Here is a 57671-nt window from a genome sequence, read left to right as displayed (position 1 = left end):
CAGCGGGTCCTCGGACAGAATCTCCCTGACCACCCGCAGATCACTCCCGCCCCAACGACGGAACATGTTGTAAAGGGACAGAATCTTCCGGGACGGAGATACCACGGCCCGCCGGGTGACTGAGTCGCAGCCGTTGCGCTCCACCTCCCGGCCGATTTCCGAATAGAGGGCGGCGGCGGCCTGCATACCCTTGCGACAGGACGGCGGCAGGGCATGAATCCCCACGGCCCCCCGCTCGTAGAGCACATCCGCAGCCTTGAGCAGGCGTTGCACGATCTCCCCCAGCGCCGGGGTAAAGCGCGGATCGGCCAGAAACTCTTCCGGATCGATCCCCTTCTCCTGCAACCAGTCCAGCGGCAGATAGATACGGCCGTTACGGGCATCTTCACCCACATCGCGGGCGATGTTGGTGAGCTGCATGGCCACCCCCAGATCGCAGGCCCGGGCCAGGGCGTCGGGCGAGCGGACCCCCATCACCAGGGTCATCATCGCGCCGACGGTACCGGCCACCCGGGAGCCGTAGGCCTCCAGGGAAGCCAGGTCGGGATAACGCTGCCCCTGGGTATCCCAGTCAAATCCTTCCAGCAGGGCCTGGGGCAATGGCTTGGGAATGGAATAGCGCCTCACTACCTCGGCAAAGGCACGATCCGCCGGGATGTCCATGGGGGCACCCTCATAGATGCGATCCAGACGCTCCTGCATGCGTTCCAGGCCGTCACCCCGCTCATCCAGGTCGATGGCATCATCGGCCAGGCGGCAGAAGGCATACATGGCGGTCGCCGGCCGACGGATATGCTGGGGCAGGAACAGGGACGCAGCATAGAATGACCGGGAGCCGTCACACAGCAATGACCGGCAGGCCGCCGCATCGGCGGCGCGCCGGGACATGCGCTTTTCAGAAGACTGGAGTCTGATCATGGGGCACCTTTGATAGTCGCTGCATCCGGAACCACCCTGTCCAGCACCTTGGCCGAAGAAATCACGCCGGGCAGACCGGCCCCGGGATGGGTGCCGGCCCCGACCAGGTAGAGCCGATCCACATCCTCGCTCTGATTGTGAGGACGGAACCAGGCGCTCTGGGTCATGATCGGCTCCAGCCCGAAGGCGGCGCCCCGGAAGGAAGACAGGGTGTTCTGGAAATACGGCGGAGTAATCATGTGGGAAGCCACCACCTGGTTTTCCAGATCCGGCAGCACATGTTCGGAGAGGTATTGTTCGATCTTGCGGCGATAGGGTTCAGCCTGCTGCTGCCAGTCCACACCGCTTTCCATGTGGGGGACGGGCGACAACACATAGAAGGTGTCGCAACCCTCCGGGGCCAGGGAAGGATCGGTCTTGGTGGGGCGATGGAGATACAGGCTGAAATCTTCCGCCAGTACCTTGTGATCGAAAATGTCGTCCAGCAACTCCCGATAGCGGGGTCCCAGGATGATGGAATGATGCGGGACGTCTTCATAGCGCTTTTTGGTACCGAAGTACCAGACCATGAGACTCATGGAATAACGTGAACGCTCGATACGCCGGTTGGTCCACTTGCGGCGGGCGCTTTCCGGCACCAGATAGCGGTAAGTGGCGGCGGAATCGGCATTGGACACCACCACATCGGCGGTGATGGTCTCGCCGGAGGCCAGTTGCACGCCCGTGGCACGGCCGTTCTCCACCAGGATCTGCCGCACTTCCTGATTGCAGCGCACCACATTGCCCTGGCCTTCGATCAGGCCCACCAGGCCCTTGACGATATGGCCGGTTCCACCCATGGCGGAATGGACGCCGAAACGCCGCTCCAGATAGGAAATCAGGGTGTAGGCCGATGTGGTCCTGAAGGGGTTGCCGCCCACCAGCAGGGGATGGAAACTCAGCACCTGCTGCAGACGGGGATTCCTGATGTGCTTGGCCACCAGTCCGCAGACACTGCGGTCGGCCCGCAGCCTGATCAACTCCGGCACCACCCGGGCCATGTCGGTCCAGGAGCTGAAGGGCACATGGGCCAGTTTCTCGAAGCCGACCCGGTAATTGGCTTCGCTGTCGCGCATGTAGGCATCGTAGCCGTTCAGGTCGTCGGGGGAGAAGCGGGCCACCTCGGCGCGCACGGCCTCCACGTCGGCCCAGTAATTGAAGACCTCGCCGTCGTGGAAACGGATCTGATAGAACGGATCCATGGGGCGCAGGTCCACGTCGTCCTCCATGCGCCGCCCGCACAGCTGCCAGAGTTCTTCAAGCACGAAGGGGGCTGTGACGATGGTGGGACCGGCGTCGAAGGTGAAGCCGTCCTTGCGGAAGACATAGGCGCGGCCACCCGGGGCATCCAGCTTTTCCAGCACGGTCACCCGGTAACCTCGGGCGCCCAGGCGGATGGCGGCGGCCAGGCCGCCGAAACCACTGCCGATGACCACGGCGTGGGGGGCATCCGGGTTGGCGTGAGTGGAGGCTGTTGCGGAATGAGGTTCTACCACCGTGGACACAGAGCAACCCTATCAACTGTAAGTATTGCTTGACAGTCTAGCAGGGAGATACGGGGCATACCATACGAAAAAAGCGCATTTAGACCGGGTAAATGCGCATTACATGAGGCATGTCATTCCCTTCATGGACACGCCGAAAACGGCTCCAGCAACAGGGCCTCGAACAGGTCCGGACGCTCCTCGTGGGCCAGATGCCCCAACCCCGGCAGGGTCACCAGGCGCGCCTGGGGCAGCAGCGCCTGTACACGTCGCGACTCCGAGGGCGGCACGGTACGGTCATTGCCGCCGACCACCTGCACCAACGGCACCGGCAGACGGGCCAGATCCCGGGCCAGGGGATGCAGGTCCCAGTTCACCATCATGTTGAGGGTCCCACCCACATGCCCGGGACTGCGCACCAGACGCCCGTACAGCTCCAGGCCCCGGGCGTCCACCCGCGAACCGGTTCCCCGCAGCAATCCTTCCAGGGCACGGCGATCCGTGGCCCGCCAGGCCACGTAATGGGGGATGAAGGGAATCATCGAAAGGACACGCGCCGAGGCACTGAAGAACAGGCTCACTGTACCCGGCAGGGGAAGCATGACCCCGTTGATGCTCACCAGGGTCCGGGGCGCAATGTGTCCGTCAAGACACATGCGGGCCAGCACCGCGGCCCCGGCGGAATGCCCGGCCACCAGGACCGGAGACAAGTTCATCTGCTTGAGCAGCGCCGCCAGGGACGCCGCCATGCCCGGCAGGGCAAACCCGGCAAAGCGCGCCGGTGGGGAGGAGAACCCATGTCCCGGCAGATCCGGTGCGATCACCGTGAAACGACGGGCCAGCAGGGGCATGAGATCACGCCAGCTATGGGAGGCGGCACCGGTACCGTGAACCAGCAGGATGGGCGGCCCCTCCCCCAGACACTGCACATGCCAGCGCAGACCACCGGCCTCGACAAACCGGCTGGCGTCACGGTGCGGCCAGTCATGACCATCCCGCGCCCAGTCCAGCCGGCCTGTCATGACGGCCCCTTAACTGCTGGCCGCCTGCACCGCCGAGGACAACGTGGCCGCATCGGCGTAGGGCAAGGGCAGATAGCGGGCATTCATGGCCTGGGACAGTTCCTGGGCGGAACGCTGGGGTCGGGGAGAGGTATCCACCAGGATGGTGGTGAAGTTCTCCTGCGCCAGCACCCGCGCCGCGGCCACGGCATCCTCCATGGCCTTGGGTCGACCGGGCTTGCCTTCCCGGTCGATGTTGGCCCGACCATCGGTCAGGAACACCGCCACCGGGGTCTCGCCCCGACGCTTCACCGCCTCGGCCAGTTCACGCACGGCATCAATGGCCGCGGCCAGGGGCGTACCGCCGCCGCCCGGCAGCCCGGCCAGACTGCGCTTGGCCCGCACCAGGGAGCGGGTGGGCGGCAGCAACAACTCGGCCCCCTGCCCCCGAAACGCAATCAGTCCGACCCGGTCACGACGCACATAGCAGTCCGCCAGCAACAGCTCCACCGCCCCCTTGGCCTCGGCCAGACGATGCAGGGCCGCGGAACCGGAGGCATCCACCGCAAAGATGGTGGTGGTCTCGGTGCGCTGCTTGAAGCGGGTGATGCGAAAATCATCCCGCCGCACATGCACCCGCGGCCCCTTGACGGCGCCGCTGGCCAAGGCCTGGGCACGCCGCAGGGGCTGCCAGGGAGCCGCCGCCCGCAGGGTCTCGATGACGTTGAGCCGGGCACCGGCACGGATCTCCCCCCGACGGGTGCCGATGGGGCGCCCACGGGACTTGCCCTGCTGCAGCGCTCCCGCCTTGCCGGCAGAGCCGGAGCGGCTGCGCATGGCACCCAGCTGCAACTGGGCCAGCAACCCGGCCGGCAGGGCGGCCTTGGCGGCCTCCAGCACCCGGTCTTCCAGGGGCTTGTCCAGATCCTGCTGGGTCTGCTGATCCTCCCCTTCCGGCGGCGGCTCGTCCGGTGGCTGCTGCTCCGGCGGCGGTGCCTCCTCCTGTTGATCCTCCGGCGGCTCCATGGGCGGCAACCGGGTGGCACGGGGGGCCAGCACCAGCCGCCCGGCCAGGGTCGCATCATCATCGGAAACCTGGGTACGACCATCCAGGGCGGCGGCCGCACGGGCCACCCTCAGGGCCAGGAACGGGATGCGCAGGGACGCGATACCCAATGCCATGGCGGCCCCGCACAGGGCCTCCAGCACGGAATCCCCCGCTTCCACCTGGGGCAGCAGGTTGCGGGCGGCAACGATGTCGTCCACGGTCCAGAAGGGCTCGTCCACATCCCGGATACCCACGGGCACGATGTCCACCTGGAAGGCCAGCCGGTCGGTGAGCACCACCGGCACCACCTCGTCATCGGTGACACCTTCGTCCAGGGCCACCACCCCGAACCGGGTGGGCACCCGCAGACCCAAGCCGTCCCGTTCCAGCAGGACCTCATGGGAATCCATCACCGCGGCAATGCGACCGGCGGTGGCCACGGTCAGACGCTCGGCCATGGCCGCCACCGCGACACCGCCATCACACTCCGCCAACAACCCCCGCTCGGCGATGGGCTTGCCGGCCTTGAGGGTCGCGGCCAGATCCAGACCGCCGAGCAGACGGCCGTCGGCGATGTGCAACGGCAGACGACGCATGGGAGAGGTCGGCGGCAACAGTTGACGCAACTGCTCCAGCCAGCGTTCACGGACCGGGCCGGCGTGGGCACGCAGCACCAGACCACCGCAACCGGCCGGATCGACGGCAAACAGGCCGGCCGCAATGCCGGCCGCCGCCCACGGTGTCAGTTCGGGTGCGCGCGGATCGGTCATGCGTCGAACATTTCCGCGATAGCCCGCTCCACACGCACCGTGGACCCCGCGTCGTCCAGCGGGTTGCGGCGCAGACGATGACGCAGGGCCGGCGGGGCGATGCGACGCAGGTGTTCGTCGGTCACTTCCCGGTCGCCCTGGAAGGCGGCCAGGGCACGGGCGGCGCGGATCAGGGTCAGCTCGCCACGCAGGCCATCAGTGCCCAGCTTCAGACACAGCTGCGCTGCCCGCTCCAGGGCCACGTCGGGGACCACCACTTCGGGCAGCAGGGCGCGGCCGTCCACGAGCTGCTTGCGCAGCTTGGCATCCTGGCGCTTCCACTTCTGGGTGAAGCCTTCCGGATCCTTTTCGAAGGCATCCCGGCGACGCACCACCTCGATGCGGGTGGGCAGATCGGTGGGGGTGGTGATCTCGACGGACAGGCCGAAGCGGTCCAGCAACTGGGGACGCAGCTCCCCCTCTTCCGGGTTACCGCTGCCGATGAGCACGAACTTGGCGGGGTGGCGGATACTCAGGCCTTCACGCTCCACCACGTTCTCGCCGGACGCGGCCACGTCCAGCAACAGATCCACCAGGTGGTCTTCCAGCAGGTTGACCTCGTCGATGTACAAAAAGCCGCGATGGGCGCGGGCCAGCAGGCCCGGTTCGAAGGCTTTTTCGCCCTGGGTGAGGGCCCGCTCCAGATCCAGGGCACCCACCACCCGATCTTCGGTCACGCCCAGGGGCATGTCCACCACGGGCACCGGCACCTTGCGGGTCTTGGGCTTGTCCTTGGCATCGGGACCTTCACAGACGCCGCACAGGCCGGCACGTTTTTCCGGCGCGCAACCGTAGGGGCAGTTGACGACCGCCTCCATGGGAGGCAGCAACGCAGCCAGTGCACGTACCGTGGTGGATTTACCCGTGCCCCGATCCCCGAATACCAGCACACCGCCGATACTGGAGTCGATGGCAGAGATGAGGAGGGCGAGTTTCATCTCGTCCTGCGCGACAATCGCCGAAAACGGAAACGTCAAAGCCATAGTCTGTCTGTTCTGCCTTAAGGTAGCGGCCGGGCTGCCACGGCAAGCGGCGCCCATGCCGGGATGAGGCTCCGCCCTGGCCCGGTCATGCACCGGGTCAACGCCGAGCGTTGAGAGATACCCCATGTCGATCCCGGCGCAGCCGGAAGCCCGGGGACCCGTTCCCAGATCAAGGGCGTAATGTTCCCCTAATTGGCACAAAAAGACAAAGGGCGATTGTCATGGAAATGAGGTAGGAGGGGTAATGCGGGAGTTTGCGGGGACATTCCATGCCGGCCGCACAGGCACCGAGCCCCCACGGCTTGCCGTGGGGGCCGGGCATGGGGCTTACTTGTTCAGTGCGCGCAGCATCCAGGCGGTCTTTTCGTGAATGCGCATGCGATCGGAAGCCAGCGCGGAGGTGGATTCATCACCGGCTTCCTGGGACAGCTTGAGCACGTCACGGCAGGTCTTCACCACCTGCTCATGACCCACGGTCAGCAGATCCACCATCTCCTTGGCGGGCGGCACGCCCTCCACTTCCCCGATGCTGCTCAGGCGGGCGAATTCCTTGTAGGTCCCCGGGGCGGGCACGTCCAGGGCACGGATGCGCTCGGCGATGTCGTCCACGGCGGTGGCCAGTTCGGTGTAATGTTCTTCGAACATCAGGTGCAGATCACGGAACTGGGGGCCCACCACGTTCCAGTGGAAGTTGTGGGTCTGCAGATAGAGGGTGTAGGAATCAGCCAGCAGACGCTTGAGGCCTTCGGCAATCTCGACTCTGTCCTGTTCTTTGATACCGATATCGATCTGGGTCACAGCATGTACTCCTACGTTGGTGTTGGTGTTATCCGATCGGCCTGAAATGGAAAAGACCCTGACGGCCCGTGAAAATTCCGGCCAATATGAACATATGCCCCAATCATAACCCGGGATGGCCCATCGGTGGAGGTCCGGAAAAATCTCCCTGCAGCACCTCGGCCACCGTGAAGAAGGAGCCGAAGACGATCACCCGGTCTTCGGGGCCGGCAGCCGCCAGCGCTGCCCTGCAGGCCTGCATCACCGATTCATGGGGCTGCACCGAATGCCGGGTCAGTGCCGCCACGCGGGCGGCCAGTACCGGGGCCTCCAGGGCTCGCCCGGTGCGGGGCGCGGCCACGTACCAGTCGTGCACGACATCCCGCAGGGGGTTCAGGATGCCATCCACATCCTTGTCGGCCATCACGCCCATGACAGCCAGGGTGCGCCCCCGGCAGGGTACGCCCAGCAAATTCAGGGCCAGACTTTCCGCCCCCTGGGGGTTGTGGGCCACATCCACCCACAGCGCCGGGGCTTCCCGGAGCAATTGAAAGCGACCAGGCAGACGCGCCTCGGCCAATCCCCGGTCAACGGCCTCCCGGGTCACGGGCAGGCGCTCCTGCAGGGACAACACAGCGGTAATCGCCGATGAGGCATTGCGGTACTGCACACTCCCGGACAAAGCAGGTGCGGGCAACCCTTCCAGCACCAGACCCGCCCCCCGATATTGCCATGTGTCCGTACGCGACCCGGTCAGCGGGGTAAAGTCCCGTCCGGCCAGCAGCAGACGGGCCCCGATCCGGTCGGCATGGCCCAGCAAGCGGGCCGGCGGGTCGGCATCACCACAGACGGCAACGCGACCACTGCGGAAGATACCGGCCTTTTCAAACCCGATGGACTCCCGATCATCCCCCAGAAAGGCCTGATGATCGATACCCACGGCGGTGACCACGGCCACGTCGGCATCCAGGATATTGACTGCATCCAGACGCCCGCCCAGCCCCACCTCCAGCACCATCACATCCACCCGCTCTCGATGGAACAGCCACAGCGCGGCCAGGGTGCCAAACTCGAAATAGCTGAGGCTGATCTCGCCCCGGGCCCGGTCAATGGCCGTGAAGGCCTCGCAGATGGGCGCGTCAGCCACCGGGCGGCCATCAATGCGGATACGCTCGTTGTAGTGGATCAGGTGAGGCGAACTGTAACAACCCACCCGGTATCCCGCCGCCCGGTAGATGCCCTCCAGCATGGCCACCGTGGAACCCTTGCCGTTGGTGCCGCCCACGGTGATGACAGGCACCGGGGCAGGCCTGAGTTGCAGCCGGTCGGCCACCTGGGCCACCCGCTCCAACCCCAGATCAATGGGCCGGGTGTGCGCCTGTTCCTGCCAGGCCAGCCAGGCCTCCAGCGTGGGATGACGCGGCAGGGCCCCAGCCTGGGCGGTCATCAACCACCCTGCCCCTGTGACTCAGGCGAAGTGCCGTTGTCACTGCCGCCTGCAGCGCTGGTCCCGGTGTTGCCACCGGCAGAACCATTATGGTCGTTGCCGTTGCCATTCTCGGCGGGAGTGTCCTGGACATCCTCTCCATCCTCCTCCGGCACCGGCATGTCCGGCGCGGGCTGGTGGGTCAGCATGGCCAGCAGCTTGCCCAGGCGAGGCCGCATCTGGCGACGGTCGATGATCAGATCCACCGCGCCATGCTCCAGCAGGAATTCGGCCCGCTGGAAACCTTCCGGCAGGGTCTCGCGCACGGTCTGCTTGATCACCCGGGGACCGGCAAACCCGATCAGGGCACCGGGCTCGGCGGCATTCACGTCACCCAGCATCGCCAGACTGGCGGATACGCCGCCCATGGTGGGATCGGTCATGACGGAAATGAAGGGCAGCCCCTCCTCCTTCAGGCGCGCCAGGGCGGCACTGGTCTTGGCCATCTGCATCAGGGAGAACAGGGCCTCCTGCATACGGGCGCCGCCGCTGGCGGAGAAGCAGACCACGGGGCAGCGGGCCTCAATGGCGGCATTCACGCCGCGCACGAAACGCTCACCCACCACGGAGCCCATGGAACCCCCCATGAAATTGAAGTTGAAAGCCGCCGCCACCACCGGCATGCCGAACAACCGGCCCTGCATGACCACCAGGGCATCCTTCTCGCCCGTGGTCTTCTGGGCCGCCACCAGACGATCCTTGTAGCGCTTGCTGTCACGGAACTTCAGCATGTCCACCGGCTCGATCTGGGCACCGATCTCCTGGCGCTCGCCTTCGTCCAGGAAGGCTTCCAGACGCCTGCGGGCGTTGATGCGCATGTGGAAACCGCACTTGGGGCAGACTTCCAGATTGCGCTCCACCTCGGGGCGGTACAGGGTGGCGGAACAGCCATCGCAGCGCAGCCACAGACCTTCGGGCACCGCCCGCTTGTTGGTGGCGTCGGTGCGGATCCGGGAAGGAACGAGTTTTTCAAACCAGCTCATGGGCGATCGTCAACGTTTGGATGAATGAATCGGGGTCCCGGCTCAGGCTGGGGTCGCGGTGGTGGCCTGATCCATGGCACGACGCATTCCGGCCAGCACCTGGGTCACTTCACGACGCCCGGCGGCGGGGTCGTCGGCATGGGCGGCGATACGCTTGACCAAGGCACTGCCCACCACCACCGCATCGGCGATCCGGGACACTCTGGCGGCAGTCTCGGCATCACTGATGCCGAAACCCACCCCCACCGGCAGGTCCGTCTGGCGACGGATCAAGGCCAGCTTTTGGGCCACGGCATCCACATCCAGGGTGGCGGCCCCGGTGACACCCTTGAGGGAGACGTAATAGACAAACCCGGCGGCCACCTCGCTCACGCCGCGGATGCGCGCCTCATGGCTGGTGGGTGCCAGCAGGAAGATGGGGTCAACCCCATGGCGCTTCAAGGCCCCGGCCAATTCCGCGCTCTCCTCCGGCGGCAGGTCCACGGTCAGCACGCCGTCCACGCCGGCCCGGGCGGCATCACGGGCCAGGGTCTCATAGCCCATGATCTCCACCGGGTTGAGATACCCCATGAGGACTACCGGGGTCTCGATGTTGTCGCGCCGGAACTCACCCACCATCTCCAGCACCTTGCGCAGGCTGACACGGTGCCTGAGGGCCCGCTCACAGGCCTGCTGGATCACGGGACCGTCGGCCATGGGATCGGAAAAGGGCACCCCCAGTTCGATGATGTCGGCACCGGCCGCCACCATCTCGTGCATCAAGGGAACGGTGTTGCCCGGCTCCGGGTCACCGGCGGTGATGTAGGGGATCAGGGCCTTGCGGCCACGGGCCTTGAGGGCTTCAAAACGGGCGGCGATGCGGCTCACAGTTCGATCCCCTCCAGACGGGCTACGGTATTGATGTCCTTGTCACCCCGGCCGGACAGATTGATGATGATGCCCTGCTCCGGGGCCAGGGTCGGCGCCAGCTTGAGGCCGTAGGCGACGGCATGGCTGGATTCCAGGGCGGGGATGATGCCCTCGGTGCGGGTCAGGCGGTGGAAGGCATCCATGGCCTCCCGATCGGTGATGGGCACGTACTGCACCCGACCCACGTCCTTGAGCCAGGCGTGCTCCGGACCCACACCCGGGTAGTCCAGGCCGGCGGAGACGGAATGGGTCTCGATGATCTGACCGTCCTCGTCCTCCATCAGATAGGTGCGGTTGCCATGCAACACACCGGGTCTGCCGGCACACAGGGGCGCGGAATGGCGCCCGGTATCGATGCCGTCACCGGCGGCCTCCACGCCGTACATGGTCACCCCCTCGTCGGCAAGAAAGGGATGGAACAGGCCGATGGCGTTGGAACCGCCGCCCACACAGGCCACCAGGGCATCGGGCAGCCGGCCTTCGGCCGCCTGGTACTGTTCACGGGCCTCGCGGCCGATGATGGCCTGGAAATCACGCACCATGGCGGGATAGGGGTGGGGACCGGCCACGGTGCCGATGATGTAGAAGGTATTGTCCACGTTGGTGACCCAGTCCCGCATGGCCTCGTTGAGGGCGTCCTTGAGGGTGCGGGAACCGGAGGTGACCGGCACCACCCGGGCGCCCAGCAGGCGCATGCGGTAGACATTGGGAGCCTGGCGCTGGATGTCCTCGGCGCCCATGTAGACCACGCATTCCAGCCCCAGCCGGGCCGCCACGGTGGCAGTGGCCACGCCGTGCTGACCGGCGCCGGTTTCGGCGATGATGCGGGTCTTGCCCATGCGCTTGGCCAGCAGGGCCTGGCCGATGGTGTTGTTCACCTTGTGGGCACCGGTGTGATTGAGGTCTTCCCGCTTGAGATAGACTTTGGCTCCACCCAGCTCCCGGGTCAGTCGCTCGGCCAGGTAGAGGGGGCTGGGGCGCCCCACGTAATGGGCCAGGTCCTGGTCAAGCTCTGCCAGGAACTGCGGATCCTGGAGATAACGCTGATAAGCCTCCTGCAGTTCCAGCAGGGGTTCCATCAGGGTCTCGGAAACGAAACGGCCGCCATAGGGCCCGAAATGCCCGCGGGCATCCGGGAAGGCTCGCCAGTCCGGCGTCTGTTCAGGCTTGATCACGGTCGACACGTAATACCTCGCTGATGAATCGGGTCATGCGTTCCGGGTCCTTCAGGCCGGGGGCCGACTCCACGCCGCTGCTCACGTCCACCGCCCAGGGGCGGGTTTGTTGCACGGCGGCGGCCACGTTGTCCGGATGGAGTCCGCCGGCCAGGATCAGGGGGCGTGTTGCCCGGTCAGGCCAGCTGGACCAGTCGAAGGTCTTGCCGGTCCCGCCCACCTGACCGGCGCCATGGCTGTCCAGCAGAAAGCCCAGGGCGCCAGGATGACGGTCCATGTATTCGCCCACGGCCACGGGCTCGGCCATGGGGATGGCCTTGATGTAATCCAGGCCGAAGGACCTGCAGTACTCCGGGGATTCATCCCCATGGAACTGCAACAGGTCCAGACGGACCCGGGCCAGCACCTCGCGCACCCACTGGGCATCCGCATTCACGAACAGGCCGACCCGGGTGACAAACGGGGCTTCCACGTCGGCGATGACACGGGCCTGTTCCGGGGTGACAGCACGAGGGCTTGGGGCATAGAACACCAGCCCGAGGGCGTCCGCGCCCGCCTGCACGGCGGCCCGGGCGTCTTCGGGTCGGGTGATGCCGCAGATCTTGATACGGGTGCGCATGGGGGCCAGCCTGGTGAACCAAGTCGCCAAGCGTACCAGAAAAGGGAACGGGCATCAGCAGGTTGCCGGGCCGGACTCAGAACTGCTTGACGCGAATCTTCAGGGTCTGGATCCGGTAGGCGATCTGGCGTGGGGTCATGCCCAGCAGACGGGCCGCCTTGGCCTGCACCCAGCCTGCCTGTTCCAGGGCGGCAATCACCCGTTCCCGCTCATCCAGCTCCGGATCATCCAGATCCGTTTCCGGGGCCGGCGCACCATTCTTGCGCGCCGTCGGCAGCTTGTCCTCCAGCCCCGTAAGCTGGATCGCGTCCAGGTCGATGGTCCCGGTCTCGCTCATGATGGCCGCCCGTTCCAGACAGTTCTCCAGCTCGCGCACGTTCCCCGGCCAGTCGTGGCGCATCAGGGTGCGAATCGCACCATCGGTGATGTCCAGGGGACGCCCCTGTGCCCGGGCCAGCTTGGCCACCAGGAAGCGGGCCAGATCGGGGATGTCCTCGGTGCGCTTGCGCAGGGCGGGCAGGAAAATGGGCATCACGTTGAGCCGGTAATACAGGTCCTCGCGAAACTCCCCCTGCTCCACTTCGTCCTCCAGGTGACGGTTGGTGGCCGCCACCACCCGTACATCCACCTTGAGGGTACGGGTACCGCCTACCCGTTCGAACTCGCCTTCCTGCAACACCCTCAGCAGCTTGGCCTGGAAGGCCTGGGATATCTCGCCGATCTCGTCAAGAAAGATGGTGCCGCCGTCGGCCTGCTCGAACCGCCCCTTGCGCTGGGCCACCGCACCGGTAAAGGCCCCCTTTTCATGGCCGAACAGTTCGCTTTCCAGCAGGTTGTCCGGCAGGGCCGCGCAGTTGAGCTTGATGAAAGGACCATTGGCCCGGGAAGAGTTGTAATGGATGGCGTTGGCGATCAGTTCCTTACCGGTGCCGGTCTCGCCCCGGATCAGCACCGTGGTGTGCCACTTGGCCACCTGGCGCACCTGCTCGAACACCCGGCGCATCTCCCGGGAATGGCCCACGACGTTATCCAGGTGATAACCGCTTCGCACCTCCCGGCGCAGACGATCCCGCTCGTCGGTCAGCGCCTGGCGTTCCTTTTCCAGGTCCCAGGCCCGACGCACGGTCTGGGCCAGCAGGTTGGCCACCATCTCCAGGAAACGGGCCCGCTCCGTGAGCAGACCGTCGTCGGCGGCCGGCTGGGCGGCCAACACCCCGATGGGGGCTTCGTCTCCCGCCTGAATGGGCACGCCGATGAACGGCAGGTCCGGGACATACAGACGCAGGCGGTCCAGAAACCGGGGCTCGTCGGCGATGCGCCGGATCACCAGGGTATCACCCTCCTTCAGGATCGCCCCCACCACACCCTCGCCGGGACGGTAGCGCACCTTTTCCAGTTGCTCGCGATGGCCGGTATGGGCGGCCCCCACCATCAGTTCACCACTGGAGGGATCCAGCAACGACACCATGCCCCGCTGCATGTCGGCGGCCTCGTGCAGCACATGGAGCACGTCGGAGAGGATCTCGCGCAGGTCCGCCGAACGGCTGAGCACCTGGCTCACCTGATAGAGGGCATCCAGCTGCATCTCCACCAGACCGGCGCGCTGCCCGCCATTCTCTCTTAAGGCTGAAGAAGACATTACCATGAGGCTTCCCTGGGTCAGTTCGGGTCTTGTCGTCGTGCGGCGGTGGGAAACTGCAGTCGGATACGGCAGCCCTCATGACAACCCGGATCGATCTCGATCAGGCCGGCATGCTGGTTGACCACCTCCTGGACCATGGGCAAACCCATCCCGGCACGGCCGGAACGGCCCTTGGTGCTGACGAAGGGCTCGAACACCCGCAGTCGCAGATGCTCGGGAATGCCCGGGCCGGAGTCCTGGATGCTCACATGCACCGCATCCCCCCGGGACTCGGTGAGGATACGGATCTCCCGGCGGCCGTCGGTGGCGCCGTCCAGGGCATCCAGGGCGTTGTCCACCAGTTGCTTGAACATGCCCCGCAGCCGTCCCTCCCGGCCCAGCACATTGGGCAATACCGGCGCCGGTTGCCAGTCCACCACCACCCCGGAGGCCAGCAGGCGCCGGGTGGAAAGCCCCAGCACCTCTCGCAGGAGGGCATTGATGTTGACTGGAATCACGGGCTCATCCCGCTCCTCGGGCATGGAGTCCTCCAGGGTCTGCAGGGCCCGGCGACCGGCGGCCAGGGCCTCCTGCAATACGTTCAGCAAGGGATCGGCACCGCCCTCCCCCTGACGCCGACGCTCCAGCAGCTGGGTGGCGGCGGCGATCATGTTCACTGGCCCCTGCATCTGGTAAATGGCGCCGGCCAGGGTTTCGCGCATGCTCTCCACCAGTTCGCCCTCCGCGGTCAGGGCGCGCAGGGCATTCATGCGCATTTCTTCCTGCTGCCGCCGGATCTCAGTGACCTCCTTGGCCACCAGCACCAGATAACTGGCCTTGCGCGCCTCGAAAAACGAATCCGCACTGGTATCACGCTCCTTGAACCAGGTGCCGGAGCAGGAAAACCAGCGGGGGGCCCGGCCGCCACCCGGATCAAACTGCACTTCCCGATCCACGAAGCCCTGCCCCGTGCTGCGGGCGGTCTCGAAGGCATCGCCCATACTCTCGGCCAGGGCGGTGAGAAATTCCCGGACCGGCTCCCGCCCGCCCATGTCACCGGCCAGTTTCTTGTATTCCTGGTTGCCCAGCACCACCTGGCCGGCCTCGTCCAGCAAGGCGATGGCCACCGGCTCCGCATCCACCACCGACTCGATCAGGGCCTTCTGGTTGCGCACCTGCTGCTCCAGCCGGTGCATCTCGGTCACATCCCGGTGCATACCCAGGTAATGGCTGAGCTGACCCTGACCATCCAGCACCGGGGCAATGCTCAATTCCGCCAGGTAGCGGCTGCCGTCCTTGCGGCGGTTGACCAGCACCCCGGACCAGGGTTTGAGCTGGCGCAACCGCCCCCAGAGGGTCTCGTAGACCAGACCTGGGGTATGGCGATCCGACAGGATGGATTCGTTGCGCCCCACCACCTCTGCCACACCGTAACCGGTCACCCGCTCAAAAGCCGGATTGGCATAGAGGATGTTGGCCCGGGTATCGGTGATGGAAATGGCCACCGAGGACTGCTCCACCGCTTCAAAGAACAGGCGTGCCGGCAACACCCCCTCCGGGGTCAGGATGGTATCGGCCAGGCCCGCGACGGCGGGTTGATCGGGTCGGCTCATGGAGGTGTGTCTCCCGGGTGAGTTGGGCTGGGTTCCTGATCATACCCTGCAACATCCAGGCCAGCACAACATGCCCGGTATTTCCCGGACAAGACCGACGGGCCATTGTCGCCTTCCCTACAGAACCCATCCCAGCCTGCCCACGCTGTCACGATCCGCACAGAAAATTTCGCACCAGTACAGTGCAACCCCCCGCAAGACCCAGGAATTCACGCACCTTCACCGTGCACGGGACAACTGGCACACAAGATGCACTTCCTTCCGTCAACTGAACCGAAGGATCCGACCGTGACAGAGTTCATGCTGCTACTCGTGGGCACCGCCCTGGTGAACAACGTGGTGCTGGTGCAATTCCTGGGGCTGTGCCCCTTCATGGGTGTCTCCAACAAACTGGACACGGCCCTGAGCATGGGCCTGGCCACCACCTTCGTGCTCACCCTGGCCTCCGTGGCCGGCTGGCTGCTGGAGTATTTCGTGCTGGCGCCACTGGACCTGGGCTTTCTGCGCATCCTGTCCTTCATTCTGGTGATCGCCGCCGTGGTGCAGTTCACCGAGATGGTCATCCGCAAGACCAGCGCCGCCCTCTACCAGGTGCTGGGGATTTTCCTGCCCCTGATCACCACCAACTGCGCGGTGCTGGGGGTGGCCCTGCTCAACGTGCAGGAGGGCCATGGTTTTCTACAGAGCGTCACCTTCGGCCTGGGCGCGGCCCTGGGCTTCACCCTGGTGATGGTGATCTTCGCCGCCCTGCGGGAACGCCTGGCCATCAGCAACGTGCCGGCCGCCTTTGCAGGCGCCCCCATTGGCTTCATCGTCGCCGGCCTGCTGTCCCTGGCCTTCATGGGTTTTGCCGGACTCAACTTCGCCTGACCGCGACAGGAGGAACTTCCGATGGAACCATCCCTGCTTTCCGCGATTTTCATCCTCACCACCATGGGCCTGCTCCTGGGCTACGGCCTGGGCATGGCCGCCAAGTACCTGAGGGTGGAAAAGGACCCCTTGGTGGACGAAATCGAGGCCCTGCTGCCCGGCACCAACTGCGGCCAGTGCGGCCTGCCCGGGTGCCCCAGTGCCGCCCAGGCCCTGGCGTCCCGTGAGGCTCCCGTCACCCTGTGCCCGCCGGGCGGCAAACTCCTGGCCCAGCAACTGGCCGACAAGCTGGACATCACCGTGGACCTGTCCGCCATGGGTGAGGAAGTCCCCGCCTTTGCGGTGATCGATCCCGATCAGTGCAACGGCTGCACCCGTTGTTACAAGGTCTGCGCCACCGACGCCATCATGGGCGCCAACCGGCAGATCCATACGGTCTTCGTCGAGGCCTGCAATGGTTGCGGCAAATGCGTGGAGGTCTGTCCCACCCAGGGCCTGAGCCTGGTGCCGGAAGCCCCCAGCCTGCGCCGCTGGCACTGGCCCAAACCCAAATCGGCCTGAAGGTGCTCCCCATGTTCCTGTTCAAGCGCAAACGTCCCGTGTTCCAGGGCGGCGTCCACCCCGATGACCGCAAGCAGGCCACCAGCGGACTGCCCATCGAGTGCCTGCCCATGCCGGCACGGCTCTATCTGCCGGTGCAGCAGCATATCGGTGCCGCCGCCCGTCCGGTGGTCAAGGCCGGCGATACCGTCCTAAAGGGCCAGATGATCGCCCGCGGCGACGGCGCCGTGTCGGCGGCCGTGCATGCGCCCACCTCGGGCCGGATCCTGGGAGTGGAACCCCATCCCGCCCCCCATCCCAGCGGTCTGCCGGTGGAGACCATCGTCATCGAACCGGACGGAGAGGATCGCTGGCTGGAGGACCCGGACCCGGAGCATGCCCTGAACCTGGAACCGGAAGCCATCGCCCGACGGGTGGCCGAGGCCGGCGTGGTGGGCATGGGTGGGGCCACCTTCCCCGCCGCCATCAAGCTGAACCTGGGGTCCCGGCATCACATCGATACCCTCATCATCAATGGCTCCGAATGCGAGCCCTATCTCACCTGCGATGACCGCCTGATGCGGGAACGCACCGACGAGGTGGTGGACGGCATCCGCATCATGCGCCATGCCCTGGGGGCGCGGCGCGCCCTGGTGGTGGTGGAGGACAACAAACCCGAAGCCCTGGCCGCACTGCAGGCACGCCTTTACGAGATGGACACCATCGAGGCCATGGCGGTCCCCACCCGTTATCCCATGGGTTCGGAAAAACACATGATCAAGGCGGTCACCGGCCGCGAGATCCCGGCCGGCAAGCTGGGGGCCGACATCGGCGTGATCGTCCACAACGTGGGGACGGCCTACGCCGTCCACCGGGCGGTGCGCATGCAACGCCCGCTGATCTCCCGCATCGTCACCGTGGGCGGCGGCGCGGTCCAGCGTCCCGCCAACCTGGAGGTCCTGCTGGGCACCCGGGTGGAAGACCTGCTGGCCCATTGCGGCGGCACCCGGCAGCCACCGGCCCGCCTGCTGATGGGTGGCCCCATGATGGGCCAGGTGATGCCCCATGCCCAGGTGCCGGTCATCAAGGGCAGCAACGGGATCATTGCCCTCACCGAGGAGGAGATCAACATCGGCGAGACCATGCCCTGCATCCGCTGCGGACGCTGCGTGGCGGCATGCCCCTGTGGTCTCATGCCTCTGGAGATGGCGGCAAGGATCCGCAAGGAAGACATGGACGGCGCCGTCGATTACGGCCTGATGGACTGCGTGGCCTGCGGTTCCTGCTCCTATGTCTGCCCGTCCCATATCCCTCTGGTGCAGTTCTTCCACCATGCCAAGGGGGTGCTGGGGGCCAGACGGGAGCAGCAGCGCCGCCAGGAGGAGATCAAGCGGCTGGCCCAGCAACGCAGGGAACGCCAGGAGGCGGAAGCCCGGGCCAAGGCCGAGGCAGCGGAACGACGCAAGGCGGAGCGCGAGGCAGCCAAGCGCAAGGCCGAAGAAGCCAAGGCCGCCCGCGCCGCCAAGGCGGCCACCGCCAAGGAGACCCCAAAGACCCCCGCCGCCGATCAGGCAGAGGCCTAACCCATGACTCAGACCACCCCCGTCAGCGGCCCCCATACCCACGCCCCCGGCAGCGTGGCCTGGAACATGGGCTGGGTCACCCTGGCCCTGCTCCCGGCCACCGCCTTCGGCGTCTACCTGTTCGGCTGGCCGGCCCTGAACCTGCTGCTGATCACCATTCTGGCCGCCGTGCTGTTCGAGGCCCTGTGCCTGCGCATCGCCGGGCGGCCGGTATCGCCGTTCCTGATGGACGGCTCGGCCATCGTCACCGGCCTGCTGCTGGCCCTGACCCTGCCACCGTGGGCGCCCTGGTGGATCGGCGTGCTGGGGGCGGCCTTTGCCATCATCGTCGGCAAGCATGTCTTCGGCGGCCTGGGCCAGAACTTGTTCAACCCAGCCATGCTGGCGCGGGTGGCCCTGCTGGTCTCCTTCCCCCTGGAGATGACCACCTGGATCACCCCCTCCCCCCTGTTTTCAGAGGGTGCCCCCGGCTTCCTGGAAGGGCTGGCCATCACCTTCGGCCTGGCGGCGATTCCCGATGCCGTCACCGGCGCCACGGTGCTGGGCGAGGCCCAGACCGGCTTCAGCCGGGACCTGGGGCTGTCCGAGACCCTGCCCGGAGTCTATGCCCCGCTCCAGCAGGCCCTGGGCTTCGTACCCAGCAGCCTGGGTGAAGGTTCCGCCCTGCTGCTCCTGGCGGGAGGGCTACTGCTCATGGCCAAACGCATCATCACCTGGGACGTCCCGGTGGCCATGCTGGGCACCCTGGTGATCCTGTCCACCGTGTTCATGCTCATCGACCCGGAGCGTTATGCCGGACCCGGTCTGCACCTGTTCTCCGGTGCGGCCATGCTGGTGGCCTTTTTCATTATCACCGATCCGGTCACCTCTCCCAGCACCGTGGCAGGACGACTGCTGTTCGGGGCCGGCTGCGGCCTGCTCATCTATGTCATCCGCACCTGGGGCGGCTATCCGGAAGGCGCCGCCTTCGCCGTGATCCTCATGAATGCCCTCACACCCCTGATCGACCACTACCTGCGTCCCCGCGCCTATGGCCGCACCCGGCGCGGGAAGCCCCTGCCGATGAAAAACACGGAAGCACCGGCACCGGCCCAGGAGAAACGCCCATGACCACCCTGGCACAACCCACCTACCGCAAACGGGTCGGCTACCAGGCCACTTTGCTGGGGGGCATCGCCCTGCTGGCCAGCGCCGTGCTGGTGATTGCCGACCTGCAGACACGGGACACCATCGCCGAGCGTCGCGCCGAGGATTTCCGCCGCACCCTGGAACAGGTCCTGCCCGCGCAGATGCACGACAACCGCCCCCAGGAGGACATCCATACCCTGCGCACCGAAGACGGACGCTCCCTGGAGGTTTACCGGGCCCGACAGGAAGGCCGGGTATCCGGCGTGGCGTTCCGGGTTCAAGGGCGGGGTTATGCCGGCCCCATCCATATCCTCATGGGCGTGGATGCCGCGGGTGAAGTGCTGGGCGTACGGGTGCTGCAACACAAGGAAACCCCGGGGCTGGGCGACAAGATAGAGGTGAATCGTGATCCATGGATCCTGTCCTTCGACGGCCTGAGCTTCAGCGCCCTTCCCGCCCCCCGCTGGGCGGTACAGAAGGACGGCGGTCCCTTCGACCAATTCACCGGGGCCACCATCACCCCCCGGGCGGTGGTGAACGCCGTGCGGGACGGGCTGACCCTGTTCCATGCCCATCAGTCGGAACTGCTGCAACGGGCCCCGGATGCTCCGGATGAGCCGATGCCGACGGCCATACAGGATTCTGCCTCCCCCGAGCCCCCCAGGACATCCCCGCCCGCCCGGAATCTGCCGGAGATACACTCATGACCCAAAGCGCCAAGGCACTGCTGGAGGACTATCGCCGTCTGTTCCGGGACGGCATCTGGGACAACAACGTGGTCATGGCCCAGATGCTGGCCCTGTGCCCGTTGCTGGCGGTCACGGGCACCGCCACCAACGGACTGGGCATGGGCCTGGCCACCACCTTCGTCATGGTGGCCTCGGGGCTTTTGGTCTCCATGTTCCGGACCATCATCACCCCCGAGGTGCGGATTCCGGTCTTCATTCTGCTGATCGCCAGCCTGGTGACCCTGGTGGACCTGGTGATGAATGCCTACCTGTATGAAATGCACAAGGCACTGGGCCTGTTCATCCCCCTCATCGTCACCAACTGCGCCATCCTGGGCCGGGCCGAGTCCTTCGCATCCCGCCAGCCGGTGCATCGGGCCATGGTGGACGGTCTGGCCATGGGGGTGGGTTTCACCGTGATCCTGGTGGTTCTGGGAGCCGTACGCGAGATCCCGGGCAGCGGCACCCTGTTTGCCGATGCCCACCTGCTGCTGGGGGATGGTTTTGCCTGGATGGAGATGACCCTGATTCCCGAATACCGGGGCGTTTTGCTCATGATCCTGCCTCCAGGCGCCTTCCTGGCCCTGGGCTTCATCCTGGCGGGCAAACGGGTGCTGGATGCCCGGCTGGCGGCGCGGACAGCGCTGGCGGCGACCCCGGCCACATCTTCATGACATGACAGGCTTGGGAGGAATACATCCATGAAAGTCGGCGTAGCCTACAGTGAGCCCGGCAACCAGGCCTGGCTGCAGGTGGAACTACCGGAAGGGGCCACCGTGCAGCAGGCCATTGAGCAGTCCGGCATCCTCAAGCGGTTTCCGGGCATTGATCTGGACAATCAGAAGGTGGGCATCTACGGCAAGTTCTGCAAGCTGGACAACCCGGTGCAGGAAGGGGACCGGGTGGAGATCTATCGCCCCATCACCGTGGACCTGTCCGATGACGATGATGATGACGACGACGATTGATCCGGCCTGCCCCACCCGTCATTCCCGCTAACTCCCTCGTCATTCCCGCGAAAGCGGGAATCCAGTGACGGAACAGAAAACCCTGGGCTCCCGCTTGCACGGGAGTGACAGGTGACAAAAATACCCGGGAATAACTGGAAGGAACGTCCCCTCCTCCAGGACTGGACATCCCCCCGCTGCTGCGTTGCAATAGAACCAAGCTCACACCGGAATCAGTGACCAATGAGCAACAGCACACCCCGCAAGACCGTGGATCTGGCCCTGCAGGGGGGCGGCGCCCACGGCGCACTCACCTGGGGCGTCCTGGACCGCCTGCTGGCGGACCCCCGTATCCACATCAGCAGCGTCAGCGGCACCAGCGCCGGCGCCATGAACGCCGTGGTCATGGTCGACGGGCTGGACCGGGGCGGCCGGGAAGGCGCCCGCAACGCCCTCACCGCCTTCTGGAAGGCCGTCAGCGACGCCGCCCGCTTCTCCCCCATCCAGCGCACGATCTGGGATCGGCTCACCGGTCGTTTCAGCATGGACCATTCACCGGGCTACCTCTTCTTCGAACAGCTCACCCGGCAGTTCTCCCCCTACGAACTCAACCCTCTCAACATCAACCCCCTGAGGGACCTGGTGGCCGAGCAGATCGATTTCGAACGGGTCAACCACTGCAGTGAACTTAAGGTCTTCGTCACCGCCACCAACGTGCGCACCGGACGAGGCCGCATCTTCACCCAACCCGAACTGACCGTGGACACGGTGATGGCCTCCGCCTGCCTGCCCTTCATGTTCCAGGCGGTGGAGATCAACGGCGAGGCCTACTGGGACGGCGGCTACATCGGCAACCCGGCCCTCTACCCCCTGGTGGAGGACACCGCCACCCGCGACCTGATCATCGTGCAAATCAACCCGATGGTAAGGGAAGAACTACCCCGCACCGGCCGGGACATCATCAACCGGCTCAACGAGATCACCTTCAACGCCAGCCTGATCAAGGAACTGCGCGCCATCGAGCTGCTCCACCAGCTGATCGAGGCGGAGCAGCTGGAATCGGAACGCTACCGGGACATCTTCGTGCACCTGATCCACGCCCACGAGGAACTCAAGGATCTGGACGCCTCCAGCAAGCTCAACGCCGAGTGGAATTACCTCACCCACCTCCGTGACCGGGGCCGGGCCTGGGCCGACGGCTTCCTGGAACGCCATTTCGATGACCTGGGCCAACGCTCCAGCTTCGATCTGAAAAGCCTGTTCACCGACACCTTCGCCCCACCCGATCTGGAGCATGAGGACAGCGGCGACAACCACGACCATCCGCGCAAGGAGGTCAAGCCATGATGGGTATCCTGGTCATTCTCATCGCCCTGGGCCTGCTCATGTACCTGGCCTACCGGGGCATCAGCCTGCTGATCCTGGCCCCGGCCCTGGCCACCTTCGCCGTGGTGGCCACCATGGACGGCCCGGTGCTGGGCAGCTACACCCAGATCTTCATGGGGGCGGCGGGGGATTTCATCACCCTCTACTTCCCGGTTTTCCTGCTGGGGGCCATCTTCGGCAAGCTGATGGAGGATTCAGGCAGCGCGGACGTGCTGGCCAAGGCCATCATCAGCTGGCTGGGCAGCAGCCGGGCCATCCTGGCGGTGGTGCTCTCCTGCGCCCTGATGACCTACGGCGGGGTTTCCCTGTTCGTGGTGGCGTTTGCGGTCTACCCCATCGCCGCCGCCCTGTTCCGCCAGTCGAACATTCCCAAGCGCCTGATCCCGGCCACCATCGCCCTGGGCGCTTTCACCTTCACCATGACCGCCCTGCCCGGCACCCCGGCGATCCAGAACGCCATCCCCATGCCCTACTTCGGCACCTCTCCATTTGCCGCGCCGGGCCTGGGCATCATCACCGCCCTGGTGATGTTCACCCTGGGCATGCTCTGGCTCACCTACCGGTCCCGCAAACTGGCCCATGAAGGCTACGGCGACCATCCGGATGCGGACTTCACCCCCAACAAGGAACTGCGGGAAAAGGCCTCAGGCGAGGGCTTCGATCTCATGGAACTGCCGGTGGAACAACGCCCGGCGGCACCGCCCTCCGTGTTCGTGGCCATGCTGCCCCTGGTGCTGGTGATCGCCATCAACCTGCTGTTCACCTTCCTGATCATCCCGCGCATGGACACGGACTTCCTGGCCCTGCCCCTGTACGGTGAGACCAGCATCGAACAGGTGCGGGGGATCTGGTCCGTCATCGCCGCCCTGGTGCTGTCGCTGCTGGTGGTGATCGCCACCAACTGGAAACGCCTGCCCACACTCAAACAGTCGGTGGATAGCGGTGCCAACGCCTCCCTGCTGCCCATCTTCAACACCGCCAGCCTGGTGGGCTTTGGCGCCGTCATCGCCTCCCTGGCGGCCTTCCTGCTGATCCGCGATACGGTAGTGGGGCTGGGGGGCGACAACCCCCTCATTTCCCTGGCCATCGCGGTGAACATCCTGGCGGGCATGACCGGCTCCGCCTCGGGGGGCATGAGCATCGCCCTGTCCACCCTGGGCGAGACCTACATGGAAATGGCCCAGGCCCGGGGCATCGATCCGGAACTGCTGCACCGGGTGACGGCGGTGGCCACCGGAGGGCTGGACACCCTGCCCCACAACGGCGCGGTCATCACCCTGCTGGCCATCTGTGGCCTCACCCATCGCCAGGCCTATTTCGACGTGGCCATGGTAGCCATGCTGGCCCCGTTCATCTCGCTGGTGGTGCTGATCACCCTGGGGACCCTGTTCGGGAGCTTCTAAAAAAATCCTTGACACCCCTCGGCCCCGTCCATAAAATGCGCGCTTCAGTTGTTCAGCGCCCGTAGCTCAGTTGGATAGAGTACCTGGCTACGAACCAGGTGGTCGGAGGTTCGAATCCTTCCGGGCGCGCCATAATAAGAAAAGGACCAGTAACTTAGCGTTGCTGGTCCTTTTTTAGTTTTGGGCCTTGAAGGCGAAAAACCATGGGCTCAAAGTTGGACTCGCTTCCACCATCAGGTTCCGATCAACTCCCAAATTGCCTCCATGAGTCGGTCATGCAGAGCCTCCACTTCGGTCAAACGCTTCCGGGCCAGGTGATCGTCACCCTTCTGTGTGAGCACGATCAGTTCGCAGCCCAGTTGATGCACCTGTTCGTGTAGGGTAAGTATCATGGGGCAGGCGTCTCCCCTGCCATCCTGACTCGCCAACCAACGACCAAAGTGGCATTGTTGCGGTGACAGTTCGGGGGGATTCGGGTTTGTCTCGTGCAGGTACGCTTTTAGCGCATTCATCCAAGCACGATGGGCAACCATGCCGAATAGCACGGGCAGCAGAGTAGCGGGGATGGGGGAGGTTCCATTCCAACTGGCATGAGGTTGCCACCGTGCATGCCATCGCGTCATCTCTTCTGAAGGCATGGGTTTTGCTATGGCATAGCCTTGGCCGATTTTGCAGCCCAGCTGCAACAGCATTTGGCCGTGAATCTCGGTCTCAACCCCTTCGGCGATCACGCCACGCTGGAAGCTCTCGGCCAGGCCGATCACCCCATGCAGAATGGCTAGATCATCCGGATCATCCAGCATGTCGCGCACAAAGCTTTGATCGATCTTCAGGGTCTCTACAGGCAATCGCTTCAGATAGGTCAACGAGGAGTAGCCGGTGCCGAAATCATCCAGTGAGAAACTGACACCGAACCCCCGACATTCTCTGATCAAGCTGGAAATGTGAGCAATATCCCGTAGGGCGCTGGTCTCAATGACCTCCAGTTCCATGTCACCCGGTTGCACGGCAGGGTAGCGGGCCAGTGCGGCGCGCAGCTTGGCAACAAAGTCGGATTGGGTTAGTTGCAGCGCATCCACATTGACGCTGACCGTCAGGGCATGCCCCTGCTCACGCCATTGGCTGATCTGCGCCAGCGCCGCCTCGATCACCCAGTCGCCCAGCCCTACCATCAGCGGGTGGCCCGCCAGCTGCGGCAGAAAGTCGACGGGTAGTAGCAGACCCCGCTCTGGGTGCTGCCACCGGATCAGAGCCTCAGCACCCAACAAAACGCCAGTCGCCATGGCAACCTTTGGCTGATAGAAGAGCACAAATTCATTGTTTTCCAATCCCTGGCGAATCGCCTCCAGAGCCTCGTGCCGATCGCGTTGGTAGCGATCATGTTCCACATCGAACAGGTGGTAACGATTCCCGCCGGCGAGCTTGGCCTGGTACATCGCCTGATCCGCCTGGCGCAGTAGCTGGTCGGCATCAATCGGTTCGGCCTGAGGATAGAGACTGAGCCCCAGGCTGGCGCAGACCTGCAGGCTGTGCTCCCCATCACTCACCGGACAGGACGCGGCGTTGAGCAAGCGCTGCAGCAGCGGTCTTGCGGACTCGACATCGGGCAGATCCAGCAATACCGCAACGAACTCGTCCCCTCCCAAACGGGCCAGAGTATCTCCATCACGCAGGGAAGCCTGCAGCTTTTCGGCCAAGGCGACCAGCAGACGATCCCCCGCATCATGACCGTAGTGATCATTGACCATCTTGAAGCTGTCCAGGTCGATATAGACCAGCGCCAACTGCTGTCGACGCCGAGCCATCAGGGCCATCGCCTGCTGCAGACGGTCCGCCAGCAAGACCCGGTTGGGTAGTCCGGTGAGCGCGTCGAAGTGAGCCATGTGCTCCAGTTGCCGTTGCTGCTCCTTGATCTGCGTGATGTCGGAAAACAGCCCGACGTAGCGCTGTATCGTGCCGTCGGCACCGCGCACCGCGCTGATGGTCAGCATCTCGGCGTAAGAGTCGCCGTCTTTGTGACGGTTCCAGATCTCGCCGGTCCAACTGCCCTCGTCCTGCAGGGCCCGCCACATCTCGGAGTAGAAGGCTTTACCTTGCCTGCCGGACTTGAGCAAGCGCGGATTCTGTCCCAACACCTCATGCCGCTCGTAACCAGTGATGCGGGTGAAGGCAGCGTTGACGTCGATGATGTCGCCTTGGGAGGTCGTGATCAGGATCCCTTCGTTAGCGTAATGGAATACGTTGGCGGCCTGCCTCAACTGTTTCTCCGCCGCGCTGCGCTGGATCTCGGAGGCCACGCGATCGACGAATAACCCCAGCAGGGACAGGGCCAGGCCGCGCACTTGCTCCGTCAGCGGCCGCCGGCCCAATGTGAGCAGAATCCCCAGCGTCCGGTCCTGCTTGTCGATCAGCTTATGGCCGACGCACGCCTGGATGCCGATCTCCTTGAGCAGAGGGTCACCGGGGAACAGGGACTGGCTGTCCTCCGGATAGCAGACGGCCCCCTCCCTGATGATATCCGCACAAAGCGTCCCCGACAGGTCGTAGTGAAAGGGCGTGAGCAAATGGCCATCGGTCCAACCGGCAAACGCCTCCAACCGGTACTGTTCCGCCTCCAGAAGGCCCACAAAGGCGATGTCGGTACCCAGTGCCTCGCACAGCAGGCGGCAGGCGTGGCCGAAAAACTCATCCCCCCCCAGTCGGGCCAACTCGCGATTGAGAGTGGAGAGGACCTGTTCGAACTGCTTGCGCCTAGTGATGTCGCGCATCACCCCCACTGCGTGCCAGCGGCCATCGATCTGTAGCGCCGACATGGACAACTCAATTTGCACTTCGTGCCCGTCACCATGCAAAGCCTCAAGCTCTGTCAGGGTCCTGAGCACGGGGCTGGGGCCCGCTTGGACAAATTCCGCGTAGCCGCGAGCGATCGCTTCACGGTGACGCTCTGGCGCAAGGGCCTCGTGAACGGTCCGCCCGATCAAGGCCTCCGGCGGGAACCCAAGGGTAGTTTCGAACGCCGGGTTGCAGTACACCAGCTTGCCTCTGTCGTCGGACATGAAGATAGGGTCCGGCGAGGCTTCGGTGACCGCGCGCAGCATGGCCTCCGACTCCTGTAGTCGTTGCTCCGCCTGGCGCCGTTGCGTCACTTCCTGGTAGGCGCCCGCAACACGGACAATACGTCCATTCATATCACGTATCGGCTGCGACACCGTACGAACCCAGACACGCTTCCCAGAGGCGCTCAGGATCTCAAACTCCTCGTCATACGGCATCCCGTCCCGGGCACACGCCTCAAACAGTTCGGCGATCCGCTCACGGTACTCGGGGGCGTAGTACCTGATGCCCTCTTCAATAGAAACCGTCGAACCGGGCGGCATATCATGGATACGGCAAACCTCATCCGACCAGTACACCCTATCGGTTTCCAGATCAACCACCCAGCCGCCGATTTTCGCAACCGACGCGGCCATACTCATAAGTCGCGTATTGTCCTCAAGTTGGCGTTTGATTGAGGCCAGGTAAAAAGCGCGCTTGGTGAGCCACCACACGCATACCGCCATCCCCAAGAGAATCAAGAGATTGAACCCGGCCGTACGCCTCAGGTTTTCCAATACCTGCGCCCGCAGGTGGTGAAGGTCGGAATAGACCGTCAGTTTTCCAATATGACGCTGATCCCCTTCATGGTCATACAACAACGCAAAATCAAACGATTCGAGGTCCCCAGGATCTTCCATCGTCCTCAGAAGCGGCTGGTACTCCCCCAGGACATATTCGTAGACGGATACCGCATCGATATACGGCAGCCGGACCAACCCCCCGGAAATCAGGTTCAACTGCTCCTGTTCGAAGAAAAAAACTGCGGCGGCGGTTGGGTCGAGATAGCTTTTCTCTACCGACTGCAGGGCCTGATCACGATCCTTTACTCCCTGCTGATAAAAGACGTAGGCCTGAAACACCAGAATGAGCACCGTTACAACGGTGCTCATCAGGATGATGAAGCCAAGGTGCTTCGTTCTTGTCCAGGCCATTGGCATGATCTACCGATCTCCCGTGATCTCACTCAGGCGGGACACATCTTTGCCGTGATGGAAACGGGAATATCGGCGAAAGTCGATCGAATCGAAACTGCGTATCCAGCCCCAAATGTCTTCCGCCGTGGAGCGATCGGCAACGATCGGCGCGGATAGCACCACAGAGCTTGAGTCGCTGACAGGGTCAAGCCCATGCAGGTGATCATGCAAATCGATCATCACCTGAGCCCACAGCAAACTGGTGCCGGCGACGGTTGCCACAAGTTTGCCTTTCAGCACGGCATCAATACCAGCATGCGATAGATCCAGTCCGCCGGTCAGCACAACCGGACCGTCATCGGCCGGATCATTGTCGATTGCTTCAGCGGCACCGATCGCCAACTGGTCACTGGCCGCCCACAGCACAGAAATCTCGGGATAGCGGCGCAAGATCTGGCTGGCCATCCTGCGTCCCTCTTCCGGCGTCCATTGCGTGTATACCATCTGCACCAACCGGACATCCGGATATTCGTCCACTGCCCGGCGCAGCCCGGCTTCACGCAGAATTGATCCGTACCAGGACCTGGATCCATTGATGCCCGCCACCTGGATCGTGTCAGCCTTCCCTGCATTTCCCTCCCGGGCGGCGGCGATCAGTTCCTGCGCCAGGAGATAGCCTTTCCGTTCTTCGTCTTCATGGAAATAACCAGCCCAGTACTTATAGTCCCGGCCAGGTCTTTTCCCTATTTCTGCCAGTTCTTCAGGAAATAGCGGGCCGTTCAGGAAAAAGGGGATTCCAATTTTCTCGGCTGCCTTCATCAACCGGCTCGCCTGTCCAAACTCAACCGAGAAGATGGCCGCATCCGGCAGAGGCTCTGTCGTCAGTCGCCTCACTCCAGCCGACACTGTCGCAAAGCGATCCAGAACACTAAACTCATGAATCTCAAGGTCGATCTCAAGATCAGCAGCGACGGCATGTAGCACCGAATGGATCTCTGGCCAATAGGTGTTATCCGCCGTGGTTGGGGTAAAGACCGCAATATGGAATCTCGAAGACTCAGAGGCACTATTGCCGCCGATGACGGCAGCAGGGGGAGTCTCCACGCGTGGTGGATCTGCATGACTTGCCAGAACATACCCCAAGGCAGCATTAAAAATAAAACCGAAAACCAATAAGCAAGCCACCGCAAATACGGTGCGCCTGAATACGAGTCTCTGCAATGCCAGCAGACAAGACATGAGGATGAATTCCTCTTTAATGCCGGGTTATCGCATGCATTGAGGGTTCTGGAAACACGCTAGTCCGTGATTCACCTGCGCCATCGGCCAGATCCTTTGAGCACCACTATAACTTTTCCGCTTTATTCCCTTCTACAAGTATCGTACAGCGGGCGCAGCCAAGTACCCATGATCGACATGGGCCATGTATCCCTGCTAGAGCCGGGGAATCCCCAAGTTATTCGGCAAGGATTTCCTTGTGAAACAGAGCGACATTAATCCGTCAATCAAATAGCTACGCTACTGCATGCTGAATGAGCTTGAACTGAAAACAGTTCGCAATCTGCTCGGGCAATTTTTGCAGCTTGCATAGATGAGACAGCACCTCCGGTTTCAGTTGATCCTTGTTTCGCGCCGGAGGAACTTTGTGAGTACCCGCTTTCAGGTCACCGGGTTAATAACCCTGATCTTGCCTGAACATTCACCCGGCAAGATGCGCCGAATCATCACACCACCTTGATGCTGACAGCACACGGCCCCTTCTCGTTGGTGCCCATTTCGTACTCGACGCAATCGCCGATCTTCAGTTCAGCAAAATCCGCATTGAGTACTGAGGCATGAAAAAAGAACAGGTTGCTTCCACCCACCGTCGGAGTGATGAAACCAAACCCTTCTTTCAGGTTCTGGATTCGCCCCGTGAGGGTGTCATCCCTGGAACCACCCTTTGGATTCGCCTCGGCAATGACTGATCTGACACTGAATTCCGACTTTGGCACGAACAACCCGTTTATCAGCGGAGCATTGCGCAGCGAGCGATCGTCAATGATCTCATGCATTAACACCGGATAGGTGACTTCCGCCAACAAGGCCTGGGATGTGCGGGTTTCCCTCTCCTGATCGTTCTGGTCGGTGAACTTGAAGTCCCACGCCATCAGCATGACCCGCGTACCTACGGTACTGAGCTTTCTGACCAAGGGAACAAAATCCCCATCGGAGGCCACTATCACACTGACATCAAAGCGCTTGTAAATTGCCAGCTCGTATGCCTCAAGGGCCAGCCAGACATCAATGCCCTTTTCGCCACCGGGTCCGAGCGGAAGGTAATGGGTCGTGACCCCCTGACGCATCAGGACATCATCAAAAAGCCTCTCCTTGAGCAGGATATCGCGCTGCTCTGCATCCTGTGCACGAAGGCGCCCTCTGAAGTAGTGGGCATCAACTATCTGACAATACCTGGCATCAACCCCCTCCTCCGCGGCAACCTTGTGCCGTATAAACTGGTGCAGGCCGGATATGCTGATCCGTGACTTCCTTGAATGGACGTAGTGATAGTAGTTGCTGACGTGAAGGAAAAAATTACCATCGTAAAAGACGCCGATTCGCGTGAGTTTCCGATCTGCACTGGGCATGAGTAGTGGGCTCTGTTTTTATTGATGATGCATCGCGCAGATCCCTTTCATGCGCTGACCGGCGTACAGATCTCCACCAGGAAACCTTCCGGGTCGGAAACGTAGGCGACCGTCTGGCCCCAGGGCATTTCTTCCGGTGTCTGCCTGAGAGTCGCCCCGGCGGCCAGTGCCCGCTCCAGGGCCGCTTGCACGTCGTCGGTGACCACGGCGATCTCGAAGCATGGATGGTCCGGATCAGGGACCTGCGGGCTCTTGCCCAGGGTCTGCATCAGGCGGCGGGATGAAAATGCCAGGGCGGTGGTGCCAGTGGCAAGTTCCGCAAAATCTCCCGTTTCGTGTAGAAAGCGGGTGTCAAAACCAAAAGCCTGATTATAGAAGGCGACCGTCCGAGGGACATCTTCCACGTACAGGATGGTGTATCCCAGCTTCATACCGCTGCCTCCATTTTCTGTGGTGATCTGGAAGAATGAATGGTGATGGCATGGCTCATGGGGCACGAACCTCATGAAGAATCATGGCCATCATACAGGGAGGGTGGCTAAAATTTAACCACACAGTGAAAGCCACCCTGTATTTCAAGGCTTGCAAGCGGGTATCCCGAGATTGTCCACAGGATTGTCCACGGTTTCTGTGGACAATCTCACAGCCCTCTGCCGCACGGATTATCCAACCATGCCCACCCCAGGAGAATCGACATGGCAAAACACAGGTCGCCCCCGAATCACTGCCCCTGTGGTTCAGGTCTCATTCGCGCACGCTGCTGCGGTCCTTTTCTGGATGGGGATGCCATCCCCCAGACGGCACAGGCCCTGATGCGCTCCCGCTACGCCGCCTTCGTGGAGCGGCGCACGGACTATCTGCTGAACACCTGGCATCCGAAGCACCGTCCCCAAGAGCTGGAACTGAATGATCACCAGCAGTGGCTGGGTCTGAGCATCCGTGGCACTGCGGGAGGTGGCATGGAAGATGAGCGCGGCGAGGTGGAATTCGTGGCCCGCTCCCGGGTCGGCGGCAAGGGGCACCGCCTGCATGAGCGCAGTCAGTTCCTGCGCATCGACGGGCGCTGGTATTACGTGGATGGCGAATTTCCTGGCTGATCCGGTCCGGGCGCCCTGCAATCGGCTATCCCACCACCACGCGATCCTTTCCCCCGGACTTGGCTGCGTAAAGTGCCTGATCCGCCCGCAAAAACAGGGTCTGCGCAGTTTCCTCCGGTCGTAACGCAGCCAGACCAATACTGATGGTCTGCGGCCCACCTTCCCGATTGAACGGATTGGGCATGCGGGCCACCGACAGGCGCATGCGTTCGGCAATTTCCAACGCCGTGGCCTCGTCAGTCCCCGGCAGCAGGGCAACGAACTCTTCTCCACCATAGCGGCAGACGATATCACCCCTGCGTACGGTATCGGCCAGAGTCTGGCCCATGCGGATCAGCACCTGATCGCCGGCCGGGTGACCATGATTGTCATTGACCTGTTTGAAATCATCCGCATCGATGATCACCATCGACAGGGGGTCTCCCAGGCGCTGCGCCTGGGAGACCAGATCCGGCAACCTGTGTTCAAGATGACGGCGGTTATACAGACCGGTCAGTTCATCCAGCAAGGCGATACGTTCAAGCTGATTGCCCCGGCGCACCAGGGCTTCCCGTTCGGCCTGCAACCCTCGAATCCGGTCCGCCAGGGCCAGTGACAGCAATACGGTTTCCAGGGCCGATCCCCCCTGGACGGCATAGTAGGTGAACAGATTATTGGGCAACACGCCCAGAGCAGCCAGGATGAAAAGCAAGGTCCCGATCAGCATGACCGCCCAGGCCAGCAGCAGGTATATCGCCGGCCGGAACTGATGAATATGGATCGCGCGCAGGGTGGCGCCCACCACCAGCAGCATGATCATGAGTACCGCCAGCGAGAAGAAAAGTACACTGCCCGCAGGCCCGGTCCAGAGATACAGCAATGTCCCGACCAAGGGCAGCGGCAAGGCCAGACGCATCCCCCGATCCCATGCGGGATCCCGTCGCCGGGTGCCGAGAAAGCGCCGGGTGAATTCCAGGGCAAACAGCGACAGCAGCGCCACGGACAGGAACATCAAGAGATGGGTGGTCTGGGTCGCCACCTCCGGAAACAGCTCCAGATGAAGCCCTCGTTGGAAGAAGAAATAACCGGCGGTAGAGAGAATGAAGGCCACGTACCATGCGTAGCTGACATCCCTCAGGCTGAAAAGCAGGAAAAGGTTATACAACGCCAGGGCCAGGATGATGCCGTGATAGGCTCCCTGCAACACCCAGAAACCGGTCGCCTGGGCATAATGCCCCTCCAGGGTCTGGATTTCTCCGTGAAAACGCAGGTTCTGGCCGGTTTCGATCCGAAGCAGATAGTGAGCAGGTCCATCGGCGGCGATGTAAAAGGTATGTCGCCAGGCGGGGCGCAATCGACCATCCCGGCCCACGACCTGATGCCGAGGTACCAGGCTCCAGGCCCCGCCCTCACCCATGATAAACAGACTCACCGATTCAAACAGGGGATTGTCCAGGGACAGCAACCGTGGGCGCGGGTCCGGATCAGCCAGCGCAAAGGCCACCCAGAGCACGCCGGGCGCCATGCCGAGGTTGAATGAGCGGGTTTCAGGCCTGGTGAATCCAGGACTGCCATGGGCCAGCAGGCCCTCCGGCGTGACGTGGCGGGCCGTGTCCAGGTAAAGCGCGCTGTGCGGTGCCAGGGGGATGCGTTCCTGTCCGGCCACCCCGATCGGCTCAGGCCAGCCAGGATCAACCGCCAGGGATGGGCTGGGCCAGAGCGCCAGAAGCAGGAGAATCAGCAGGAACATGCCCCCTGGCCACCCTGCCTTCTCGAGCCGATAGTCCCTTGTCATCATCCGCACTCATTTGCCGGCCGGGGCATGCCACACGGTCGGGGACATGCGATGGTGATTGTCACTGGGCGATCATACCGGTCCCTGCGTCCGGAATGCAGCCTTCCATCAGGGATCTCATACATTCAAAAATAGAATTAAAAGATAAAAATTAATTCTTTATTGACATTCATAAATCTCTGTAGAGTCAGGGCCAGGATCGCTCAGGAGCATCGTCATGGCCCACACCACGCTGATCGTACCCGGCTTTCACGGCAGTGAAGCCGAACACTGGCAAACCTGGATGGAATCAGTGCTTCCGGATGCCCGCCGGGTCACCGGTATCGACTGGGAATCCCCGGTCCTGTCCCGCTGGGCACAGGCCGTGGGTGACGAGATCACCCGTTCGACAGGACCGGTCTGGCTGGTGGCGCACAGTTTCGGTTGCCTGGCGACGGTCACCGCCGCCAGCCGTCTGTCCTCCCGGGTGGCCGGGGTCATGCTGGTGGCGCCGGCGGACCCGGACCGGTTCTCCCTCTTCGGCACGCGAGCACCATCAGACACGGCTGAAAGCCTGGCCTCCCGGTTGCCGTCACGTCCTCTGGAGTTTCCCGGCCTTGTGGTGGCCAGCACCAATGATCCCTGGATGCCCATGGCCAAGCTGCTTCCCTGGTCCACACGATGGAGCATGCCGGTCATCAATATCGGCAACGCCGGGCACATCAATGTGGCCTCCGGCTTCGGCCCGTGGCCACAGGGGCTGGATCTGCTTCGCGCCCTGCAGCAGCAGTCCTCCTCAGAGGTACGCCGGGTCGGGTGCGGGTGATTCCTTAGTGTGCGGGAAAGGAGCGTTTTTCATCGGTAACCGGTTAATGCGCCTGTGCCAGACCCACCAGCCGACGACCCAGGGGACGCAACATCAAGATCAGCAGCAGAATGAGCGACGGCCATTCCAGCCATGGCGGAAGCAGTTCCCGCACCGCCGCCATCTGGGCGATCAGATCCAGTTCCATCCATCGCACCCAGGCATCCACCAGCAGGCCGATGATCACGGACGTCGCCAGGATGCCCGTCAGGTAGAGAATCAGGGCCATACCACCGAATTCCCGACGCAACACCCCCAGGGTCGCCAGACTGGTGATGGGCCCGGCCAGAAGAAATACCAGTGCCGTGCCGGGGGATATGCCGCTGGCGATCATGCCTGCCGCAATCGGCGTCGCCGCCGTGGCACACAGGTACAAAGGGATGCCGATCACGGCTGCCAGCAGCATGGCCGGCAGACCGCTACCGTGGGCCATCAGGGTCTCAGGAGGGGCGTAGGCAATCAGGATGCCGGCAGCCACCAGACCGATCACCAACCACACGGCGATATCATCCAACACGTCATTGAACGCGAAGGCCAATCCCCCTTTGAGACGCTGGCCCAGGGGTTGGTGGGCCTGATCTGTCTCGTGCGGGTGTGAGTGGGCATCGCCACAGCATCCCGATCCCTGGCAGCTGGCGCTGCCTGCCGCGGCCCTTGCGGGTGATTTGCCGGTGGCGGCCACCAGCAGTCCGGTGGCAATGGCGGTGGTGATAGTGCCCAGGACCCGGGCCACGGCCATGAAAGGCCCCAGCAGGGCATAGGTGACCGCCACCGAATCCACACCCACGCCCGGGGTGCCGATGAGAAAGGCAGTGGCCGGGCCCCGTCCCGCGCCTCCCCGGTACAAGGCCAGGGCCGTCGGGATGGCGCCGCAGGAGCACAGGGGTAGCGGAGCCCCCACCACCGCCGCCAGGGAGATGCGCTTTACCCCGCCTCCCCCCAGTGTCTTACCGAGCATCTTCTCCGAGATCAGGGCCTTGATAAGTCCGGCCATGGTCAGGCCCAGCAGCAACCATGGGGCTGCGGCCAAGGCAATGGACAGGGTTTCCTGTAAGGCCTTCATAGTGCTTGCTCCACCTTCCGGCAACCTCGAACGGGGCCGCTTTCCGTAAGAAGTCGGCATTGTGCCGACCCCTGTGGTTCACTACGATAAACCCTGTAAACGTGACAAGGTCAATGCCGATGAAAGACCGCATCAAGATTGGCGAGCTGGCCCGCCTGAGCGGGTGTTCTCCGGAGATCATCCGCCACTACGAGCGACTTGGACTGATGGAACCCGCCCTGCGGGGCAGCAACGGCTATCGGTACTACTCCAGGGCCGGCCTGGAACGACTCAGGTTCATCCGTCACAGCCGCGATTTCGGCCTGAGCCTGAAGACAATTCAGGATCTGCTGGCCATGACCGAACGCCCCCGGGACGACTGCAGTCAGGTGGATTCCCTGGTATCCCGGCATCTGCAGGACATCGAGAACCGGATTGCCGCCCTGCAGTCAATGGCAAGCCAGCTGCGCAGCCTCGTATCCCAGTCCTGCAACGGCTGTGTGGCCGACTGCAGGGTCGTCAAGGCCCTGTTCGGCGCCCCCGATACCGACATGACCGGGGCGAGCCGACCCGGATGCCCCAGAACCACCCGCCCCTCCGGTTCGTGACAGGATCGCCTCAATGCATACGTTCATTAATTAACGGGCCCCCCGGCGTTCCGTATTCAGAATGGCGAGCACCGTCTCTCTCAGGCCCATGGCCGCAAAGATCGAAACGAAGGCGATGATCGGTCCCAGTGCCAGCCACCAGATCACGACTCCCAGAATCAGTCCCGCCTGCTCCACCCGCCAGATCCGCTCCAGAATGAACAGCGTCAAGGAGACGCCCAGCAGTCGTACCCAGAAGAGATCCCGGGGGGTTGCAACCGAGGACACCCGTGACCACTGGGACGAGAGACAACTGGACCACACACCCACCATAATGGTCACGATCGATACAAGGATGGCGAACCACAGCATGACCCTGATCCTCTCAGTGCAAGGCGTGGACCAGCATTAATGCGGATGGATCCACACGGCGAAGATACCGACCTGATACCGGAATACTGTGACCACAGAATGTTCTATAAAGTTCTAAATATCTTTTTTTATATGGTTTTATGAAATAAAAAAATCCGCCTGCATCCGCCTGACTTTTTACCTCGAGTTCCGGTTTTCTCAAGGAGATACACGATGAAAGAACGTCCGCTTCTACTGGTTTCCATCCTGGCCCTGTCCCTCGCCTGCGTGGGTTTGATCCTGGGGCCGGCCCTGCTGGGCTCCCAGGTGCGCCTGGGCATGACATCCTCCGCCGACAAGATCACCAGCGCCCATCGGCAGGTGACGGTACGGGGCCTGTCGGAACGGGAAATTCCCGCGAACCTGGTCCTATGGCCCCTGGTGTTCCAGATCCAGGCGCAGCAACTGGATGAGCTGCAACAGAGCATCGACAGCCAGCGAGGTCAGGTCATCGACTTTCTGCTCAACCAGGGGTTTGACAGGGAGCAGATACAGATCGTGCCGCCCACCATCACCGATCGGGAGCAGAACTTCTACGGGGAACGTCGCCCGTCCCACCGGTTCGGAGCGGACGTGGTAGTGCTGGTACGCAGTGACGATGCCCGCCAGGTAAGCCAGGCCATGCGAGAGACCGGCGCCCTGGTGACGGCCGGCGTTGCCCTGACCCAGAACTATGAGCACCGGCCCCAGTTTCTGTTCACGGATCTGGAAGCGGTCAAGCCGGACATGGTGGCCGAAGCCACCCGGGATGCCAGACGCGCGGCCGAGCAGTTTGCCCAGGATTCCGGCAGCCGGGTGGGCGGCATCCTGACCGCTACCCAGGGTCTGTTCAGCATTGAAGACCTGGACAACTATACGCCTGAAATCAAGAAGATACGGGTAGTCACCACCATTTCATTCCAGCTTGAAACACCCTGAAAAGAACGCTGCGGGCTTGAGTCCCTGAACGGATTGATCATTTAATAACCAATCCGTTCAGGGCGCCATGTCCTTCAAGGCATTCAGGCAGGTATCCCGACATTATCCACAGGATTGTCCACGCTTTCTGTTGAAAACCACGGGCCGGCATGGGCTAGACAGGGATGGCGTCCCGACAAACACGATTCCGTCCTTCATCCTTGGCGCGATACAGAGCCTTGTCCGCCCGTTCCATCAGTTGCACCAGGGTCTCCCCCGGTCGCCACTGCGCCACACCGGCACTGATGGTGACCTGTTCGCCATGGGAGAAGGCATGCGCCGCCACATCGGCGCGAATGCGCTCCGTCGCCTCCATGGCCGCCTGTACGTCGCTGTCATGAAACAGCATCATGAACTCCTCCCCACCCCAACGGCCAAGGCGATCGCTGCCACGCCCCTTGCGGGCCATGAGGTCGGCCACCTCCCGGAGCACCTGGTCGCCGACCACATGCCCACAGGTATCATTGATGCGCTTGAAGTGATCGATATCGAACAGCGCCAGTGAATAGGGGCGTCCGCTACGCTGGGCACGCAGGCTGTCTTCCTCGAAACAGAGCATCAGGCGGGCACGATTGTGAATACCCGTGAGCGGGTCAGTGGTGGCCGCCTTTTCCAGCAACAGGTTGAGCTGGCTCAGGCGCCGGTTCAGGGTACGCTGGCGCAGAATCCAGAACCCGCTGGTCAGCAGTACCACCAACAGCACACCCAGCAACGGCCAGAAGATGGACTTTTCGATCACCTCCACCTCATGCCTGACCACATTGATATGCCGGTTGATGATGGCTTCCCGTTCGCTGTGAGTGATGCTACGCACCCCGGCATCGAGTACGGCATGCAACAGGGGATCATCCAGATGGACGCCGATGCGCAGGTGGTTGACGTAGTCGGCCTGCATACCGGAGATGCGGAGATTGAACCAGCCGTCCTTGCGGATGGTGTAGGCAGCCACGATCAGGGAGCGGATGGTCATGTCCGCCCGGCGGTCGGACACCAGTTGGAAGGCCTCGTTTTCGGTCTGTGTGAGTATCAGCTGCAGACGGGGAAAATCGCGACGCACCCACTCCTCCACCGCGGTACCGGCAGGAATGGCCAGGCGTTCGCCGTCGAATCGATCCAGACTGACCACATAGGGGTGATCCTCCCGGGTGATGATGACGTTTTCATCAATCAGCAAGGGTTCGGTAAAGCGTAGCCATGATTCACGGGCCGGCGTCCGGTTGAGCAGGCTGAGAAATGCGCAGTCCCCCCGTTGCGATGCCTCCAGGGCCCCCTCCCAGGTTGTGGTCGGATGGACCTCAAGGGTCAACCCGACCCGATCCGCCACCAGTCTGAGCAGATCGGCCCCGATGCCCCGATGTGCTCCCCCGGCATCAATATATTCAAAGGGCGCCCAGTCGGGATCCACGCAATACCGCACAACACCCCGGGACGCGACATAGTCCCGTTGTGCCTGGTCAAGCAGATTCTCACCCTCACCCTTTGCCCACAGGGGATGGGCACCCATCACCAGACCGGCGGACATCACTATCATCAATGCAAAAAAGGGCCTGGCCCGAACCTCAAGAGCGGGATTCTTGAACATGACTTAAGAGCTCAATGATATCTGCGCGGAAACATAACATCCCCCACGTCATCCCGATCTTTTTTCCCGGTCCGTGGAAGCGCCCGTGATTCGCAAGACGCTCGTTTAATCTTGTATATTGAGGATTATCAAGGGCACCCCCAACCCATGGCTTGCCCGATAAGCACACCACCGATTTCCGGAATCACTACCAGGATGGCCCCATGATGTCGATCAAAGCAAAAATCTCCGCCGGGTTCACCTCGGTTGCGCTCATAGCCCTTGCCCTGGGATGTCTGGGTTTTCTGGGGGCAGTCAAGAGTGAATCCACCATCAATGAACTGGGCACCTTGCGGCTTCCTTCGGTTCAAACGGTACTGGAAATGCAGGTGGCACTCGGTGAGGTGGTCACGAGTTTTCGCACCCTGATGGATCAAACCGCCAACCAGGAATCGCGCGCCGTGCAGTACCGGGCCATTGAGGACGGCCGCGACAACTATCGACAAGCGGTGGACCGTTATAACGCCTTGCCAAAGACCGAGAACGAGGCAGCAGCCTGGGAAGCATTCCAGACCACTCTGCCCAACTGGCTTCAGGCCAACAACACCATACTTGCACTGCACCGGGATCTGGATGAGGCACGGATAACGAGCCCGGAGGAGGATGTCTCCTCACTTTGGAACCAGATTGCCGTACTCACCATGGGAGAGACGACTCTGCGTCATCAGGAAATCGCTTTCGATGCGCTGGAGCGACTGGTGCAACTCAACATGGAGGCAGCAGCGAGGGAAGTGGATGACGGCCTTTCCCAGGCTCGCTGGCTGGAAGGGATCAGTCTTGCGGCCATGATCATCGGCGCCGTGATCGCCACTCTGCTGGGTGTAATGATTACCCGGGGAATTACGAAACCGCTGACTCTGTTGGTTGATTCCGTGGAACGGGTGCGACGGACAGGCAATTTCAATGACCAGGTCAGCTATCAGGGGAAGGATGAAATCGGCGCCGTGATCACGTCCTTCAATGACCTGCTCACATCCCAGCGAAATGCCCTTGGCGAGGTGAACACGGCCATTGGCGCCCTGGCCGCCGGCAATTTCAGTTCTCGCATCACCGGCGATTATGCCGGCGATCTCGACACCCTGAAGAAAAGCTTCAACAACAGCGCCGAAACCATCCAACTGACCATGGCCGAGTTGTCCAAAGTCATGCAGGCCGTGCGGGCAGGTGAATTCAGCGTGTCCATTGAGCCTGGCAAGGTACAGGGCGAGTATCGACGGATGCTGGAAAACGCCGCCACCGGGATGCATTCACTGGATGAGAGCACACGGGGTATCATCAGCGTGATGGAACAGGTCGCAGCCGGAGTATTCAGTCACCGGGTCGAAGCGGACGCCGCCGGACAGATGCAGAAACTCAAGCACATGATCAACGGCTCCCTGACCGCCCTTGACAAGGCGATCCAGGAAATTCAGACCGTCATGATCGCCCAGGCGCAAGGGGATCTGCGTCTGCGCGTCGAAGGACAGTACGACGGCGATCTTGAAGTGCTCGCGGAATCGGCAAATACGACCGCGGAAAGACTTTCCGACATCATCCAGCAAATCCATGCAACAGTCCTGAGCGTCAGCACCGGAACCAGCGAGATTTCGGCGGGCAACTCCAACCTGTCGCAGCGCACCGAGGAACAGGCCGCCAGCCTGGAGGAAACCGCCACCAGCATGGAAGAGATGATGAGTACGGTTCGGCAAAATGCGGACAACGCCCAGCGGGCCAGTCAATTGGCAGATCAGGCCAACACGCAGGCGGAAACCGGGGGGCAGAAAGTGATGCTTGCGATCGAGAACATGCGCGAACTGTCCCAGAGCGCCGAAAAGATGACGAGCATAATCAACGTCATCGACAGCATCGCCTTTCAGACCAACATCCTGGCGCTCAATGCCGCGGTTGAGGCGGCGCGGGCGGGAGAACAGGGACGTGGCTTCGCCGTGGTGGCCAGCGAAGTCCGGACGCTGGCCCAGCGCTCCTCGACGGCCGCGAAGGAGATACAGGCCCTGATCAGGGAAGATATCGGTATCGTGGAAACCGGTACCCGGCTGGCCCATGATGCCGGTCGTTCCATGGAAGAGATCATACTTTCCATCAAACGCGTCAGGGACATCATTTCGGAAGTCGCGGCGGCCTCGGATGAACAGAGCGAGGGCATAGAACAGATCAACCTGGCAGTGACCCAGATGGACACTGTCACCCAGCAAAATGCCGCCCTGGTGGAAGAAGCCGCCGCCGCCGCGGAATCACTGGAGGAGCAGGCGGAACGCCTGTCCTCGGCGGTTGCGGTCTTCCGCCTGAGAAATGCACTGCCCCAACCTCCCGCAGCCCTGACAACAAGCATCTCCGTCAGGCCATCATGGTAAGGAAAACATAACATAGCCAATCTGTCGGCAGGCTTCGACACCCAATTTGGTTGAACGCGCATACCCATCCACAGGAGGGTGATGTGGGCAAAGAAGAAAGAGACCCGTTGCCTGATTTCAGGCCCTGTACGGAAACGCCCGCATACCGACAGTGGCTCCGTGATTCAGGCCATGTTCAGACCAGTTTTTGCGTGGATGCACAGCGTCTCGGGCTGTATTGCCGTTATGCTGGCGTGGGGCTGTGGGACATGTCCGTGGTGGAAGAAGACCCGCTCAATCCGGACAATGTCTTTTTCTGGTCGGAAAGCTTTCGCAGGCTTCTTGGTTTCGAAAACGAGGAAGAATTCCCCAATCGCCTGGATAGCTGGGCATCACGTCTTCACCCGGCCGACAGGAATTACACCCTGGGCGCCTTCGAGAAACATCTGCTGGATCGGGAAAACAAGACGCCTTACGACCTGAAATATCGCCTGAAATGCCGGGATGGCCATTATCGCTGGTTTCGCGCCACCGGTAATACCCTGCGGGGAACGGATGGCCGCCCTTTGCGGGTTGCGGGCTCACTTATCGACATCCATGAGTCCACCCTTAACCAGCAGGCCGTGCGCAAGGCGGAAGTCCTCAAGGAATTCAACCGGTTTCATGATGCAAGCGCCCGGCTGGCCACCGCCAACGCACGCCTGCGACTGGAACAGATTGATGAAGGGTTGCATGAATGCCTGGGAATCCTGGGCGAATTCATGGACGCGGATCGGGCCTACCTGTTCAGCAACAATCTGGAAGAACGATACTGGACCAATACCCATGAATGGTGCGCCCCAGGCGTGCAGGGCTACCGCGAAGAACTTCAGCATGTCCCCTTTGACAGCCTGCCGGGACTGATACACCGCTTCGATCAGGGCCAACCCTTCGTGGTCACCAGTCTGAACGAGTTGCCGCCCGCCATGACCGGCAGCAGAGAACATCTGGCCATGCAGGGTATCCGGTCCATGATATTGCATCCACTGGTCACGGATGGGGAATTGCTGGGATTTGTGGGGTTTGATGACATCGAAGAAGAGCGGGATTTCTCCACCACCGAGCGGGCCATGCTCAGCCTGGCGGCGGAAAATTTCGCCGCCACCCTGGCCCGGCAGCGACAGTATCAGCAGGAAAAGCAGGCCAGGGACGAGCTTGAAATCGTCAATCAGCGCCTGCGGGAAGTGCTGGAAGAAGTTCAGAGACTGGCCCGAACCGACCCACTGACAGGACTGTCCAACCGCCGCTGGATGCAGGAATGCCTTGCCAGGGAAGCAGCCCGCCGCCAGCGTACCCCCACGCCACTGTCCATCATTCTGATGGATGTGGATCACTTCAAGATGATCAATGACCGCTTCGGTCATGACATGGGCGACAAGGTATTGCGCAGACTGGCGGATACTTTCAGGGAAACGGTGCGATGCAAAGATGTCATTGCCCGCTGGGGTGGCGAGGAGTTCATGGTGATGGCAGTGGACACAGATCTGCAGGAGGCCAAAAAGCTGGCAGAACGTCTGCGGGATGAGGTAAGCCGACTACGGGTTCCACCACTGGAACAACTCAGCATCAGCCTGGGCGTGGCGGAAGCCGGCCTGAACGAGGATCTCAACAGGATCATCATCCGTGCCGATCGGGCGCTCTACCAGGCCAAATCCGAAGGCAGAAACCTGACCATCATCGCCGCACCGGACTGAATCCACATCCCATGACCGCCCTGGACCTGCTTTCGCTGTTTTTCTTTCTTCTGTTTCTGGGTGTCGTCATCGGCGCCGTCCTGGGCTGGGTGGGTTTCTTTCACGTACGCGCCCTGCGGCAAAGGGTCTTCCGGCTGGAACAGGCACTGGCCGCCCGGCAATCCACGGTACCGATCCCGCCCCCTGAACCCGATCAGGCGGTTGAGACACCCACGCCGGACCCGCAACCGGTCACGGCCATGCCCCCATCCGCCCCACCTCCGGATACCTCATGGTCCACCAACGGGGGACTGGAACGCCCGGCCTGGCTGGAGCACCTGTCCCGACACTGGATGATCTGGCTGGGCGGCCTGTGCGTGGCCCTGGCCGGCGTCTTCATGGTCAAGTACAGCATCGATGCCGGGCTGCTCGGTCCCTGGGGACGGGTGATGATGGGACTGGTCACCGGGATCGGCCTGCACGTCCTGGCCGAATGGCTGCGGCGCGGGAGCGGACCGGACCCGTCCATCGCCGCCCTGGCCGGCGGCGCCAGCATCACCCTCTACGCCGCCCTGCTGGCCGCCCTGCACCTGTACGGGCTCATGGACCCCAGGCTGGTCTTCGTCCTGCTGGCCCTGGTCTCCCTGTTCACCATGATGCAGTCCCTGCTCCACGGCCCTGCCCTGGCGGCCATGGGTCTGGTGGGCGCCTATGGGGTTCCCCTGCTGGTGTCCGAAGAGAGCGGCAATATCCTGAGCGCCCTGCTCTACGCCCTGATCATCAGCGGCGCCGCCCTGCTGCTGTTGCGGCGGATATTTCGTACCTGGCTCTGGTGGGGCGTGGTGGTCGGTGCCCTGGGCTGGTGGATGCTGTCCCTGACCCTCCCCCAGGCCGATGGATTCCGGGGCCTGTATCTGGCCTTGCTGGCCTGGGGCGTGCTGGCCATCCCCACCTTCGACTGGCGCCTGGATCGCGGCGAGCCCGCCGATACCCGGCCCGGACACCAGCCCATGACCCTGTTTGGCCGGGTGTTCCGGCTGGACCAGATCACCCTCACACTCATCATCCTGGCCTGGGGTCTGTCCATCCAGCAACAGGGTTTTGATGCCCAGGCCCTGTGGCAATGGGGGCCGATGGTACTGTTGCTGGCCCTGGCTGCCCGGCATCGGGACAGCTTGCGCTGGCTGCCCTGGATGACCCTGGGCGTACAGTGGCTGGCATGGATGGGCACCGCCATGGTCCTGGACTGGATAGGCGGGCAGTATCGATTGATCGGCATTGACGCCGATCTGCAGCCGGCCTTTTTGCAATTCGCCGCGCTCATGGCCCTGCTCTATGCGGTCATGGCGACCCTGCACCTGCGGGCACGGGGCTTTTCCCACCCCTGGGCCGCCCTGGCCTTCGTCTCCCCGCTGGCTTGGGTGGCCCTGGCCTATCTGCTGACCGAAGACCTGTCCCGCTCACCGGGCTGGGCCGCGGGCCTGTTGCTGACGGGCATGATCTACGGTGCCATTGCCACCTGGCGTCTGGAGCGGCGCCGGGGTGAGGCCGGTGCCGGGGTCTGGTTCGTCATCGGTGGGCATCTGGCCTATTCCCTGGCCGCGGCCGTCATGTTCCGGGAGGCCGGACTGACCCTGGCCCTGTCGGCCCAGCTGCTGTCCCTGGCCTGGGTGATGAAGCGCTACCAGTTGCCCTGGCTGGACACCCTGATCAAGGGCATCCTGGTGCTGGTGGTCATCCGCCTCACCTTCAATCCCTGGATCCTGAGCTATCCGCCCGAGCTGCACTGGTCCCTGTGGACCGGCGGCGGCGCCACCCTGTTCTGTGCCCTGGCCGCCTGGCAGACCCGATCCCGGCCCGATCTGCAACGCTGGCTGGAGGCGGGCGCCCTGCATCTGCTGGTCCTCACCCTGGGGGCCGAGGTCCGTTACCAGCTCTACGACGGCGATATCTTCATTGCCCGCTACAGCCTCACGGAAGCCGCCATCAACGCCGCCCTCTGGTCGGGCCTGGCCCTGACCTACCGGCAACGGGCCCGGCACAGCCGGACACTGGCAGGTCTCTACCGGCTCTGCTCCAGGCTCCTGTTGCTCATGGCCCTGGGCAGCTATGCCCTGGCGGTCACGATCCTCAATCCCCTGTGGGGACAGGAAACCGTCGCCACCCGCCCCATCGCCAATCTGCTGCTCCTGGCCTACGGCCTGCCGGTGATGATGGCCCTGCTGGTGGCCCGCTACCACGAAGCGCGTTTTCGTCCCGTCGCGCTGGCCATCGCCGGCCTGGGCCTGTGGCTATTCATCACCTTGGAGATCCGCCATCTCTGGCAGCAGGGGGCACTGTCCATCACCCTGCCCACCGGCAACGGCGAACTTTACACCTACTCCGCGGCCTGGCTGATCCTGGCGGCGGGTGCCATTGTCGCCGGTGGTTACTGGCGCGGCATCCGCCTGTACCGGGCCGGCATGGCCCTGCTGGTCATCGTCATTGCCAAGCTGTTCCTGGTGGACCTGTCGGGCCTGGACGGCCTGTGGCGGGTGGCCTCCTTCATGGGGCTGGGGCTGTCGCTGCTGGGACTGGCCTGGCTGCACCGGCGCATGGGTGAAATCCGGCGGGTATAATTCCGCCCCTGCCACCTCTTCCGATAGCGAAATCTCCCATGCTGCGCATCACTGAACTCAAGCTGCCCCTGGATCACCCCGACGCGGCCCTGCGCGAGGCCATCATCAGGCGCCTGGGGATCGATGCAGCGGACCTGATCACCTTTCGGCTGTTCCGCCGCAGCTACGATGCCCGCAAGAAACACAGCGAGATCCAGTTCATCTATACGGTGGATGTGGAAGTCCGCAACGAGGCGGACCTGCTCCGGCAATTGGCCGAGGACCGGCATGTGGGTCCGGCCCCGGACATGCGCTACAGGCCGGAGGTGCATGCACCGGAAGGTCTGCGGGAGCGTCCGGTGATCGTGGGTTTTGGTCCCGCCGGCATCTTCGCCGCCCTGATCCTGGCCCAGGGCGGTTTCAGGCCCATCGTGCTGGAACGGGGTCCCGAGGTCCGTCAGCGCACCCGTGACACCTGGGGCCTGTGGCGCAACGAGATCCTGAACCCGGAATCCAACGTGCAGTTCGGTGAAGGCGGGGCCGGGACCTTTTCCGACGGCAAGCTCTACAGCCAGATCAAGGACCCCAGGCACCACGGGCGCAAGGTGCTTGAGGAGTTCGTCAAGGCCGGGGCGCCGGAAGAGATCCTTTACAGCAGCAAACCCCATATCGGCACCTTCCGGCTCACCGGCGTCGTGGCGCACATCCGGGAACAGATCAAGGCCCTGGGTGGCGAAGTGCGTTTCCGGAGCAAGGTCACTGATCTGCTGATGGAAGATGGCGGCGTGCGGGGGGTGGTGCTGGAGGATGGGGAAGAGATCCCGAGCCGTCATGTGATCCTGGCCCTGGGTCACAGCGCCCGGGACACCTTCCGCATGCTCCACGCCCGTGGGGTATTCATGGAATCCAAGCCGTTCTCGGTGGGGTTTCGCATCGAACATCCCCAGTCCCTGATCGACAAGGCCCGTCTGGGCAAGTATGCGGGGCATCCGAAGCTGGGGGCGGCCGACTACAAGCTGGTCCACCACGCCGGCAATGGTCGATCGGTCTACAGCTTCTGCATGTGCCCGGGCGGCACCGTGGTGGCCGCCACGTCCGAACCGGAGCGGGTGGTCACCAATGGCATGAGTCAGTACTCCCGCAATGAAAGAAACGCCAATGCGGGGATCGTGGTGGGTATTTCTCCGGCGCAGGATTATCCCGATGGGCCGCTGGCGGGCATCGAGTTTCAGGAGCGTCTGGAATCCCTGGCCTACCGGCTGGGGGGCGGCAATTACCACGCCCCGGCCCAGCGGGTGGGGGACTTTCTCGCCGGCCAGGCCTCCCGTGCCCTGGGCAGTGTGGAACCCTCCTACACACCGGGCATCACGGCCACGGATCTGGCCCAGGCCCTGCCGGACTTCGCCATCCAGGCCATGCGCGAGGCATTGCCGGTGTTTGATCGACAGATCAAGGGGTTCGCCATGGGCGATGCCGTACTCACCGGGGTGGAGACCCGTACCTCCGCGCCGTTGCGCATCACCCGCGGCCAGGATCTGCAAAGCCTGAACCTCAAGGGTCTGTACCCGGCGGGCGAAGGAGCCGGTTACGCCGGCGGCATCCTCTCCTCCGGGGTGGACGGCATCCGCGTGGCCGAGGCGGTGGCCAGGGACCTGGTCAGGCCACTGTAGGGACATCACCATGGACTTTCCCCTCAACGTCTCCCAGTGGCTGCTGGCCAGCGTCGTGATCATCATCGGCGCCGTCATCCAGGGCGGCATCGGCTACGGCGTGGCCCTGCTGGGAGCGCCCCTGCTCTATCTGATCCATCCCCAGTTGATACCAGCCCCCATGATCATCATCGGCATGACCCTGCCGCTGCTGATCCTGTCCCGGGAATGGCGCGCCGTGCGTCCAAGGGACGTGGCCTGGGCCCTGCCCGGCAGTCTGGCCGGCACTGCTCTGGCCGCCGCACTGCTGGGCATCATCGCGGAAGATGTCATGGGGGTGTTGCTGGGTGGTCTGGTGCTGCTGGCCGTGGCCCTGAGCCTGGTGCACCGGGTGCCCGAACCCCGACCGGCCCATCTGGTGGGCGCGGCGGGGCTGTCCGGTTTCATGGCCACCATCACCTCCATCGGCGGCCCCCCCCTGGCCCTGGCCTTCCAGAATGTCAACGGCCCCAGACTGCGGGGCACCCTGTCGGCCATCTTCGTGCCCGCCGGTCTGCTGTCACTGACCGCCCTCGCCCTGCTGGGTCGATTCGGGAGTACAGAGATCCTGCTGGGGTTGTCACTGCTGCCCGCCATCCTGGTGGGATTCTGGATCTCCGGCCGGCTAACGGGCTTTCTGGACCGTCACTGGCTGCGTCCCGCCGTGCTCTGGCTATCGGGAATCGCCGGAATTATTGCCATTGCACGGGCGATCATCTGAACCGGCCGGATCACTCCTCTCCAAAGCAAAGGACATGTACATCCGACAGCCCCCAATCCTTGGGATTCTCCCGCTGCACAATGGATTCATCACACCCGGGACGGGACAAATCCATCACAACCGGAGAAATCTTCCGGGCCCGATTCACGGAATAAAACATTCTTACGATGGGCCTCAGGAGAGAGCCTTCCGACTGTTCAATGACAATAGCCAGCTTCCCGGAGCTTAGCCGGACCAGGGAACCGACAGGGTAAATACCCACGGTCTTGACGAAGGACTGGAAGACAACAGGATCGAAATGGCTGCCTGACCAACTCATCATTTTCTGTATGGAAACGGCGGGATCCCAGCCATCCTTGTAGGGGCGATCTGATGTAATTGCATCATAGACGTCACATATCGCCCCCATCTTTGCAAGCGTGCTGATCTGATCACCAATCAGGCCATGTGGGTAACCTGAACCATCCATCTTTTCATGATGATGGAGGCAGACATCCATGGTCACGGAATCAGCGGGGATTCCCTGGGAAAGCAGCATTTCACCGCCCTGCCCGGGATGCGCCTTCATGATGCCGAATTCGTGCTCGGTCAACTTGCCTGGCTTATTGAGAATATCCAGTGGCATCACGGCTTTGCCAAGGTCGTGCATCAGTCCCGCGATGCCCGCTTCCTTGACGCCGACCTCGTCGAATTTCAACTCTCGGGCCAGGGCCATCATCAGGGCGGCAACGGCCACCGAATGCATGTAGGTATACTCATCCGCCTGTTTCAGCCGGCTCAGACTGATCAAGGCACAGGGATTGCGAACGATGGAATTGGATATCTGCTCGACGATATTACATGCCACGCCCATGTCCACGGTATTACCCATGCGTGCATCGGAAAACATTTCCGCCATGGCATTCTTGGACAGATGGAGGATTTTTCGCGCCTGAACCAGCTCGTCTTCCATGGTAGAGGACTGCAGATGATCGCCGGCAACGGCAACCTTACCCACCCTGCTTTCCACCCTGCCCTGAAACAGTTCCATGGATTCAGACGCTGCGGCACTGCTGACGTCATCGCCCCGACTGCTGTCAATCCAGACCTCTTCGATACCGCTGTTCAGAATAGACTTGAGGTCTTTGGGATTGGATAGCAGGAAGCGGGTACGCCAGAAAGGATGTTCCACCCAGGAGCCGCAGAATTCCGTGATGTACATGCCTAATCTAAGGTCTTCTACACGAATCTTCTTGAGCAATTTCCGTTCACCCCAGTGTTGACTGGAAACCACCTGGATCCTTGTGGTTCATCCCGGATCCATCGTATCCATACTGATCAATGCAAGCTGAAGGATAAACCACCACCCACGGGGGGCCCCGTGGTCACTCCCACGACCCGGGAGTCCGGAATTTCCAGTCCGTGACTGGACTCCCACTGGCGCGGGAATGCATTGTTTATAGCTCGCTTAGGATGCCAGCACATATTTACCAGAGTCCATGGTTAATCTCCGTCACGCCCCCATGAACGCAGAAAGGCCCGCTAAAAGCGGGCCTTTCTGCGATAACCACGAATATCGAGGATAATCTGGAGGCTGGGGTCGGAATCGAACCGGCGTCCACGGCTTTGCAGGCCGCTGCATAACCACTCTGCCACCCAGCCATGGGAATCGGCAAATAAAGCGGGAATTCTATCCAGATGCCTTGCGTTTGGCAACCCCCCACTCCTACAGACAGCGACGAGGCCCTTGCCCGCAGTCACTTTTGGGATTAAGCATGAAGAAGCGGCCCTGGCTTGATCCAGGAAAAGCTATGCTCCTCTCCCATGGCCGATCCCGGGATAGTGGAATACAGCCATTTTACTGAAACGAAAAAAGGGCCAAAAGGCCCCTTTAATACATTTCAAGCGACTTACAGATACCAACTGAAATCTGCAAATCAAAAAACTGGAGCGGGAAACGAGACTCGAACTCGCGACCCCAACCTTGGCAAGGTTGTGCTCTACCAACTGAGCTATTCCCGCGTCACTTGATGGCGCGTATTCTACAGATCTGTTTCAGGCTGTCAACACCTTTTATTCACGAAATGGCATCAATCCGCAATCGCTTATCCAGAACGCGTCTGACGGTCATTGATCCACATACCCTGGGCGTAGCCTGTCCAGACGGCCGTGATCCACAGTATCACGGAACCGATCACATAGGCCCCGGCCAATCCCGGCCGTCCCTGCTGCAACCAGATCAGGGCCTCCAGACTGAAAACGGAAAAGGTAGTAAATCCCCCACAAAACCCGGCAAGCACGAACTGGCGCATGGCCGGCCCCACCACCAGGGCACCACCCGGCTCGGTCAGGGCGGCATAGATACCGATGAGCCAGGAACCCACCAGGTTCACCGCCAGTGTACCCCAGGCAAAGGTCGGCCCCAATACGCTGAATGCGGCCACCGCCACCAGATGTCGCGACACGGCCCCCAGACCACTGCCCAGGGCCACGGCCAGCCAGATCCGGTATCGGTCACGCATCAAGGGCTTCCCCGTTCCAGCAGGTACCGCATGACGGAATACGCCAGTGCGGCGGCGCCCAGGCACAAGAAAACGGACAGGAGGACGTTGAAAAGTGCCCGCAGAGGGCGCTTGCCGCGCAGCAGGATCAGGGTCTGCAGGCTGAAAGAGGAAACGGTGGTGTAGCTGCCCAGACCCCCTACCACCAGCCATGCCCAGACATTGACCTGACCTCCCCCCAGACCATCAGGCAACACCCAGGCGGCAACCATGCCGATCAGACAGGCACCGCTGACATTGACCAGCAGGGTGCCCCAGGGAAAGGCATCCCCCATCCGTGAACTGACCCACGCAGTCATCCAGTAGCGAAGCAATCCGCCCAAGGCACCGCCCAGCAGGATGAAAAACAGGGACAGGGGAGCCAATCCCAGGGAAGAAGTCGTGTCAGACATACCGGCCATTATGCCAATGACGCTCCAAATCACCACTTCTCGCTCAAAGCTTGAGACAGGACACGGAATCCAGGTCAACGGAACATAAGCTGCGTGGAGGAATCCATAGACATGGGTTTCCTGTCCTTGAGACAGGATCCTCCCAGACATCTTTTGGTCAATGGATTCGTTACCCAAGCAATCGTGTAGGAGGTTTGCATGAAGCACCGTCACACAGTTATCGCCGCCCTTTCCATCTTTCCCCTGGCCTTCCTGGCGGGCTGTTCCGACCGCGGTCCCGCCGAAGAGGCTGGCAAAACGGTGGATGAGGTGATGGAAGAAGCCCAGGAACGTTACGAGGACGCCGTGGAATCCACGGAAGAGATGCTGGATGATGCCGCGGAAGCCGTCGGCGATGCCGTGGATGAGCCGGGCCCGGCGGAAAAGGCTGGTCGTGAGATCGATGACGCCGCGGAGGCCGCGGAGGAAGCCGTGGAAGAGATGCGGGAATAATTGAGTATCCCGCAAGCACCGGGAACGGAGTCCCGGTGCCCGGAGATCATTGATCTCTTGGGATTTTCCTATTTCCTGACGGACAGGACAGGACGGAAACGGGAGTAACAGGATGGGCGTGACGGAAGATGACGGATCCAATACCTCCCTTTAAAATGTGACACTGCTCACGGTATCGTGACCGACACTGAAGACGAAGGCAGCGGAATGGCCGATGACCGGAATTTCGTTTCCTTCCGGCATCGCCAGACTGTATCCAACACCCTGAACCTGTCAGCCACGTCACGGGGAGGCGTATCGCGTTGTGGTAGAAATCATCAAGGCCTTGAATCTCACACCGGAGCAGGAAGCCTTGGTGGATCTGCACAGTTTTCTCAACGTGCTCAACGTACTTTCAGCGGAAATGGATCTGCTGGCCTTCCATCTGGACCGGCCTCAACTGCTCAGACCGGGCATCGACACCGTGCATGGTTTCTCCCGGGCCCTGCAAGACCCGTTTCAAGCCAGGCTCTGGGTTCAGGACATTGACGCCATCCATCGGGAAATCCAGCAGGCGGTTGCGACTGCCGTGGCAGACATCACCCCCACCGCTGACGCCCAGGAATGCCTGAACAACATTGCCGCCGTCATGTCGGTCTTCAAGACCCGGGTCAAGGAACTGACGGCCCGCGCCGGTGTTCCGATGATCTGGCAATGGCATGACCTGGAACTGCTCAGGGAGGATCTGGCGGTACTGTTCCAGGTGATGGAGCAGAAAAGCAACGGAAGCTTCGGCATCAAGCACAACATCGCCAAACAGGGAGAGCGTGACTATCTGGTGAAATTTGATACCACCAGCCGGGATGGCGACCAGATATTCATGCCGGCCGTGTTCAAGGACGTGATACGGGACCTGATGGCCAACGCGCGTAAGTACACCCCGCCTGGCGGGCGCATCCTGTCAGGCCTGGATGATGACGGCAAAAGAATCCGCTTCGTGGTGGAGGATACCGGCGTCGGCATTCCCCCCGGACAGATCCAGGATGTCGTCAAGCTCGGTTTTCGGGCGGATAACGTGCAGAACCGCAGAACCTACGGCGGGGGCTTCGGCCTGACCAAGGCCTATTGGGTGACCCAGCGCCTCCAGGGACGCATGTGGATCGAGTCCCGCCTCGATGAAGGGACCCGGATCGAAATCCAGTTTCCCCGTGTCCCTAGCGGTTGACGTCCACCACCGTGCGTCCACGCACCTGTCCGGCCAGGATCCGTTCAGCCAGCGGAATCACCTCTGCCAGCGCCACCTCCGTGGTGGCCGCCGCCAGCCGCTCCGGATCCAGTTCCCGGGCCAGGCATTCCCAGGCCTCCAGACGCCGCTCCATGGGTGTGTAGACGCTGTCCACACCCAGCAGATTGACACCCCGCAGGATGAAGGGAGCCACGGTCGCCGGCAGATCCATGCCCTGGGCCAGCCCGCAGGCGGCCACACTGCCGCCATAGCAGGTGGAGGCCAGCACATTGGCCAGGGTATGACTGCCCACCGTGTCCACTGCCCCGGCCCAGCGAATCTTGCCCAGGGGCTTGCCGGGGGACGACAGCTCCGCCCGATCCATGACTTCCGCCGCACCCAGGCCCTTGAGGTATGCCGCCTCCCCCGGCCGCCCGGTGGATGCCACCACCCGGTAGCCGCGCCCCGCCAGCAGCATCACCGCGATGCTGCCCACACCACCTCCGGCACCGGTCACCAGAACATCGCCCTGGTCAGGCCGGACCCCCTGACGCACCAGGGCCAGCACACAGAGCATGGCTGTGTAGCCGGCGGTGCCGATGGCCATGGCCTGGCGCAGGTCAAAGGCCTCCGGCAACGGCACCAGCCAGTCTCCCTTGAGACGCGCCCTCTCGGCCAGACCGCCGGGGTGAGCTTCCCCCACACCCCAGCCATTGAGAATGACCCGATCACCCGGTTGCCAGCGGGGATGATCGCTGTGTTCCACCGTGCCTGACAGATCCACCCCCGGGACCATGGGATAGTGGCGGACCACGGGGGCCTTGCCGGTAATCGCCAGGCCGTCCTTGTAGTTAAGGGTGGACCAGGCCACCCTGACGGTCACATCGCCTTCCGGCAGCGCCTGCTCATCCAGGGATTCCAGCTTCGCCTCGACGCCGCTTTCGGTCTTGTTCAGTACGATGGCTCGATACATCCTCCGTCCTCCTGTGGGTGGTCGTTATGCTTTGCCCGCTCTACGGCAAGGCTTGAACGAGTTCCGATTCCAGCCGGGTCAGGATATCCGCCAGCCCCCGGGACAGGCCCGCGGCCACCTGGGCCGGAGTGGCCTCGGACAGCGGCTGACGGGACTGCAGAGTGGACGCCAGCAGGATACGACGCTCTCCCTCCTGTCCCCGGGATGACAGGTAGGCCTGCAGTTCCAGCACCGCCGCCGGAGACTGCTCATCCCGCAGATCGCCATGGATGGTGTTGACCAGAATATCCAGGCGGTAGTCCGCTTCCCGGGCCAGGCTGGGCGGCAACAGGGTGTGGAACACCCGGGCGTCATGCAACCAGTCCCGGGCCGTGCTGTAGACCTGATCCCGTACCGGGGCAAACCAGTCATGATGGAAGTCGGAGACATACCGGGTGTCATCCATGCGGTAGATCAGGCCTCGGGTGGAGAACTCCGGTGCCACACGAACCGTCCCCATGACCAGGCTGCCGTCGATGGGCTCACGCACCGATTCGGCCGGCCGCTTGGCTTCCATCAGATAGGTGATGCGAACCGGGGGATCGCGGTCCAGGCTCACTGTACAGGCGGCGGTCATCAACAGGGCCGGCACCAGCAGCAACAGGGCCTTGGTGAGTTGAGACATGGTCAGGCTCCGGATCATCGGGACAGCTCGGTGGGTTCAGGGGGGCGATTCAGGATCGCCCCCGGATGGCGGCGCAGATCCTCGGTGAGGGCCCGCAGGTTGTCGGTCATGGCCCTCAGGTTGTCCAGCGAGGCAGCAATGTCCTGCTCATGGCCGGCAATCAGGTCGTCGGCGCGTCCCACGGTGCCCTGCAGCTGATCAAGAGAGCGGGTCAGACCCTCCAGCGACTGGCGGATCTCGGGTGACTCCGACAAGCGCCGGAGATTCTGTGCCGTTGCCCCCAGGTCTTCCGGAATCCGGGCCAATTGCGGCGAATCCGCCAGGCGCTGCACCCGCTTGAGGATGTCGTGGGTCTGCTCCAGGCTGCCGGTCAGTTCCCGCATCAACTGGCCGGTATCCACCCCTTCCACCAGTTCGTTGAGATTGATGGTGAAACGCTCGATGTTGTGCAGGATGGACTCCACGTCCATCCTGTCCACGCGGCGCATGATGTTGTCCGCATACTGCAGGAACTGGGTCATGGTACTGGGGGCGGAGGGGATATACAGATACTCCGGGGTCCAGTCGATGACCACGGGAGTGAAGGTGCCCGCATCGAAGAAATCCAGCTCCAGAAAGTTGATGCCGGTGACCCCCTGGCTGGTCATGCGTACCCGCAGCCCCCTTTCCACGAACAGCGCCAGCTCATCCTTGATATCCGCGTCCCTCATGGACGCACTGAGCAGGTCCGGACGCAACCAGCCCCTGACCATCACATACTGGGCACGGTCGGCGACAGGCAACTCTTTCTGGTAATGGGCGTAGGTGAAGCTGATCTGACTCACCTCGCCGATAGTGACCCCACGCAGCTTGATGGGCGCCCCCACGTCCAGCCCCTGGATGGAGCCGTCGAAATAGGTCTCCATCATCAACCTGGGCCTGAGCAATGCCCCCACGCCCAGCGCCAGAAGGATCACGACAGTGGCGGCAAAGGCACCGACGATGAACAATCCCAGACGAAAATAACCGGCACGACTACTCACGATGCCTCCGTGGCTTCACGGTTGAAGAAACGACGCACCCACGGGTGTTCACTGTGGTCCCGCAGATGGGCGGGATCGCCCTGTGCCAGGATACCCCGGGTTTCCTTGTCCAGCATGATCACCCGGTCGGCAATGGTGAAGATGCTGGGCAATTCGTGGGTCACCACCACGAAGGTGATGCCCAGAATGCGGCTCAGGCGCAGGATCAGCTGATCCAGTTCCGCCGAGGTGATGGGGTCCAGGCCGGCGGAAGGCTCGTCCAGAAACAGGATGTCCGGGTCCAGTGCCATGGCCCGGGCGATGGCGGCGCGCTTTTGCATCCCACCGGAAATCTCCGCCGGCATGTGCTGTTCGAACCCGGCCAGACCCACCAGCTGCAGCTTGAGGCGAGCCACCAGATCCATGGCCTCGTCGGGCAGGCCGGTGAACTCCTCCAGGGGCAGGCGCACGTTTTCCAGCAAGGTCATGGAGCCGAACAGGGCCCCCATCTGATACATGACACCAAAGCGCCGCAGGATATCCCGACGGGCCTGGCCCTCGGTGCCGGTGAAGACCTCGCCGCCGATGACCACCTCTCCGGCCATGGGCTCGTAGAGTCCGATCATGTGCTTGAGCAGGGTACTCTTGCCGCAGCCGGAACCGCCCAGAATGACGAAGATCTCGCCCGGCGCAATATCGAAGGACAGATGCTCCAGCAGCGGCGTGCCGCCGAACCCCAGGGTGAGGTCCCGTACCTGGATGATCGGCGGTGGCGATTGAGAGTCGGAGTGCATCAGATCCCCAGATGGAAGAAGATCACGGCAAACAGGCCGTCCAGAACCACGATCAGGATGATCGCGCTGACCACCGCCCGGGTGGTGGAAATCCCCACGGCGGAGGCGCCGGTGCGGGTTTCCAGGCCACGCAGGCAACCCACGCCGGCGATGACCAGGCCGAACACGGTGGCCTTGAACAGGCCGCCCAGGAAATCTCCCGGCGACACCGCATGACTGACCTGGTTCATGAACGCCACCAGGGGCACGTCGAAGGTCATCATCACCATGGCCCCGCCCATCAGCCCCACCAGGTCCGCAAAGATGGTCAGCAAGGGCGCGATGATCACCGCCGCCATCACCCGGGTCACCACCAGAAAACGGACCGGATCCAGCCCCATGGTGGTCAGGGCGTTGAGTTCCTCGTTGACCTTCATGGTACCGATCTCGGCGGCAAAGGCGGAAGCGGAACGGCCCGCCAGCAGGATCGCCGTCATCAGCGGACCCAGTTCCCGGAACAGGGACAGTGCCACCAGGTTGGCGACAAAGATCTCGGCACCAAACTGTTTCATCGCCACGGCGGACTGAAACGCCAGGATCACCCCCATGAGAAAGGCAATCAGGGCAACGATGGGCAGGGCATTGACCCCGGCCTCCTGGGCGATGCGCAGGGCGTCCTTCCAGCGCACGCGGCTCGGGTGGGCCAGACCGTGGGCCAGGGCGGCCGCGGCCTCGCCCACAAACACCACATGGTTATACAGGTCGCGCCCCAGGTCATGGACCCCATCTCCAAGGCGCCGCCCCAGTCCGGGTGGACGGCGTGTCCGGGACGGGCTGGCCAGGGCGCTGGCATCGAAGGGTTCCAGTAACTGCGCCACCTTGGTCGGCACATTCACCAGCGTCACCTCCGCCCCCGGCGCCCGGGTCTGACGCAGCAGGTCCAGCAACAGGGCCACGCCGGCACCGTCGCAGTAGTCCACCGCCGCCAGATCCACCCGCACCGGCGTGTCGGCATGATCCTGCAACATGCGTCCGGCACGGGGCCAGAGCGGGCCCACCGTATAGGCGTCCAGGCGACCGGCCAGCACGAGGATGCACTCACCCGCCGGGCCAATGGATGCCTTCAGTTGTGCGCCGCCTTCATTCACGGATGTCTTTTTTTCCACGGGAACACACGGACTCCACGGCAAACCATTGAACATGTCGCTCCATATTGCCAGACTGGACAGGATAAGAGAGCGACGGTGAACCCCCATGCGGGGGCGAGTCCAATCATTTTTTGACAGAACACCCGGGATCGTCATGTCCAGCACCCTGCACATCGAGCGCCTGGCGGGGCCTCAGGCCACCCCCTGGCTACCTGAGCTGGCCCGACTCAGGATCAGCGTCTTCCGTGCCTACCCCTATCTCTACGATGGCGACACGGGATACGAGGAAAACTATGGGTATACGGATTTAATGGTTGATGGGGCACCTTCACCCCACCAACCTGATACCACCCTCAGATGGTTGATAGATCGACCCCGTAGTTGAGTTCCTCTGCGAAGTCCGGCAGTCCGTAACC

At 62.8% G+C, this 57671-nt stretch carries 50 protein-coding genes and 3 tRNA genes (1 of these 53 running past the window's edge); 22 read left to right on the top strand and 31 right to left on the bottom strand.

All coding sequences use genetic code 11. The features are described 5' to 3' along the window. The 13 genes from CKO35_RS11735 to nifL all read right to left on the bottom strand — a co-directional run. Positions 1–918, bottom strand: partial view of a phytoene/squalene synthase family protein gene (locus CKO35_RS11735; RefSeq protein ID WP_200176337.1) — the 5' portion only. The gene continues 210 nt to the left of window position 1, outside the view; 918 of the gene's 1128 nt are visible here — the first part of the coding sequence; it begins with the start codon at positions 916–918; the stop codon falls past the left edge of the window. After that, positions 915–2453 (bottom strand): phytoene desaturase family protein, encoded by a 1539-nt coding sequence (locus CKO35_RS11730; RefSeq protein WP_200176352.1) that lies wholly within the window; start codon positions 2451–2453, stop codon positions 915–917. Before CKO35_RS11730 ends, CKO35_RS11735 begins: the two co-directional genes overlap by 4 nt. A 131-nt stretch (positions 2454–2584) precedes the next feature. Further along, on the bottom strand, positions 2585–3463 hold the full coding sequence (gene bchO, locus CKO35_RS11725; protein ID WP_200176336.1) for an alpha/beta fold hydrolase BchO: 879 nt from the start codon (positions 3461–3463) through the stop codon (positions 2585–2587). A gap of 9 nt (positions 3464–3472) precedes the next feature. Then, positions 3473–5260 carry a magnesium chelatase subunit D gene (locus tag CKO35_RS11720; RefSeq protein WP_200176335.1) on the bottom strand — a complete coding sequence of 596 codons (1788 nt, stop codon included), beginning with the start codon at positions 5258–5260 and terminating at the stop codon, positions 3473–3475. Further along, on the bottom strand, positions 5257–6282 hold the full coding sequence (gene bchI / locus CKO35_RS11715; protein ID WP_090203379.1) for a magnesium chelatase ATPase subunit I: 1026 nt from the start codon (positions 6280–6282) through the stop codon (positions 5257–5259). The genes CKO35_RS11720 and bchI overlap by 4 nt, the downstream gene beginning before the upstream one ends. Before the next feature lie 327 nt (positions 6283–6609). Further along, positions 6610–7080: a ferritin-like domain-containing protein gene (locus tag CKO35_RS11710; protein WP_200176334.1), complete on the bottom strand. Its 471-nt coding sequence runs from the start codon at positions 7078–7080 to the stop codon at positions 6610–6612. 103 nt (positions 7081–7183) lie between these two features. Beyond that, positions 7184–8506 (bottom strand): bifunctional tetrahydrofolate synthase/dihydrofolate synthase, encoded by a 1323-nt coding sequence (gene folC, locus CKO35_RS11705; RefSeq protein ID WP_200176333.1) that lies wholly within the window; start codon positions 8504–8506, stop codon positions 7184–7186. Next, positions 8506–9528, bottom strand: coding sequence for an acetyl-CoA carboxylase, carboxyltransferase subunit beta (gene accD / locus CKO35_RS11700; protein ID WP_200176332.1), 1023 nt, complete (start codon positions 9526–9528; stop codon positions 8506–8508). Before accD ends, folC begins: the two co-directional genes overlap by 1 nt. 42 nt (positions 9529–9570) lie before the next feature. After that, on the bottom strand, positions 9571–10395 hold the full coding sequence (gene trpA, locus CKO35_RS11695) for a tryptophan synthase subunit alpha (RefSeq protein ID WP_200176331.1): 825 nt from the start codon (positions 10393–10395) through the stop codon (positions 9571–9573). Further along, positions 10392–11612 (bottom strand): tryptophan synthase subunit beta, encoded by a 1221-nt coding sequence (trpB, locus tag CKO35_RS11690; protein ID WP_200176330.1) that lies wholly within the window; start codon positions 11610–11612, stop codon positions 10392–10394. The genes trpA and trpB overlap by 4 nt, the downstream gene beginning before the upstream one ends. Further along, positions 11599–12231, bottom strand: a complete 633-nt coding sequence (locus tag CKO35_RS11685) for a phosphoribosylanthranilate isomerase (RefSeq protein WP_200176329.1) — start codon at positions 12229–12231, stop codon at positions 11599–11601. Before CKO35_RS11685 ends, trpB begins: the two co-directional genes overlap by 14 nt. Positions 12232–12307: 76 nt before the next feature. Continuing rightward, positions 12308–13870 carry a nif-specific transcriptional activator NifA gene (nifA, locus tag CKO35_RS11680; protein WP_200176328.1) on the bottom strand — a complete coding sequence of 521 codons (1563 nt, stop codon included), beginning with the start codon at positions 13868–13870 and terminating at the stop codon, positions 12308–12310. Between the two features lie 20 nt (positions 13871–13890). Then, positions 13891–15465, bottom strand: a complete 1575-nt coding sequence (gene nifL, locus CKO35_RS11675; protein WP_200176327.1) for a nitrogen fixation negative regulator NifL — start codon at positions 15463–15465, stop codon at positions 13891–13893. Positions 15466–15753: 288 nt separating this feature from the next. On the opposite strand from nifL, the gene rsxA reads away from it, so the two are divergent. From rsxA to CKO35_RS11625, 10 genes are all read left to right on the top strand, one after another. Next, positions 15754–16335 carry an electron transport complex subunit RsxA gene (gene rsxA / locus CKO35_RS11670; RefSeq protein ID WP_008932848.1) on the top strand — a complete coding sequence of 194 codons (582 nt, stop codon included), beginning with the start codon at positions 15754–15756 and terminating at the stop codon, positions 16333–16335. A 21-nt stretch (positions 16336–16356) separates the two neighbouring features. Continuing rightward, entirely contained in the window at positions 16357–16896 is a 540-nt protein-coding gene (locus CKO35_RS11665) for an RnfABCDGE type electron transport complex subunit B (protein WP_200176321.1), read from the top strand. Between the two features lie 11 nt (positions 16897–16907). Beyond that, on the top strand, positions 16908–18458 hold the full coding sequence (gene rsxC, locus CKO35_RS11660; RefSeq protein ID WP_200176315.1) for an electron transport complex subunit RsxC: 1551 nt from the start codon (positions 16908–16910) through the stop codon (positions 18456–18458). A gap of 3 nt (positions 18459–18461) precedes the next feature. Continuing rightward, entirely contained in the window at positions 18462–19568 is a 1107-nt protein-coding gene (locus tag CKO35_RS11655; RefSeq protein ID WP_200176313.1) for an RnfABCDGE type electron transport complex subunit D, read from the top strand. Further along, positions 19565–20293, top strand: a complete 729-nt coding sequence (rsxG, locus tag CKO35_RS11650) for an electron transport complex subunit RsxG (RefSeq protein WP_200176311.1) — start codon at positions 19565–19567, stop codon at positions 20291–20293. The genes CKO35_RS11655 and rsxG overlap by 4 nt, the downstream gene beginning before the upstream one ends. Then, positions 20290–20988, top strand: coding sequence for an electron transport complex subunit E (locus tag CKO35_RS11645; protein ID WP_200176309.1), 699 nt, complete (start codon positions 20290–20292; stop codon positions 20986–20988). The genes rsxG and CKO35_RS11645 overlap by 4 nt, the downstream gene beginning before the upstream one ends. A 27-nt stretch (positions 20989–21015) precedes the next feature. After that, the gene (locus CKO35_RS11640) at positions 21016–21282 is read left to right on the top strand and encodes an RnfH family protein (RefSeq protein WP_200176307.1); all 267 of its coding nucleotides are present in this window, start codon (positions 21016–21018) and stop codon (positions 21280–21282) included. Between the two features lie 222 nt (positions 21283–21504). Continuing rightward, positions 21505–22608: a patatin-like phospholipase family protein gene (locus CKO35_RS11635; protein WP_200176301.1), complete on the top strand. Its 1104-nt coding sequence runs from the start codon at positions 21505–21507 to the stop codon at positions 22606–22608. Beyond that, complete coding sequence (locus CKO35_RS11630; RefSeq protein WP_200176299.1) at positions 22605–24050, top strand: GntP family permease; 1446 nt, start codon at positions 22605–22607, stop codon at positions 24048–24050. Before CKO35_RS11635 ends, CKO35_RS11630 begins: the two co-directional genes overlap by 4 nt. Positions 24051–24105: 55 nt before the next feature. Then, positions 24106–24182, top strand: a tRNA-Arg gene (locus tag CKO35_RS11625). A gap of 101 nt (positions 24183–24283) precedes the next feature. On the opposite strand, the gene CKO35_RS11620 is transcribed toward CKO35_RS11625, so the two are convergent. From CKO35_RS11620 to CKO35_RS11605, 4 genes are all read right to left on the bottom strand, one after another. Continuing rightward, the gene (locus CKO35_RS11620; protein WP_200176297.1) at positions 24284–28084 is read right to left on the bottom strand and encodes an EAL domain-containing protein; all 3801 of its coding nucleotides are present in this window, start codon (positions 28082–28084) and stop codon (positions 24284–24286) included. Positions 28085–28087: 3 nt separating this feature from the next. Next, the gene (locus CKO35_RS11615; protein ID WP_200176295.1) at positions 28088–29299 is read right to left on the bottom strand and encodes an ABC transporter substrate-binding protein; all 1212 of its coding nucleotides are present in this window, start codon (positions 29297–29299) and stop codon (positions 28088–28090) included. Positions 29300–29784: 485 nt separating this feature from the next. Further along, positions 29785–30687 (bottom strand): NYN domain-containing protein, encoded by a 903-nt coding sequence (locus CKO35_RS11610; RefSeq protein WP_200176293.1) that lies wholly within the window; start codon positions 30685–30687, stop codon positions 29785–29787. Positions 30688–30734: 47 nt separating this feature from the next. Next, positions 30735–31118, bottom strand: coding sequence for a VOC family protein (locus tag CKO35_RS11605; protein ID WP_200176291.1), 384 nt, complete (start codon positions 31116–31118; stop codon positions 30735–30737). A 264-nt stretch (positions 31119–31382) separates the two neighbouring features. Here CKO35_RS11605 and CKO35_RS11600 point away from each other — a divergent pair, with 264 nt between their 5' ends. Beyond that, the gene (locus tag CKO35_RS11600) at positions 31383–31784 is read left to right on the top strand and encodes a YchJ family protein (protein WP_200176289.1); all 402 of its coding nucleotides are present in this window, start codon (positions 31383–31385) and stop codon (positions 31782–31784) included. 25 nt (positions 31785–31809) lie between these two features. Here CKO35_RS11600 and CKO35_RS11595 read toward each other — a convergent pair whose 3' ends face one another. Continuing rightward, a complete protein-coding gene (locus CKO35_RS11595; RefSeq protein WP_200176287.1) occupies positions 31810–33513 on the bottom strand; it encodes a sensor domain-containing diguanylate cyclase in 1704 nt (567 codons plus the stop codon). Positions 33514–33775: 262 nt separating this feature from the next. On the opposite strand from CKO35_RS11595, the gene CKO35_RS11590 reads away from it, so the two are divergent. Continuing rightward, positions 33776–34363 (top strand): RBBP9/YdeN family alpha/beta hydrolase, encoded by a 588-nt coding sequence (locus tag CKO35_RS11590; protein ID WP_200176285.1) that lies wholly within the window; start codon positions 33776–33778, stop codon positions 34361–34363. A gap of 43 nt (positions 34364–34406) precedes the next feature. On the opposite strand, the gene CKO35_RS11585 is transcribed toward CKO35_RS11590, so the two are convergent. Then, positions 34407–35465 (bottom strand): SO_0444 family Cu/Zn efflux transporter, encoded by a 1059-nt coding sequence (locus CKO35_RS11585; RefSeq protein WP_200176283.1) that lies wholly within the window; start codon positions 35463–35465, stop codon positions 34407–34409. A 113-nt stretch (positions 35466–35578) separates the two neighbouring features. Here CKO35_RS11585 and CKO35_RS11580 point away from each other — a divergent pair, with 113 nt between their 5' ends. Further along, the gene (locus tag CKO35_RS11580) at positions 35579–36052 is read left to right on the top strand and encodes a MerR family transcriptional regulator (RefSeq protein ID WP_242467158.1); all 474 of its coding nucleotides are present in this window, start codon (positions 35579–35581) and stop codon (positions 36050–36052) included. 30 nt (positions 36053–36082) lie between these two features. Here CKO35_RS11580 and CKO35_RS11575 read toward each other — a convergent pair whose 3' ends face one another. After that, positions 36083–36403, bottom strand: coding sequence for a hypothetical protein (locus CKO35_RS11575; protein WP_200176278.1), 321 nt, complete (start codon positions 36401–36403; stop codon positions 36083–36085). A gap of 213 nt (positions 36404–36616) precedes the next feature. Between CKO35_RS11575 and CKO35_RS11570 the strand changes: the two genes are divergently transcribed. Then, the gene (locus CKO35_RS11570; protein ID WP_242467157.1) at positions 36617–37360 is read left to right on the top strand and encodes an SIMPL domain-containing protein; all 744 of its coding nucleotides are present in this window, start codon (positions 36617–36619) and stop codon (positions 37358–37360) included. Between the two features lie 154 nt (positions 37361–37514). On the opposite strand, the gene CKO35_RS11565 is transcribed toward CKO35_RS11570, so the two are convergent. Continuing rightward, a complete protein-coding gene (locus CKO35_RS11565; protein ID WP_200176276.1) occupies positions 37515–38921 on the bottom strand; it encodes a diguanylate cyclase in 1407 nt (468 codons plus the stop codon). Between the two features lie 263 nt (positions 38922–39184). On the opposite strand from CKO35_RS11565, the gene CKO35_RS18240 reads away from it, so the two are divergent. The 5 genes from CKO35_RS18240 (at position 39185) to CKO35_RS11540 (ending at position 48068) form a co-directional block, all read left to right on the top strand. Then, complete coding sequence (locus CKO35_RS18240) at positions 39185–41371, top strand: methyl-accepting chemotaxis protein (RefSeq protein ID WP_200176270.1); 2187 nt, start codon at positions 39185–39187, stop codon at positions 41369–41371. 191 nt (positions 41372–41562) lie between these two features. Continuing rightward, positions 41563–43083, top strand: coding sequence for a diguanylate cyclase (locus CKO35_RS11555; RefSeq protein WP_200176268.1), 1521 nt, complete (start codon positions 41563–41565; stop codon positions 43081–43083). 11 nt (positions 43084–43094) lie between these two features. Continuing rightward, the gene (locus CKO35_RS11550) at positions 43095–45680 is read left to right on the top strand and encodes a DUF2339 domain-containing protein (RefSeq protein WP_200176262.1); all 2586 of its coding nucleotides are present in this window, start codon (positions 43095–43097) and stop codon (positions 45678–45680) included. Positions 45681–45718: 38 nt separating this feature from the next. Continuing rightward, positions 45719–47329, top strand: a complete 1611-nt coding sequence (locus CKO35_RS11545) for an NAD(P)/FAD-dependent oxidoreductase (protein ID WP_200176261.1) — start codon at positions 45719–45721, stop codon at positions 47327–47329. A gap of 10 nt (positions 47330–47339) precedes the next feature. Continuing rightward, positions 47340–48068 carry a sulfite exporter TauE/SafE family protein gene (locus tag CKO35_RS11540; protein WP_200176259.1) on the top strand — a complete coding sequence of 243 codons (729 nt, stop codon included), beginning with the start codon at positions 47340–47342 and terminating at the stop codon, positions 48066–48068. 10 nt (positions 48069–48078) lie between these two features. Here CKO35_RS11540 and CKO35_RS11535 read toward each other — a convergent pair whose 3' ends face one another. From CKO35_RS11535 to CKO35_RS11515, 5 genes are all read right to left on the bottom strand, one after another. After that, positions 48079–49308 carry an HD-GYP domain-containing protein gene (locus tag CKO35_RS11535; RefSeq protein WP_200176257.1) on the bottom strand — a complete coding sequence of 410 codons (1230 nt, stop codon included), beginning with the start codon at positions 49306–49308 and terminating at the stop codon, positions 48079–48081. Between the two features lie 327 nt (positions 49309–49635). Then, positions 49636–49709, bottom strand: a tRNA-Cys gene (locus tag CKO35_RS11530). A gap of 284 nt (positions 49710–49993) precedes the next feature. Continuing rightward, positions 49994–50069, bottom strand: a tRNA-Gly gene (locus tag CKO35_RS11525). Between the two features lie 83 nt (positions 50070–50152). Further along, complete coding sequence (locus CKO35_RS11520) at positions 50153–50569, bottom strand: fluoride efflux transporter FluC (RefSeq protein ID WP_200176255.1); 417 nt, start codon at positions 50567–50569, stop codon at positions 50153–50155. After that, a complete protein-coding gene (locus tag CKO35_RS11515; RefSeq protein ID WP_200176253.1) occupies positions 50569–51000 on the bottom strand; it encodes a CrcB family protein in 432 nt (143 codons plus the stop codon). The genes CKO35_RS11520 and CKO35_RS11515 overlap by 1 nt, the downstream gene beginning before the upstream one ends. Positions 51001–51198: 198 nt before the next feature. On the opposite strand from CKO35_RS11515, the gene CKO35_RS11510 reads away from it, so the two are divergent. Further along, a complete protein-coding gene (locus tag CKO35_RS11510) occupies positions 51199–51492 on the top strand; it encodes a hypothetical protein (RefSeq protein ID WP_200176246.1) in 294 nt (97 codons plus the stop codon). 304 nt (positions 51493–51796) lie between these two features. Further along, entirely contained in the window at positions 51797–52696 is a 900-nt protein-coding gene (locus tag CKO35_RS18355) for an ATP-binding protein (RefSeq protein ID WP_200176244.1), read from the top strand. On the opposite strand, the gene acuI is transcribed toward CKO35_RS18355, so the two are convergent. Genes acuI through CKO35_RS11480 form a run of 5 tightly spaced genes read right to left on the bottom strand, consistent with a single transcriptional unit; the run spans position 52686 to position 57309 of the window. Continuing rightward, entirely contained in the window at positions 52686–53669 is a 984-nt protein-coding gene (acuI, locus tag CKO35_RS11500; RefSeq protein WP_200176242.1) for an acrylyl-CoA reductase (NADPH), read from the bottom strand. The two genes, CKO35_RS18355 and acuI, sit on opposite strands and share 11 nt — an antisense overlap. Before the next feature lie 40 nt (positions 53670–53709). Next, on the bottom strand, positions 53710–54333 hold the full coding sequence (locus CKO35_RS11495) for a PqiC family protein (RefSeq protein WP_200176240.1): 624 nt from the start codon (positions 54331–54333) through the stop codon (positions 53710–53712). Positions 54334–54347: 14 nt separating this feature from the next. After that, positions 54348–55355, bottom strand: coding sequence for an MlaD family protein (locus tag CKO35_RS11490; protein ID WP_200176238.1), 1008 nt, complete (start codon positions 55353–55355; stop codon positions 54348–54350). Beyond that, positions 55352–56128 carry an ABC transporter ATP-binding protein gene (locus tag CKO35_RS11485; RefSeq protein ID WP_200176232.1) on the bottom strand — a complete coding sequence of 259 codons (777 nt, stop codon included), beginning with the start codon at positions 56126–56128 and terminating at the stop codon, positions 55352–55354. The genes CKO35_RS11490 and CKO35_RS11485 overlap by 4 nt, the downstream gene beginning before the upstream one ends. After that, positions 56128–57309, bottom strand: coding sequence for an ABC transporter permease (locus CKO35_RS11480; protein ID WP_242467156.1), 1182 nt, complete (start codon positions 57307–57309; stop codon positions 56128–56130). Before CKO35_RS11480 ends, CKO35_RS11485 begins: the two co-directional genes overlap by 1 nt. Positions 57310–57409: 100 nt before the next feature. On the opposite strand from CKO35_RS11480, the gene CKO35_RS18470 reads away from it, so the two are divergent. Next, on the top strand, positions 57410–57640 hold the full coding sequence (locus tag CKO35_RS18470; protein WP_420870758.1) for a hypothetical protein: 231 nt from the start codon (positions 57410–57412) through the stop codon (positions 57638–57640). Positions 57641–57671: the final 31 nt, after the last annotated feature.

Origin of the sequence: Ectothiorhodospira shaposhnikovii, from assembly GCF_016584105.1 — a bacterium.
GTDB lineage: Bacteria > Pseudomonadota > Gammaproteobacteria > Ectothiorhodospirales > Ectothiorhodospiraceae > Ectothiorhodospira > Ectothiorhodospira shaposhnikovii.
The sequence above is the reverse complement of the archived record's forward strand: the minus strand, read 5'-3'. Positions and strand labels throughout refer to the sequence as shown.

What these genes read in the sequence shown, in the direction of transcription:
- CKO35_RS18470 (WP_420870758.1), top strand. Translation starts at nt 57,410, where the DNA reads ATGTCCAGCACCCTGCACATCGAGCGCCTGGCGGGGCCTCAGGCCACC.
- accD (WP_200176332.1), bottom strand. Translation starts at nt 9,528, where the DNA reads ATGAGCTGGTTTGAAAAACTCGTTCCTTCCCGGATCCGCACCGACGCC.
- CKO35_RS11685 (WP_200176329.1), bottom strand. Translation starts at nt 12,231, where the DNA reads ATGCGCACCCGTATCAAGATCTGCGGCATCACCCGACCCGAAGACGCC.
- CKO35_RS11665 (WP_200176321.1), top strand. Translation starts at nt 16,357, where the DNA reads ATGGAACCATCCCTGCTTTCCGCGATTTTCATCCTCACCACCATGGGC.
- CKO35_RS11520 (WP_200176255.1), bottom strand. Translation starts at nt 50,569, where the DNA reads ATGCGTGACCGATACCGGATCTGGCTGGCCGTGGCCCTGGGCAGTGGT.
- CKO35_RS11635 (WP_200176301.1), top strand. Translation starts at nt 21,505, where the DNA reads ATGAGCAACAGCACACCCCGCAAGACCGTGGATCTGGCCCTGCAGGGG.
- CKO35_RS11550 (WP_200176262.1), top strand. Translation starts at nt 43,095, where the DNA reads ATGACCGCCCTGGACCTGCTTTCGCTGTTTTTCTTTCTTCTGTTTCTG.
- CKO35_RS11610 (WP_200176293.1), bottom strand. Translation starts at nt 30,687, where the DNA reads ATGCCCAGTGCAGATCGGAAACTCACGCGAATCGGCGTCTTTTACGAT.
- CKO35_RS11630 (WP_200176299.1), top strand. Translation starts at nt 22,605, where the DNA reads ATGATGGGTATCCTGGTCATTCTCATCGCCCTGGGCCTGCTCATGTAC.
- CKO35_RS11640 (WP_200176307.1), top strand. Translation starts at nt 21,016, where the DNA reads ATGAAAGTCGGCGTAGCCTACAGTGAGCCCGGCAACCAGGCCTGGCTG.
- CKO35_RS11575 (WP_200176278.1), bottom strand. Translation starts at nt 36,403, where the DNA reads ATGCTGTGGTTCGCCATCCTTGTATCGATCGTGACCATTATGGTGGGT.
- CKO35_RS11590 (WP_200176285.1), top strand. Translation starts at nt 33,776, where the DNA reads ATGGCCCACACCACGCTGATCGTACCCGGCTTTCACGGCAGTGAAGCC.
- CKO35_RS11510 (WP_200176246.1), top strand. Translation starts at nt 51,199, where the DNA reads ATGAAGCACCGTCACACAGTTATCGCCGCCCTTTCCATCTTTCCCCTG.
- CKO35_RS11480 (WP_242467156.1), bottom strand. Translation starts at nt 57,309, where the DNA reads ATGTTCAATGGTTTGCCGTGGAGTCCGTGTGTTCCCGTGGAAAAAAAG.
- CKO35_RS11655 (WP_200176313.1), top strand. Translation starts at nt 18,462, where the DNA reads ATGACTCAGACCACCCCCGTCAGCGGCCCCCATACCCACGCCCCCGGC.
- CKO35_RS11495 (WP_200176240.1), bottom strand. Translation starts at nt 54,333, where the DNA reads ATGTCTCAACTCACCAAGGCCCTGTTGCTGCTGGTGCCGGCCCTGTTG.
- CKO35_RS11540 (WP_200176259.1), top strand. Translation starts at nt 47,340, where the DNA reads ATGGACTTTCCCCTCAACGTCTCCCAGTGGCTGCTGGCCAGCGTCGTG.
- CKO35_RS11595 (WP_200176287.1), bottom strand. Translation starts at nt 33,513, where the DNA reads ATGTTCCTGCTGATTCTCCTGCTTCTGGCGCTCTGGCCCAGCCCATCC.
- nifL (WP_200176327.1), bottom strand. Translation starts at nt 15,465, where the DNA reads ATGAGCCGACCCGATCAACCCGCCGTCGCGGGCCTGGCCGATACCATC.
- CKO35_RS18240 (WP_200176270.1), top strand. Translation starts at nt 39,185, where the DNA reads ATGATGTCGATCAAAGCAAAAATCTCCGCCGGGTTCACCTCGGTTGCG.
- CKO35_RS11545 (WP_200176261.1), top strand. Translation starts at nt 45,719, where the DNA reads ATGCTGCGCATCACTGAACTCAAGCTGCCCCTGGATCACCCCGACGCG.
- CKO35_RS11615 (WP_200176295.1), bottom strand. Translation starts at nt 29,299, where the DNA reads ATGTCTTGTCTGCTGGCATTGCAGAGACTCGTATTCAGGCGCACCGTA.
- CKO35_RS11720 (WP_200176335.1), bottom strand. Translation starts at nt 5,260, where the DNA reads ATGACCGATCCGCGCGCACCCGAACTGACACCGTGGGCGGCGGCCGGC.
- CKO35_RS11645 (WP_200176309.1), top strand. Translation starts at nt 20,290, where the DNA reads ATGACCCAAAGCGCCAAGGCACTGCTGGAGGACTATCGCCGTCTGTTC.
- CKO35_RS11485 (WP_200176232.1), bottom strand. Translation starts at nt 56,128, where the DNA reads ATGCACTCCGACTCTCAATCGCCACCGCCGATCATCCAGGTACGGGAC.
- acuI (WP_200176242.1), bottom strand. Translation starts at nt 53,669, where the DNA reads ATGTATCGAGCCATCGTACTGAACAAGACCGAAAGCGGCGTCGAGGCG.
- rsxC (WP_200176315.1), top strand. Translation starts at nt 16,908, where the DNA reads ATGTTCCTGTTCAAGCGCAAACGTCCCGTGTTCCAGGGCGGCGTCCAC.
- CKO35_RS11585 (WP_200176283.1), bottom strand. Translation starts at nt 35,465, where the DNA reads ATGAAGGCCTTACAGGAAACCCTGTCCATTGCCTTGGCCGCAGCCCCA.
- nifA (WP_200176328.1), bottom strand. Translation starts at nt 13,870, where the DNA reads ATGTCTTCTTCAGCCTTAAGAGAGAATGGCGGGCAGCGCGCCGGTCTG.
- bchO (WP_200176336.1), bottom strand. Translation starts at nt 3,463, where the DNA reads ATGACAGGCCGGCTGGACTGGGCGCGGGATGGTCATGACTGGCCGCAC.
- CKO35_RS11565 (WP_200176276.1), bottom strand. Translation starts at nt 38,921, where the DNA reads ATGTCCGCCGGTCTGGTGATGGGTGCCCATCCCCTGTGGGCAAAGGGT.
- CKO35_RS11620 (WP_200176297.1), bottom strand. Translation starts at nt 28,084, where the DNA reads ATGCCAATGGCCTGGACAAGAACGAAGCACCTTGGCTTCATCATCCTG.
- bchI (WP_090203379.1), bottom strand. Translation starts at nt 6,282, where the DNA reads ATGGCTTTGACGTTTCCGTTTTCGGCGATTGTCGCGCAGGACGAGATG.
- folC (WP_200176333.1), bottom strand. Translation starts at nt 8,506, where the DNA reads ATGACCGCCCAGGCTGGGGCCCTGCCGCGTCATCCCACGCTGGAGGCC.
- CKO35_RS11605 (WP_200176291.1), bottom strand. Translation starts at nt 31,118, where the DNA reads ATGAAGCTGGGATACACCATCCTGTACGTGGAAGATGTCCCTCGGACG.
- CKO35_RS11600 (WP_200176289.1), top strand. Translation starts at nt 31,383, where the DNA reads ATGGCAAAACACAGGTCGCCCCCGAATCACTGCCCCTGTGGTTCAGGT.
- CKO35_RS11570 (WP_242467157.1), top strand. Translation starts at nt 36,617, where the DNA reads ATGAAAGAACGTCCGCTTCTACTGGTTTCCATCCTGGCCCTGTCCCTC.
- CKO35_RS11580 (WP_242467158.1), top strand. Translation starts at nt 35,579, where the DNA reads ATGCCGATGAAAGACCGCATCAAGATTGGCGAGCTGGCCCGCCTGAGC.
- rsxG (WP_200176311.1), top strand. Translation starts at nt 19,565, where the DNA reads ATGACCACCCTGGCACAACCCACCTACCGCAAACGGGTCGGCTACCAG.
- CKO35_RS11515 (WP_200176253.1), bottom strand. Translation starts at nt 51,000, where the DNA reads ATGTCTGACACGACTTCTTCCCTGGGATTGGCTCCCCTGTCCCTGTTT.